Source organism: Enterococcus sp. C57 (assembly GCF_040887305.1).
In the GTDB taxonomy this organism is placed as follows: domain Bacteria; phylum Bacillota; class Bacilli; order Lactobacillales; family Enterococcaceae; genus Enterococcus_B; species Enterococcus_B hirae.
The window spans coordinates 230687-288357 of record NZ_JBFOFP010000001.1; the positions used below are offsets into that span (position 1 = coordinate 230687).

Annotated in this window: 57 protein-coding genes, 1 tRNA gene and 1 other annotated feature (1 of these 59 cut by a window edge); of the genes, 51 read left to right on the forward strand and 7 right to left on the reverse strand. The window is 37.4% G+C overall.

Going from position 1 to position 57671, the window contains the following annotated elements:
• Positions 1-132 precede the first annotated feature (132 nt).
• Positions 133-1983: a GHKL domain-containing protein gene (locus tag AB5M32_RS01020; RefSeq protein WP_034698783.1), complete on the reverse strand. Its 1851-nt coding sequence runs from the start codon at positions 1981-1983 to the stop codon at positions 133-135.
• A gap of 217 nt (positions 1984-2200) precedes the next feature.
• Between AB5M32_RS01020 and AB5M32_RS01025 the strand changes: the two genes are divergently transcribed.
• The 5 genes from AB5M32_RS01025 to AB5M32_RS01045 all read left to right on the forward strand — a co-directional run bounded on the left by AB5M32_RS01025 (position 2201) and on the right by AB5M32_RS01045 (position 6227).
• Positions 2201-2740 carry a signal peptidase I gene (locus AB5M32_RS01025; RefSeq protein WP_010719813.1) on the forward strand — a complete coding sequence of 180 codons (540 nt, stop codon included), beginning with the start codon at positions 2201-2203 and terminating at the stop codon, positions 2738-2740.
• 70 nt (positions 2741-2810) lie between these two features.
• Positions 2811-3497 (forward strand): O-methyltransferase, encoded by a 687-nt coding sequence (locus AB5M32_RS01030; protein ID WP_034698785.1) that lies wholly within the window; start codon positions 2811-2813, stop codon positions 3495-3497.
• A 159-nt stretch (positions 3498-3656) separates the two neighbouring features.
• Positions 3657-3730 (forward strand) — tRNA-Arg (locus AB5M32_RS01035).
• A 385-nt stretch (positions 3731-4115) separates the two neighbouring features.
• A complete protein-coding gene (locus AB5M32_RS01040) occupies positions 4116-4475 on the forward strand; it encodes a DUF1304 domain-containing protein (RefSeq protein WP_178286617.1) in 360 nt (119 codons plus the stop codon).
• Between the two features lie 132 nt (positions 4476-4607).
• Entirely contained in the window at positions 4608-6227 is a 1620-nt protein-coding gene (locus AB5M32_RS01045) for a SulP family inorganic anion transporter (protein ID WP_178286615.1), read from the forward strand.
• 145 nt (positions 6228-6372) lie between these two features.
• On the opposite strand, the gene AB5M32_RS01050 is transcribed toward AB5M32_RS01045, so the two are convergent.
• Positions 6373-7026 (reverse strand): uracil-DNA glycosylase, encoded by a 654-nt coding sequence (locus AB5M32_RS01050; RefSeq protein WP_010719809.1) that lies wholly within the window; start codon positions 7024-7026, stop codon positions 6373-6375.
• Positions 7027-7167: 141 nt separating this feature from the next.
• Positions 7168-7243 (forward strand) — a sequence feature (ribosomal protein L21 leader region).
• Positions 7244-7262: 19 nt separating this feature from the next.
• Between AB5M32_RS01050 and rplU the strand changes: the two genes are divergently transcribed.
• The 21 genes from rplU (at position 7263) to recN (ending at position 26221) form a co-directional block, all read left to right on the forward strand.
• A complete protein-coding gene (gene rplU / locus AB5M32_RS01055) occupies positions 7263-7571 on the forward strand; it encodes a 50S ribosomal protein L21 (RefSeq protein WP_010719808.1) in 309 nt (102 codons plus the stop codon).
• Positions 7572-7599: 28 nt separating this feature from the next.
• Positions 7600-7944: a ribosomal-processing cysteine protease Prp gene (locus tag AB5M32_RS01060; RefSeq protein ID WP_010719807.1), complete on the forward strand. Its 345-nt coding sequence runs from the start codon at positions 7600-7602 to the stop codon at positions 7942-7944.
• 12 nt (positions 7945-7956) lie between these two features.
• Complete coding sequence (gene rpmA / locus AB5M32_RS01065) at positions 7957-8250, forward strand: 50S ribosomal protein L27 (protein ID WP_010719806.1); 294 nt, start codon at positions 7957-7959, stop codon at positions 8248-8250.
• Between the two features lie 306 nt (positions 8251-8556).
• A complete protein-coding gene (locus AB5M32_RS01070) occupies positions 8557-9666 on the forward strand; it encodes an acyltransferase family protein (RefSeq protein ID WP_368024242.1) in 1110 nt (369 codons plus the stop codon).
• Between the two features lie 442 nt (positions 9667-10108).
• On the forward strand, positions 10109-12934 hold the full coding sequence (locus AB5M32_RS01075) for a sigma 54-interacting transcriptional regulator (protein ID WP_368024243.1): 2826 nt from the start codon (positions 10109-10111) through the stop codon (positions 12932-12934).
• A gap of 195 nt (positions 12935-13129) precedes the next feature.
• Positions 13130-13621 (forward strand): mannose/fructose/sorbose PTS transporter subunit IIB, encoded by a 492-nt coding sequence (locus AB5M32_RS01080; protein WP_010719803.1) that lies wholly within the window; start codon positions 13130-13132, stop codon positions 13619-13621.
• Positions 13622-13719: 98 nt separating this feature from the next.
• Complete coding sequence (locus AB5M32_RS01085) at positions 13720-14709, forward strand: mannose/fructose/sorbose PTS transporter subunit IIA (protein ID WP_010719802.1); 990 nt, start codon at positions 13720-13722, stop codon at positions 14707-14709.
• A 32-nt stretch (positions 14710-14741) separates the two neighbouring features.
• A complete protein-coding gene (locus AB5M32_RS01090) occupies positions 14742-15545 on the forward strand; it encodes a PTS mannose/fructose/sorbose transporter subunit IIC (RefSeq protein ID WP_010719801.1) in 804 nt (267 codons plus the stop codon).
• Positions 15546-15566: 21 nt separating this feature from the next.
• Positions 15567-16481, forward strand: coding sequence for a PTS system mannose/fructose/sorbose family transporter subunit IID (locus AB5M32_RS01095; RefSeq protein WP_010738207.1), 915 nt, complete (start codon positions 15567-15569; stop codon positions 16479-16481).
• A gap of 116 nt (positions 16482-16597) precedes the next feature.
• Entirely contained in the window at positions 16598-16972 is a 375-nt protein-coding gene (locus AB5M32_RS01100; RefSeq protein ID WP_010719799.1) for a DUF956 family protein, read from the forward strand.
• A gap of 172 nt (positions 16973-17144) precedes the next feature.
• A complete protein-coding gene (locus AB5M32_RS01105) occupies positions 17145-17390 on the forward strand; it encodes a GlsB/YeaQ/YmgE family stress response membrane protein (RefSeq protein ID WP_010719798.1) in 246 nt (81 codons plus the stop codon).
• 189 nt (positions 17391-17579) lie between these two features.
• Positions 17580-18644, forward strand: a complete 1065-nt coding sequence (locus tag AB5M32_RS01110; RefSeq protein WP_010719797.1) for a Xaa-Pro peptidase family protein — start codon at positions 17580-17582, stop codon at positions 18642-18644.
• Between the two features lie 235 nt (positions 18645-18879).
• The gene (locus AB5M32_RS01115; RefSeq protein ID WP_010719796.1) at positions 18880-19305 is read left to right on the forward strand and encodes an Asp23/Gls24 family envelope stress response protein; all 426 of its coding nucleotides are present in this window, start codon (positions 18880-18882) and stop codon (positions 19303-19305) included.
• Positions 19298-19747 carry a transcription antitermination factor NusB gene (nusB, locus tag AB5M32_RS01120; RefSeq protein WP_010719795.1) on the forward strand — a complete coding sequence of 150 codons (450 nt, stop codon included), beginning with the start codon at positions 19298-19300 and terminating at the stop codon, positions 19745-19747. Before AB5M32_RS01115 ends, nusB begins: the two co-directional genes overlap by 8 nt.
• A gap of 94 nt (positions 19748-19841) precedes the next feature.
• Positions 19842-20687, forward strand: a complete 846-nt coding sequence (locus AB5M32_RS01125; RefSeq protein WP_063626747.1) for a bifunctional methylenetetrahydrofolate dehydrogenase/methenyltetrahydrofolate cyclohydrolase — start codon at positions 19842-19844, stop codon at positions 20685-20687.
• A complete protein-coding gene (gene xseA, locus AB5M32_RS01130; protein ID WP_034698802.1) occupies positions 20688-22028 on the forward strand; it encodes an exodeoxyribonuclease VII large subunit in 1341 nt (446 codons plus the stop codon).
• A 5-nt stretch (positions 22029-22033) separates the two neighbouring features.
• Complete coding sequence (locus tag AB5M32_RS01135) at positions 22034-22258, forward strand: exodeoxyribonuclease VII small subunit (protein WP_010719792.1); 225 nt, start codon at positions 22034-22036, stop codon at positions 22256-22258.
• The gene (locus AB5M32_RS01140) at positions 22258-23142 is read left to right on the forward strand and encodes a polyprenyl synthetase family protein (protein ID WP_368024244.1); all 885 of its coding nucleotides are present in this window, start codon (positions 22258-22260) and stop codon (positions 23140-23142) included. Before AB5M32_RS01135 ends, AB5M32_RS01140 begins: the two co-directional genes overlap by 1 nt.
• 14 nt (positions 23143-23156) lie before the next feature.
• Positions 23157-23975 carry a TlyA family RNA methyltransferase gene (locus tag AB5M32_RS01145; protein ID WP_010738204.1) on the forward strand — a complete coding sequence of 273 codons (819 nt, stop codon included), beginning with the start codon at positions 23157-23159 and terminating at the stop codon, positions 23973-23975.
• A gap of 99 nt (positions 23976-24074) precedes the next feature.
• Positions 24075-24524, forward strand: a complete 450-nt coding sequence (gene argR / locus AB5M32_RS01150; RefSeq protein ID WP_010719789.1) for an arginine repressor — start codon at positions 24075-24077, stop codon at positions 24522-24524.
• A 17-nt stretch (positions 24525-24541) separates the two neighbouring features.
• Positions 24542-26221, forward strand: a complete 1680-nt coding sequence (gene recN, locus AB5M32_RS01155) for a DNA repair protein RecN (protein ID WP_368024245.1) — start codon at positions 24542-24544, stop codon at positions 26219-26221.
• Positions 26222-26440: 219 nt separating this feature from the next.
• Here the strand turns inward: recN and AB5M32_RS01160 are convergent, their stop codons facing one another.
• Together AB5M32_RS01160 and AB5M32_RS01165 are read right to left on the reverse strand one after the other, a co-directional pair.
• Positions 26441-26557, reverse strand: a complete 117-nt coding sequence (locus tag AB5M32_RS01160; RefSeq protein ID WP_010719787.1) for a DUF4044 domain-containing protein — start codon at positions 26555-26557, stop codon at positions 26441-26443.
• Positions 26558-26626: 69 nt separating this feature from the next.
• Entirely contained in the window at positions 26627-27583 is a 957-nt protein-coding gene (locus AB5M32_RS01165) for a magnesium transporter CorA family protein (protein WP_368024246.1), read from the reverse strand.
• A gap of 255 nt (positions 27584-27838) precedes the next feature.
• Here AB5M32_RS01165 and AB5M32_RS01170 point away from each other — a divergent pair, with 255 nt between their 5' ends.
• From AB5M32_RS01170 to AB5M32_RS01260, 19 genes are all read left to right on the forward strand, one after another.
• Positions 27839-28207, forward strand: coding sequence for a DUF3397 domain-containing protein (locus tag AB5M32_RS01170; protein WP_010719785.1), 369 nt, complete (start codon positions 27839-27841; stop codon positions 28205-28207).
• Positions 28208-28378: 171 nt separating this feature from the next.
• The gene (gene mraZ / locus AB5M32_RS01175) at positions 28379-28810 is read left to right on the forward strand and encodes a division/cell wall cluster transcriptional repressor MraZ (RefSeq protein WP_014834189.1); all 432 of its coding nucleotides are present in this window, start codon (positions 28379-28381) and stop codon (positions 28808-28810) included.
• Positions 28811-28830: 20 nt separating this feature from the next.
• The gene (gene rsmH, locus AB5M32_RS01180) at positions 28831-29790 is read left to right on the forward strand and encodes a 16S rRNA (cytosine(1402)-N(4))-methyltransferase RsmH (protein ID WP_053766114.1); all 960 of its coding nucleotides are present in this window, start codon (positions 28831-28833) and stop codon (positions 29788-29790) included.
• A gap of 4 nt (positions 29791-29794) precedes the next feature.
• Positions 29795-30190: a cell division protein FtsL gene (gene ftsL / locus AB5M32_RS01185; RefSeq protein ID WP_010719782.1), complete on the forward strand. Its 396-nt coding sequence runs from the start codon at positions 29795-29797 to the stop codon at positions 30188-30190.
• Positions 30191-32383 (forward strand): penicillin-binding transpeptidase domain-containing protein, encoded by a 2193-nt coding sequence (locus AB5M32_RS01190; RefSeq protein ID WP_010719781.1) that lies wholly within the window; start codon positions 30191-30193, stop codon positions 32381-32383.
• Between the two features lie 26 nt (positions 32384-32409).
• Positions 32410-33372: a phospho-N-acetylmuramoyl-pentapeptide-transferase gene (gene mraY / locus AB5M32_RS01195; protein ID WP_010719780.1), complete on the forward strand. Its 963-nt coding sequence runs from the start codon at positions 32410-32412 to the stop codon at positions 33370-33372.
• Between the two features lie 13 nt (positions 33373-33385).
• Positions 33386-34756: a UDP-N-acetylmuramoyl-L-alanine--D-glutamate ligase gene (gene murD / locus AB5M32_RS01200; protein ID WP_368016270.1), complete on the forward strand. Its 1371-nt coding sequence runs from the start codon at positions 33386-33388 to the stop codon at positions 34754-34756.
• Positions 34757-34772: 16 nt separating this feature from the next.
• Complete coding sequence (murG, locus tag AB5M32_RS01205) at positions 34773-35855, forward strand: undecaprenyldiphospho-muramoylpentapeptide beta-N-acetylglucosaminyltransferase (RefSeq protein WP_010738199.1); 1083 nt, start codon at positions 34773-34775, stop codon at positions 35853-35855.
• 16 nt (positions 35856-35871) lie between these two features.
• The gene (locus AB5M32_RS01210) at positions 35872-37119 is read left to right on the forward strand and encodes a cell division protein FtsQ/DivIB (RefSeq protein ID WP_161651877.1); all 1248 of its coding nucleotides are present in this window, start codon (positions 35872-35874) and stop codon (positions 37117-37119) included.
• Positions 37120-37272: 153 nt separating this feature from the next.
• Positions 37273-38601 carry a cell division protein FtsA gene (ftsA, locus tag AB5M32_RS01215; protein WP_010719776.1) on the forward strand — a complete coding sequence of 443 codons (1329 nt, stop codon included), beginning with the start codon at positions 37273-37275 and terminating at the stop codon, positions 38599-38601.
• Positions 38602-38623: 22 nt separating this feature from the next.
• A complete protein-coding gene (ftsZ, locus tag AB5M32_RS01220; RefSeq protein WP_010719775.1) occupies positions 38624-39868 on the forward strand; it encodes a cell division protein FtsZ in 1245 nt (414 codons plus the stop codon).
• Between the two features lie 14 nt (positions 39869-39882).
• Positions 39883-40569 carry a YggS family pyridoxal phosphate-dependent enzyme gene (locus AB5M32_RS01225; protein ID WP_010719774.1) on the forward strand — a complete coding sequence of 229 codons (687 nt, stop codon included), beginning with the start codon at positions 39883-39885 and terminating at the stop codon, positions 40567-40569.
• Positions 40569-41165 (forward strand): cell division protein SepF, encoded by a 597-nt coding sequence (locus AB5M32_RS01230; RefSeq protein ID WP_010719773.1) that lies wholly within the window; start codon positions 40569-40571, stop codon positions 41163-41165. Before AB5M32_RS01225 ends, AB5M32_RS01230 begins: the two co-directional genes overlap by 1 nt.
• Before the next feature lie 29 nt (positions 41166-41194).
• The gene (locus AB5M32_RS01235; protein WP_034686156.1) at positions 41195-41464 is read left to right on the forward strand and encodes a YggT family protein; all 270 of its coding nucleotides are present in this window, start codon (positions 41195-41197) and stop codon (positions 41462-41464) included.
• Between the two features lie 35 nt (positions 41465-41499).
• Positions 41500-42282 (forward strand): RNA-binding protein, encoded by a 783-nt coding sequence (locus AB5M32_RS01240; RefSeq protein WP_010738197.1) that lies wholly within the window; start codon positions 41500-41502, stop codon positions 42280-42282.
• Between the two features lie 20 nt (positions 42283-42302).
• Positions 42303-43007, forward strand: a complete 705-nt coding sequence (locus AB5M32_RS01245) for a DivIVA domain-containing protein (RefSeq protein ID WP_010719771.1) — start codon at positions 42303-42305, stop codon at positions 43005-43007.
• Positions 43008-43265: 258 nt separating this feature from the next.
• Positions 43266-46058: an isoleucine--tRNA ligase gene (ileS, locus tag AB5M32_RS01250; protein WP_010738196.1), complete on the forward strand. Its 2793-nt coding sequence runs from the start codon at positions 43266-43268 to the stop codon at positions 46056-46058.
• Between the two features lie 245 nt (positions 46059-46303).
• The gene (locus AB5M32_RS01255) at positions 46304-46699 is read left to right on the forward strand and encodes a hypothetical protein (protein WP_053766110.1); all 396 of its coding nucleotides are present in this window, start codon (positions 46304-46306) and stop codon (positions 46697-46699) included.
• A gap of 360 nt (positions 46700-47059) precedes the next feature.
• A complete protein-coding gene (locus tag AB5M32_RS01260; protein WP_053766109.1) occupies positions 47060-47584 on the forward strand; it encodes a hypothetical protein in 525 nt (174 codons plus the stop codon).
• A gap of 548 nt (positions 47585-48132) precedes the next feature.
• On the opposite strand, the gene zwf is transcribed toward AB5M32_RS01260, so the two are convergent.
• From zwf to AB5M32_RS01275, 3 genes are all read right to left on the reverse strand, one after another.
• On the reverse strand, positions 48133-49662 hold the full coding sequence (gene zwf, locus AB5M32_RS01265; protein WP_010719769.1) for a glucose-6-phosphate dehydrogenase: 1530 nt from the start codon (positions 49660-49662) through the stop codon (positions 48133-48135).
• Between the two features lie 14 nt (positions 49663-49676).
• Positions 49677-50324 carry a metal-dependent transcriptional regulator gene (locus tag AB5M32_RS01270; protein WP_010719768.1) on the reverse strand — a complete coding sequence of 216 codons (648 nt, stop codon included), beginning with the start codon at positions 50322-50324 and terminating at the stop codon, positions 49677-49679.
• A 247-nt stretch (positions 50325-50571) separates the two neighbouring features.
• Positions 50572-50964: a DUF4828 domain-containing protein gene (locus AB5M32_RS01275; RefSeq protein WP_010738194.1), complete on the reverse strand. Its 393-nt coding sequence runs from the start codon at positions 50962-50964 to the stop codon at positions 50572-50574.
• 162 nt (positions 50965-51126) lie between these two features.
• Between AB5M32_RS01275 and sfsA the strand changes: the two genes are divergently transcribed.
• The 6 genes from sfsA to AB5M32_RS01305 form a co-directional block, all read left to right on the forward strand.
• Positions 51127-51855, forward strand: a complete 729-nt coding sequence (sfsA, locus tag AB5M32_RS01280) for a DNA/RNA nuclease SfsA (protein ID WP_178286552.1) — start codon at positions 51127-51129, stop codon at positions 51853-51855.
• Positions 51856-51871: 16 nt separating this feature from the next.
• On the forward strand, positions 51872-52885 hold the full coding sequence (locus AB5M32_RS01285) for a Gfo/Idh/MocA family protein (protein WP_010738192.1): 1014 nt from the start codon (positions 51872-51874) through the stop codon (positions 52883-52885).
• Between the two features lies 1 nt (position 52886).
• A complete protein-coding gene (locus tag AB5M32_RS01290; protein WP_081128584.1) occupies positions 52887-54176 on the forward strand; it encodes a DEAD/DEAH box helicase in 1290 nt (429 codons plus the stop codon).
• 64 nt (positions 54177-54240) lie between these two features.
• Positions 54241-56943, forward strand: a complete 2703-nt coding sequence (locus tag AB5M32_RS01295; protein ID WP_063626774.1) for a sigma 54-interacting transcriptional regulator — start codon at positions 54241-54243, stop codon at positions 56941-56943.
• 154 nt (positions 56944-57097) lie between these two features.
• Positions 57098-57415, forward strand: coding sequence for a PTS sugar transporter subunit IIB (locus AB5M32_RS01300; RefSeq protein WP_010719763.1), 318 nt, complete (start codon positions 57098-57100; stop codon positions 57413-57415).
• A gap of 25 nt (positions 57416-57440) precedes the next feature.
• On the forward strand, positions 57441-57671 hold the 5' portion of the coding sequence (locus tag AB5M32_RS01305) for a PTS lactose/cellobiose transporter subunit IIA (protein WP_010719762.1). The gene runs 90 nt beyond the window's last position; the window shows 231 of its 321 coding nt (coding positions 1-231); its start codon is at positions 57441-57443; its stop codon lies off the right edge, out of view.

Below are 57671 nucleotides of genomic sequence, written 5' to 3' on the forward strand. Positions count from 1 at the left end.
ATTAGTCAAAAACAGGGAACACCAATGATTGGTGTTCCCTGTTTTTTATCTTTTTTTGAGAAAGAGAACGAATATTATTTTGTCCGCTCAAACCTTCATTCAATGAATCAATTTTCCAATCTACCAAAGACATTATATGCTTTTCTTGGGATTTGTTTTAGTCAATTGGATGATTAAACGATCTACCTGACTATCTTTTTCCTGAGTCAACGTTCCTGCATAACGTTCCGCCACATCTTGGATTATTTTTAAATCAAACTGTTCTTGTTCAGCAAAGTTTTCGGTAATTCCTTGTGAAAAGAGATTTGTTTCATAGTTTGCGCTATGTTCACAACGAATCAATAGTTGATTTTCTTTTTCCTGCATCGATAAATAAATTTTTCGATGCATTGGATCTTCAATGGCATGTGTTTCTCTAAAAGAATGTTCTAAGACATGAATCAGTATTTGGGTCAAGTCATCATCATTGACGGTCAATACTTCTGGTAGTTCGGCTTGAAACTTCACTTTGATATTTCGCTTTGATGCAATTTCTTGATAACGAGCTAAAATAAGATTAGTGAGTTGGTGAGAGGAGTAAGAGAAAATAAATTCAAAATTTCGAGCATTAGTTAAGATAGTTTGCACATAATTTTGTACTTCATCGGTTTCTTCTTCCTTGACCAAGTGTTCTAAGTTTTCCATAGTTTGGATAAACTCAGTTCTTAATGTACTGATTTCTTGAATGTGATCACGTAGCTGATCATAATGCTGTTCAAGTAAATCCGATTTTGTTTTCAAGAAATTAACAGTTCGCTGATGCTTATCAAAGCTGATGATGTACTCGATAATATTATAACAAATGATAATAATCAGAATAATCATAAATAGAATAGTAGACCAATTAATATTTGCATTATAAATACCTAATGATGGTTGGATATAAAGCATACAATGGAAAATGGCAATCAGCACAATCCACGGTGTACAAGCAATGAAAAAACGATTATTCCGATAGGCTTCCCCAACACAGACAAGGGAAGTAACTAATGTACTGATTACACTAACCGCATTAACAATGGGCATTAGTTCAGTTAATTCTCCTACTGTCATCAATGAATAAATAAGGACACCTATTTGGATGGAGACTTGCAGAAAACAAAAGAGACCATATATTTTTTGATAATGTTTCATTCGGGATAAATAATACAAGACCAGAAATACTGAAGTTAAAATAGTAAATGTATCAGATAAAATCGAATGGACGATTGGTTCAAAAAGGATGCCGCTTAATATATCTTCAGAGATTGATTCAAACCCTAAGACTAACGCAAAACAACTGAGAATGATCAGTGAAATATCTAGTGTCTTTTTTTTGTAAAGCTTAAAAATGGCGTACACCAATATCCCAATTCCTAAAAAGATGGCAATGATCATGGTAACTACTTGAGGAACAGATTGGGAAAAAATAAAGCTGATGATTGGTCCCGTATTTCCAACATAAACTTTTGGTGGAATACCCGAATAGTTTTCATAAGGTGAAGTAACTTCGATTTTTAAGTGTTCACCAGCATAATGTGTAGGCAGATCAATAACTGCCAAAGATAAACCAGGATGAAGTTGGTCTTGTTCATTTGTTCGATCATATAAAAGTTGATCATTTAAATAAACTTTTATCCATTGGTTGTTTCCCCGAATCACTAAGTTCGAATCATCCATCTCTTCTTTTAATATAGTTTCCATCACAAAAGTTTCATTTCTTTCAACTGTTGGAAGGTAACTAATATAATGACTATCAAAACGAAAATCAGGTTCATTTTTTAAGTAAAATTCCCATGAATTTTTTATTTCTTTGACCTTTCCACTATCAGAAGGAGTAAAAATATAATAAAAGAAATATACTGTTATCATTAAAAATAACGTTGATAATAGAATAGTGAAAAACCATTTTATCTTTAATGAGTTCGCTTTTTTAAAATATTCAATGTTATTAAAAAAGTTCATAATGTGTCCTTTCTAAAAGTAACATTTTTTTTAGGGTAAACGTTTTTTGTTTTCTAGTCAATCATAAACCTGCATAAAGTTAGATAACCAGAGTTATTTTTTAGATTTTTTTTAAAATTCTTTCAATTCGTTGTAGAAGAAATAGAGTTAAAATTGATAAAATTAAATCGTTATTATATGATGGGAAATAAGAAATGAGTAAAGGGAGTGGAAACTAGTGCCATTTTATAAAAAAATAACCTATATTAGTTCAATTACACTGATTGTTATTTTAGCGATCATTTTGAGCATTATTTTACTTCCTAAAATAGCTGGTCTATCAACCCATATTATTGAAGATCGTGGTATGAGTCCTTACTATAGCCAAGGAAGTTTGATCTATGTACGTCCGAAGAAACCAGAAGAATTGTTGGTTGGTGACGTGATTACGTACTATGAAAACTCAGGAGAACAAATAACCACCCGACGAGTGATCGCAGTGGAAAAAGACCATCAAGACTTTTATACTAAAGCAGATAGTTCCACGCAGACCGAATCTGGTGTAGTGGGGAGAAGATACATCATTGGAACGCCCATTTTTCAGATTCCCTATATTGGCATTCTTTTATCAAAATCAGCATTTACTTGGATGCGCTGGCTATTTTTTACTATCGCCTTTTGTTTAACAGGTATTACAGCTTGGAATATGCTAGATGAATTTGAAAAAAAGAAAAGTTTCAATCGGTTTTTTACTCATAGCCAACGAAAAGGAAAGTGAGTGTAAACTTGTTTGCAACTTGTGGATTTGTCAGGTTATTCGTATAATAATTTGGAAGAGGAGGCAGATTATGCGTAATGAAATGATGCATCGTCCGGTAGTAAAAGAAGAGTTAGTTGATTTTATGCGGACAAAACAGAAAAAACTGTCTGGAGAACTTGGTTTGATTGAAGAAGAAGCCCATTTAGCGGAAGTACCGATCATTCCCCATGAAACAGTCGTATTCATGCAGTTTTTATTAGGGCAATTAAAACCAAAGAATGTTTTAGAAATTGGTGCAGCTATTGGTTTTTCTTCTAGTTTGATGGCTCAATTAATCAGTGAAAAAGGTCACGTCACGACGATCGATCGTTTTGATGTTATGATCAAAAAGGCCAAGGCAACTTATGAAAGACTTGGCTTAACCGAAAAAGTTACTTTACTAGAAGGACAAGCGGCTGATATTTTACCAGAACTAACTGGGCCTTATGATTTTATTTTTATGGACAGTGCCAAATCGAAATATATTGAGTTTTTACCAGAATGTTTACGTCTGCTAAAAAAAGGTGGCGTATTGATGGTTGATGATATTTTTCAAGGCGGAACGATTTTATTGCCTGATGAAGAGATTCCTAGAGGCAAACGTGCCATTCATCGTAAATTAAATGAATTTTTACAGGTCGTCATGACCCATCCAGACTTGACTTCCACATTAGTGCCGCTAGGTGATGGTGTGATCTTGATAACTAAAGAAAAAGAGCAAATTCATCTACCTTAAGAGTATTTACCTTGTTACGACAAAAAGCTTGCTTTTTGTCGGACACTAGGTAAAAGAGGAACGCTTTCTATTGAGCAATCTTTTTTATTGATAAAATAACTATTTCATATTGACAGAACCAAAATGATTCTATATAATTATTTTTGTTCCGAAAAAGCTGTCATAGTAGCTCAGCTGGATAGAGCATCCGCCTTCTAAGCGGACGGTCGGGGGTTCGAATCCCTCCTGTGACGTAAAAAAAAAACCAAAACCGGTAGAAACGAAAGTTTCTACCGGTTTTTCTTTGTTCTGGTAGTTGGACCAAATGGGTACGTAGCAAGTATTCTTATGATACGCAGTCTAATCAGGTAGGACCTAGGTATGTGTTAAAAAAGAATATATTGGATGTTTTTCTAAGTAAAAGGAGTAGGTAAAATTTTTACTCTACAAATTCATACATTCGTGTATTTTAACTTCGTTTAAGCAGAAATCAGTCCATCCTCTATAGGTGGATGATGTTTGATATCGGGGGATCCAAGGCTTTTTTAATCGCTACAAGTGTGTTTGTTTTTTTATTTTTGAACGGTTCGGCTATACTTATTCTAAGCCGATAAGCAGAAATGAATAGGGGGAGAAAATATGTCGATTATTTCACAAATTATCATTACATTAGTCGCAATTGAATTTTTTTATATCATGTATTTAGAAACCTTTGCTACAACTTCTAAAGCAACTGGCAGAGTATTTAAAATGAGTCAAAAAGAATTAAGTAATCCGTCGGTACAAACGTTATTTAAAAATCAAGGTGTTTATAATGGATTGTTAGGTATTGGTTTATTGTATGCCACTTATATTTCGTCTGCACCAAAAGAAATGGCAAGTTTGTTATTGATTTATATTGTATTGGTCGCAGCTTACGGTAGTATCACTAGTGACAAACTAATTATTTTGAAACAAGGTGGTCTGGCAATCATTGGATTACTGACTCTTTTGATTTGAGTTAATCTTATTTTATAAAAATTTTCATGAAAACGCCTCTAACTTTGTGAAAAAGCTGACATGAGTTAGAAAAATATGCTATTCTAGTAGTTGCGTGTTTCGTAAAATTTTTATAAAAAAGGAGTCTCTAGGTTGTTCAAAAAGTATATTATTTTACTAAATGAAGAATTTGACGGATATGATCGTCAAAAATTCCAAAAAGATTTATTAGCTGGTATTACTGTAGCTGCAGTAGCTTTACCTTTAGCGTTGGCGTTTGGCGTGTCCAGTGGTGCAAATGCTGCGGCAGGATTAATTACAGCGGTTATTGCTGGACTTATTATTGGTGGCTTGTCAGGTGGTTTTTATCAAATTTCAGGACCAACAGGCGCAATGGCTGCGATCTTGATGTCGATTGCAGCTACTCAAGGGATGTCTGGGGTGTTACTGGCGACATTTTTAGCAGGACTATTATTGCTAGTGGCAGGCATTTTTAGATTAGGAACATTGACCTCTTTTATTCCAGCTCCAGTGATTACTGGATTTACTTCGGGAATTGCTATTATCATTGCCTTGGGTCAAGTGGATAACTTGTTTGGTGTCCATTCAGAAGGTGCAAATGTGATTGAGAAGTTTCTCAGCTATCAGACCTTTGGCTTTTCGATAAATTTTTCCTCCTTTATTATGGGATTATTAGTGATCATCGGAATGATTATCTACCCCAAAAAATGGGCTCAAACTATACCAAGTTCTTTGATGGCAATTATTCTTGCAACGGTTGCGATGTTCTTATTTCACTTGCCGATAGCAACCGTGGGAAAAATTCCACAGACGTTGATCAGTAGCGATCGCTTAACGTTTGCAGCCTTTCATCTTGATTCTTTAAAAGAAGTGATGGTGCCAGCGATTAGCATTGCCTTGCTTGGCATGGTGGAAAGTTTGCTCTGTGGTGCTTCTGCGGGACGAATGGCAAACAAACCATTGGACAGCAACCAAGAACTTGTTGCGCAAGGAATCGGAAATCTAGTTTTACCATTTTTTGGAGGCATTCCAGCGACAGCTGCGATTGCCCGAACAAGTGTGGCAATTAAATCAGGGGTACAGACTCGTTTAGCTGGTATCATTCATGCTTTGGTTTTGTTTTTATCTATGATTATTTTTGCACCAATTATGTCAAACATTCCTATGCCAGCTTTGGCAGGAGTGTTGATTGTTACTGCTTGGCGCATGAATGAATGGGAAACGATCAACGTCTTGTTCACTAAGAGATATTGGTCTGGCATCTTATTATTTTTGATTACTATGGGATGTACTGTGATTTTTGACTTAAGTATTGCGATCGTCATCGGTATTATCGGTGGCTGTATTTTCTTTGTGATCAAAAGTGCGGCAATCACGATCTCGGTTGAAACAATCGATTGGGAACGAATGGATTTGCCAGAAACGAAAAAATTAGATAATTGGACAGTTGTCTATATTAGCGGACCACTCTTTTTTATGTCTGCTGAAAAATTAAAAAATACATTAGCTGATCTAAATCAAAAAGAGGGGATCATTTTTTCTATGCGTGGTGTTCCAAGTATTGATTTAACTGCCCGAGCTGTTTTTGATGAGTTTCAAGAAAAAGCTAAAATGCGAGAACAAACGATTATTTACACCTCGCTACAACCAGAAGTAGAAAAACAACTACAACATTTATGGCAAAAAGCTGGCTTTGAACAACACCAAACAGTAGCGCATGCACTCTCAGCGCTGCATGAACAATATACGTAATCAGTCATGAGCAGGAGAAATGTTTTTGAGAAGCAGGGCAAACAAAGTGTTTTTTGCAGTGTTTAATTAAAATAAGCTATAAAAATTCAAAAATCCCGAAACAGCTTTTTTCTGTTTCGGGATTTTTTACCTATGGAAGCTGTGGCTATTGATTGCTAGGATCTTTCTCGAGATAGTTTGCTAAGGTAAGCCAGTCTTTGCGGATCACGTCAGCTAATGTTCGATTGTAAAAAATAGCTGCAGGATGGAAAAGCGGGAGGATCTGGTAGCTTTTATCACTCCACTCGTAAGCATCTTTTTGTTGATTCAGTTTTAAAATAGGCCCAGTATAAAGCTGACCATGATTTTTAGAGATCGTATAAGCAGAACCTAATAACCGTTGCAAACCGATATTGCCTAATGTAGCAATCAAATGGGGCTCGACATGCTCGATTTCATAATCTAGGATCGGCGCATGAGCGAATACTTCCGCTTTCGTTGGTGTCCGATTCGGATAAACAGTTTCTGCTTGCTGAGTTCGTTTATTGAGTCGTTGGACTGTCCGATAAGGTCGACTTCTGACTGCACTAGTAATATAAACATCTTCTCTTGTCAAACCAGCTAGAGCAAGAGTTTGCATTAGTTCTTTGCCTGCTTGTCCGCTAAAAGGAATATGATTATCGATTTCTGTTTTGCCAGGAGCTTCACCTACCAGCATGAGTTTTGGGTGGAGTGGGCCTTGACCAGCAACGAAACCTTCTACCGCACGACCTTGCATACGAATCGTTGCTTCTTGAACCAATTCATCAGGATAGATCATTCGTTTACCTCCTTCGTCTTCACTAACATTATAATGAGCAAAAGGGAAAATTGCGATTGATTGACTTAAGAAAAGTTCTAGAATCTAGAGTTGACGAATGCGCTAGTTTCTGGTAATCTAGTACTGTTGTAATTGTGGACTCCACAGCTACAACCGCACAGAACGAGTTTGTAAGTACAGGTAACTGTCACTCTGGATGGCGAGTCTAAGTCTATTATAAGGAGGTGCTTTATAGCATGTACGCAATTATTAAAACTGGTGGTAAACAAGTAAAAGTTGAAGTTGGACAAGCAATCTACGTTGAAAAACTTGACGTTGAAGCAGGTGAAAAAGTTGTTTTTGACGAAGTTATCTTAGTAGGTGGCGAAACTACAAAAGTAGGCGCTCCAATTATTTCTGGTGCAACTGTTGAAGGTACTGTTGAAAAACACGGCAAACAAAAGAAAGTCGTTACTTTCAAATACAAACCTAAAAAACATTCACACCGTAAACAAGGTCACCGTCAACCATACACAAAAGTGGTTATCGACGCGATCAACGCTTAATTAGCGCTTGAGAAAGAAGGCCTGAATAATGATCAAAGGAACATTTAAACGTAATGACGCTGGTCAAATCGTTTCATTTACTTTGACAGGGCATGCTGATGCTGGTCCTTATGGGAGTGATATCGTCTGTGCAGGAGTTTCTGCATTAGCGATCAGTACTGTCAATGGGATTGCCTCATTAGCTGGTTTTGAACCAATTGTCGAAATGAATGAAGAAGAGGGCGGTTATTTATATACCGAAGTCACTTCAGGATTGACACAAGAGCAAAACAATATTGCCGAGATTCTATTAGAAAATCTCTTGTTGGGATTACAATCGATAGAAGCTGAAAATTCAGAATATATCCAAATTAAAACAATTAATGATAAATAGGAGGTGCAGACCATGTTGTTATCAATGAATCTACAATTCTTTGCCCACAAAAAAGGTGGCGGTTCTACATCTAACGGACGCGACTCAGAATCAAAACGTCTAGGTGCTAAACGCGCTGACGGACAAACAGTTACAGGTGGATCAATTCTTTACCGTCAACGCGGTACAAAAATTTATCCAGGTGTGAACGTGGGTATTGGTGGAGACGACACTTTATTTGCTAAAGTTGACGGAGTAGTACGTTTCGAACGTAAAGGCCGCGACAAAAAACAAGTGTCTGTTTATCCAGTAGCTCAAGAAGCTTAATGAACAGTTTGCTCTATCCCTTATTACGTAAAGGATAGAGCTTTTTTTATGACTTTTAATGAAAACGGTTGACAAAAAAGTGCTTAAACATAAAAATCAATAACATTCTTTACTTTTTTATTCAAAATCCTGTGCTTATCATTAGTTAAAATGGAAATTACATATTAAAAAAACAAACGTCATTCTAAATGATCGGTTTGAAAGAAATAAAAAAAGTTTCTCGTTTGAAGTATAACAATATATGAGTGGAAAAAATCACTACTATTTGTGAATGTGGTATTGTATACTGGGATTTAAAAAGGAGTGATGAATAAAAATATGAATTTAAATAACGTTTCAAAGCGTTTGTATAAATGGGACAATTTAAAGGCTTTATTAATTTTCCTGGTTGTAGTAGGTCATTTAATTGATCGGGCGAATCAAAAGAGCGACTTGTTAATGAAAATTAACTATTGGATATATATGTTTCATATGCCAGCATTCATCTTTGTTTCTGGTCTATTCAGCAAGAATACAATTCGTAACAAGGATTTCCGTAAAAGTTTTAGATATCTCAAATGGTTTTTCATTTTAAAAATTATATTTTTGATTAGCACTTTTCTCTCTTCAGGTTCTTTAAGCTTTTCCTTTTTAACAGAAAGCGGACTGCCGTGGTATTGTTTTGCTATTTTTGCTTTTCAATTAATCAGCATGGTTATTGATGGATATGACAAATACTGGGTGCTAGGCATAGCTGTTGTAATTGGTTGTTTGGCAGGATATGATGCAAATTTGGGAGATTTTCTATGTTCTTCAAGAATCTTAACTTTCTTTCCATTTTTTTATGCTGGATACTTAATTGATTATCAAAAAATGTCAAGTTATCTAAACAATTTTAAGATCAAGTTGTGCGCGTTGTTCCTTTTGTCAGGAAGTTTTTTTGTCGTTTATTTTAAGTTATATGGCACCTCACTGACGATGGGATTTTTGACCGGTAGAAATGCTTATGCGAATGTAAGCGAATTAGTAGGTCTTTATGGTGGTTTTTTCCGATTTATTTACTATATTGCAGTCTTCCTTATAATCAGTAGTTTGGTTGCTTTGATAAGTAATAAACGACTGTTTATTACGAGTTTTGGAGAATTATCCTTGATCATATATATGTTGCATATACCTATCGTCAGAATAGTGAATGATAAACTTCATTTGGATTTGTTTATTAAAAGTTTTGGTGTACCGCAGAGTATTACGATTCTAATAGTAACTATATGTATTTTCTTTTTGTGCAGAATGGAGTGGGTTCATAAGCCGTTAAACAAAATTCTCTATTTTAATGTTCCTGAAAAAACAGATAATTTGGTAAAAGGAAATGGGTATTTTAAAAGCTTTTTTTATGACCGTACTTTGACCATACTTGATAGTAAAAATGAAGAATAATTAGATGGTATGATGAGCGTATTATTATAGAAGACAAGTGTTTCGGTTATACGATCGGAGTTAATAAAAGTTCACTAGAAAATATTGGATTGGAAGTGATTGTTTATCCGAGCACTCAATAAACAGAATAAATTGAATAAACAATGAACTAAACTCAATGAAAAAAGTTCTCTCTTGTTGATTAAGAGGAGAGCTTTTTTTGTCTGTGTTTCATTACAATAGATAAAATGGTTTATCGGCGCAAGCACTTCGATCCGATCATTTTAAAGAAAAGCTTTAAGTTGAAGGGGACGTTTTTGGATCATTCTAATGAGACAAAGAGTAGCTGATCCAGTCAATATTTCTTTTAATAAGAGATATTTACTGTAAATAGTTGACGAAATGGAATTAAATTTATAGTATTATGTTTTGAAGCCAGTTAATGAAAAAGGGGCGAAACCAAATGGCGAAGCGCATTGATCGAATTTATACGTATGTCAAAGAAAAAACGGCTCATCTAAAACCGATTGAATATGATCAAGGGGTCACAACGAAAGAGATAGCTGAGGTTTTAGGAATCCAACGGACCAATAGTAGTAAAGATTTGAATCAGTTGGTACGTGAAGGAAAATTGTTGAAAACCGATGGACGACCTGTACGTTACATATATCAAAAAAATGTTGCCTATGAACAACCGACCGCCAAACATGTCATAAGCTATAAAGAAGAAAGAGTACCAGTAGAAAAAGCAAGGATTCAGATTGATACGAAAGATATTTTTGCTAAGATCATTGGCGCAAATGGGAGTATGAAAAACTCGGTTGAGCAAGCGAAAGCCGCCATTTTATATCCGCCGAGAGGTCTGAATTGTTTGATCACTGGACCAACTGGATCGGGGAAAACCTACTTTGCACATGCGATGTTTCATTTTGCCAAAGCCAATCACGTCATTAGTGAAGACAACGAGTTGATCGTCTTTAACTGTGCCGACTACGCTAATAACCCGGAATTATTGATGAGTCACTTGTTTGGGTATGTCAAAGGTGCTTTTACTGGAGCAGAAGAGGAAAAAACCGGAATCATTGACCAAGCAGATGGAGGAATGTTGTTCCTAGATGAAATTCACCGGTTACCACCTGAAGGGCAAGAAATGATCTTTTACTTCATGGATCATGGTACCTATAGTCGATTAGGAGAAACAACAAAATCTCATGAAGCAAATGTTCGGATCGTGGGAGCGACAACTGAGGACCCTGGTTCTTCTCTATTAGAGACCTTTGTTCGAAGAATACCGATCAATATCAAGTTGCCATCTTTTGAAAAACGCCCTGCAAATGAAAAAATCGACCTGGTTAAAATTATGATCGCCCATGAAGCTAACCGTATCCAGCGGCAAATTTCGCTAACTGAAGATGTTGTTAAAGCGTTGATCGGTAGTGTAACCTATGGGAACATCGGTCAGTTGAAATCGAATATCCAATTGATTTGCGCTCGTGGTTTTTTAAATCATATCAATTCTCCTGAAATTTCGATTACGATCGATGATTTGACGGAAGGGATTAGAAGTGGATTGATCCAATTAGCAAGTAATCGAGTAGCGATGTCCGAACTATCGAAGCTATTGGAGCCCAAAATTACGGTGTACCCTAACGACACAATCATGAAGATTCAATCTGATTCTTATGAACTACCCTATAATCTTTATGACATTATTGGGGACAAAGCAGCGCTATTAAAGTCTGACGGATTAGATCAAGAAGCCATCAATCACTTTATTTCAACGGATATCAACATCCATTTGAAATCTTTTTACAAGGATCATGGATTCTCATTCAATGCCGATAATAAACTAGCTGAGTTTGTTGATCCTAAAATCATCGAAGTCACCAATCAAATATATATAATGGTAAAAAATGCCTTGCCATATGAGTTTCAGCAAAATTTTATCTACGCAATGAGTCTGCATATCAGTTCTTTTTTAAAAAGAATCAATATCGGTGAAGAGCGCCATACGAATGATAATATACGTGAAATGGCAATTGATTTTCCGGTGGAGTATGAAGTAGCGAAAGAAGTTAGAAAGTATATTGAGGAGTATTTCCAAGTAACGATTCCAGATAGCGAAGATTACTATCTCACTGTCTTGCTTGTGTCGCTAAGGGCAAATCAAGCAAGCGGTCGTATTGGGGTAGTCGTGGCAGCACATGGTAATAGTACAGCAAGCAGCATGGTTCAAGTGGTCCAACAATTATTAGATGCAGACAATGTACGAGCGGTCGATATGCCATTGGATATGGATCCTAAAACGGCGCTTAGTCGGATCGAACGAATGGTGCAAGAGGTGGATGAAGGCAGTGGAACGATCTTATTAGTGGATATGGGTTCGCTTGCTTCATTTAATTCTCAGATTCAGCGAGATACAGGAATTCCTGTGCGGACAGTTGACATGGTGACGACCTCTTTGGTATTAGAGACGGTTCGCAAAGTTTCTGTGTTAGGTACGGATTTAGATATGTTATACGATTCCTTGAAAAATTTCCGTGGTTATGCAGAAATTTCGATGGAAAAAACACCTGAACCGACCGCACTCAGAAAAAAAGCCATCTTAGCTATTTGTGCATCTGGTGAAGGAACCGCACAACGAATCAAAGAATTGATCGAACGTTCTATAAGTAAACGGCAAGATGTCGAGTTGACTGTTTTGGCACTCTCTGTTTTAGAATTGGAAAAAGAATTGCCTAAATTAATCGAAAATTACCAAGTCATTGCGACTACTGGAATTACAGATCCGCAGATTGCTGCGCCATTTATTCCATTGGAGCGGTTTATCGATCAAAATATCGAGTTGATTTTAGATCAATTATTACTTGAGGCAGAATTAGATGAAACAGAAGAAGTGCCATTGAGTGAAGAAACTGCAAAACAGACTTGTGTGAAATTTATCGAACAAAATTTTACGTTTATCAATGGAACAAAATTGATTGATCCTTTATGGAATTTTAGTAATCAAGTGTCTGAGAAGCTATCGATTGAGAATCATGGATATAGTTTTAAAATCAATTTAGTTTTACACACAGTGGGGATGATTGAACGGATTTTATTAAACGAGCCATTGAATGTTGAATCAGACGAACTGGAAAAAGCGATGGAAGATCCTTTGTTTTCGTCTATCCAACAATTGTTATCCCCGTTGGAAAAGACCATCAGATTTGAAACACCTTCATCTGAAGTTTATTATTCATTAAAGCTGATTCGTAATGAATTGGCAAAAAATGAATACACTAAATGAAAAATACACAAAAAAGATACACTGTTGTTAGTGTATCTTTTTTGTGTATTGCTTCGAAACGCCTTAAAACCCTTTAGTGTATTGATAAAAAGTTGGCACGGTTCTTGCTTTTATATAAATGTGCCAATAGATGGTTATACACACAGAAAATGAGAGGGGTTTCTGTGAAGTAGTTTAACAAAAGGAGATTTGCTGATGGATATTCGGTTAGCGCGTATAGATGATCGTTTGATCCATGGACAAGTTGCAACGGTCTGGTCAAAATTGACCGGCGTGGAACGCATCATTGTTATTAGTGATCTAGTAGCCCAAGATAAATTGAGAAAGTTTCTTTTAAAAGAAGCTGCTCCACCGGGGATCATCGCAAATGTGATCACGGTGAAAAAAATGATTCAAGTTTATCAAAGCGGTTTACTAGCAACGACGAAAGTGATGCTTTTATTCACTAATCCTCAAGACGTTGAGAAAATTGTCTTAAGTGGTGTACAGCTGGATTCATTGAATATCGGTGGGATGAGTTTTTCTGAGGGGAAGACGATGATTACAAATTTTGTGTCAGTCGACCATAAAGATATTGCATCGTTCCAATTCTTGAATCAGCAAGGTGTAGAATTAGAAATTCGCAAAGTACCCGCAGATAGAAAGATCCTTTTGATGGAATTACTAGCAAAAGCCAAAAAGGCATAATATTGTTGTTGGAAAATGGTCAAATTCATCTGTTGTAATGGTTAGCAATTATTTTAATATTTGATTTGTTACAACAAAAAGAAGTAGGAGGTATAAATATGGTAGGGATTATCCTTGCAAGTCATGGACAATTTGCTGAAGGTATCTTGCAATCAGGTTCAATGATTTTTGGCGAACAAGAAAACGTCAAAGCAGTCATTTTAAAACCAAGCGAAGGTCCAGATGACTTGAGAGCCAAATTAGAAGAGGCTGTTGCTTCTTTTGATAATCAAGACGAAGTATTGTTCTTAGTTGATTTATGGGGCGGAACACCGTTCAATCAATCAAACACATTGTTTGAAGAACACAAAGACAAATGGGCAATTGTTAGTGGTTTGAACTTGCCTATGTTGATCGAAGCTTATGCGTCACGTTTTTCAATGGAATCTGCTCAAGAAATTGCAGCACATATCATTGAAACAGCAAAAGATGGTGTGAAAGTGAAGCCAGAAGAGCTTGAACCACAAGAAGCACCAAAAGCAGAAGTTTCTGATGGACAACCTAAAGGTGCATTACCTGAAGGAACAGTAGTTGGCGACGGTAAGATTAAATATGTTTTAGCACGTGTTGACTCACGTTTATTACATGGTCAAGTTGCTACTGCATGGACAAAAGCTGTTCAACCAAATCGGATCATCGTTGTTTCAGATGCTGTATCAAAAGATGATTTACGTAAGAAATTGATCGAACAAGCTGCTCCTCCAGGGGTTAAAGCAAACGTTATCCCAATTTCTAAAATGATCGAAGTTGCTAAAGATCCAAGATTTGGGAATACAAAAGCTTTGCTATTGTTTGAAAATCCTGAAGACGTGTTGACAGCTGTTGAAGGCGGCGTTGACATCCAAGAATTAAACGTAGGTTCAATGGCCCACTCAGTTGGGAAAGTTGTCGTAAGTAAAGTTTTATCAATGGGCCCTGAAGACGTAGAGGCATTTGAAAAACTAGAAAGCAAAGGAGTTAAATTTGATGTACGTAAAGTACCAAATGACTCTCGCGACAATATGGACGAAATTCTTAAAAAAGCTAAGTCTGAATTATCTAAAGCATAATTCAAAAAACTAATATTTATAGGAGGCTTATCATGTCTATTATTTCAATGATTTTAGTCGTATTCGTTGCCTTTCTAGCAGGGATGGAAGGGATTCTGGATGAATTCCAATTTCATCAACCTCTAGTGGCATGTACATTAATAGGTTTAGTAACAGGTAACCTTGAAGCAGGTATCGTATTAGGTGGTACTCTTCAAATGATCGCTCTTGGCTGGGCAAATATCGGAGCTGCTGTAGCACCAGATGCTGCATTGGCATCAGTTGCATCTGCAATTATTTTAGTATTAGGTGGTCAAGGTGTTCGAGGCGTTCCATCAGCTATTGCTATCGCAGTACCACTTGCTGTTGCTGGTTTGTTCTTAACAATGATCGTACGTACAATCGCTGTTCCTATCGTTCACTTGATGGATGCTGCTGCTGAAGAAGGTAACATCCGCAAAGTTGAAATGTGGCACATCATTGCAGTATGTTTACAAGGTATCCGTATTGCAATTCCTGCTGGAGCATTATTATTCATCCCAGCTCAAACTGTTCAATCTTTCTTAGAATCAATGCCTGCATGGTTAACAGACGGTATGGCTATTGGTGGGGGAATGGTTGTTGCTGTAGGTTACGCATTAGTAATCAACATGATGGCAACTAAAGAAGTATGGCCATTCTTCGTTATCGGTTTTGTTGTAGCTGCAATTACTCAATTAACATTGATTGCCCTAGGTGCTTTAGGTGTTGCTTTAGCTCTTATCTACTTGAACCTTTCTAAAATGGGAGGCTCTTCAAATGGTGGCGGAGGAAGCAACTCAGGTGACCCTCTAGGCGACATTTTGAATGACTATTAATCTTGAAGGAGGAAAATAAAAATGGCAGAAGAAAAAATTACTTTATCTAAAAGAGACCGTTTAGCTGTTGCATGGCGTTCTACCTTCATTCAAGGTTCATGGAACTATGAACGTATGCAAAATGGTGGTTGGGCTTTCTCAATGATCCCAGCAATCAAAAAATTATACAAAACGAAAGAAGAGCGCACAGCAGCTCTTAAACGTCACTTAGAATTTTTCAACACACATCCATATATTGCTTCACCTATCTTGGGTGTTACGCTAGCATTAGAAGAAGAACGCGCAAATGGCGCTCCAGTTGACGATGTAGCGATCCAAGGGGTTAAAGTTGGTATGATGGGACCTCTTGCTGGTGTTGGTGACCCAGTATTCTGGTTTACTGTTCGTCCGATGTTAGGAGCTCTTGGTGCTTCTCTAGCAATGGGTGGTAATATTCTTGGACCAATCATCTTCTTCTTAGGTTGGAACATTATTCGTTGGTCATTCATGTGGTATACACAAGAATTTGGTTACAAAGCTGGTTCTAAAATCACAGATGATTTATCTGGTGGATTATTGCAAGACGTAACAAAAGGTGCATCTATCTTAGGGATGTTCGTATTAGCCGCCTTAGTACAGCGGTGGGTATCGATTAAATTCTTGCCAGTTGTATCAACTGTTAAGTTAGATAAAGGTGCTTACATTGAGTGGGATAAATTACCTGCTGGTGGCGAAGGAATCAAGAGTGCTTTTGAACAAGTAAACAGTGGTCTAGCACTTAGTCCTGAAAAAGTAACAACTTTACAAGATAACTTAGATCAATTGATCCCAGGGTTAGCTGCTTTAGCATTGACATTACTATGCATGTGGTTATTGAAGAAAAAAGTTTCTCCAATTGTCATTATCTTAGGTCTATTCGTTGTCGGTGTAGTTGGCCATGTTGTTGGTCTTTTATAATAAGAATCTAGCTCGGGCGTAGCCCCGAGCTTTTTTTATCAAAAAGTAGATGCTGCTTGAGATTTCAACATTGAAACGATAGTATACTAGATAGATAAAATAATAGGAGTGATTAAATGGTTCAATCAATCAATACAAAAGTTGATTTGGTAATTGATGCCACTGCGTTTACTGGTTTGACTGATTATGGGAAAATCATGATTGGAGACCGAGGATTCGAATTTTATCATGCAAGAGACACTCGGAAATTTGTTCAAATCCCTTGGGAAGAGATTGATTACGTCATCGCATCCGTTATGTTCAAAGGAAAATGGATTCCGCGCTATGCCATTCAAACAAAGAAAAATGGTACATATACATTTTCTTCTAAAGAACCCAAAAAAGTACTTCGCGCTATCAGAAAATACGTAGATCCTAGTCGTATGGTTCAATCCTTGAGCTTTTTTGATGTAGTGAAACGTGGTGTCAAAAGTATCTTCAAACGCAAGTAGAAAAACACGAATGTATGCTCTTCGCAGCATGTCATTCGTGTTTTGTTTTGTGTTTCGCTTTTTCTTTTGTGTGCGGTGTCATTATCTAGGTCAGCTTCAACGCTGGTTCAATCATTTGCTCCTAATAATTTTCCTATGCTAGAATGAAACTGTAAAGAAGGAGGTTATTAGTATGGGTTGGATATGGACTTTAATCGTTGGTGCAGTCATCGGAGCCATTGCTGGAGCAATTACCAGTAAAGGAAATTCTATGGGGTGTATCACAAATATCATTGCTGGATTGATTGGTTCAAGTATCGGTCAAGCAATTTTTGGTAACTGGGGACCACATGCAGCTGGTATGGCACTTATTCCATCAATTTTAGGCGCAGTTATTTTAGTGGCAGTTGTTTCATTCTTTTTTGGGAAACGATCATAATCAAATAGATTAACGCTTAGCCAATAGTTTTGCAGATAGAAGTAAATAGTTAAGGCAGATCTGAAACTGATTTGTCTTAACTATTTTTGTTTTACTAAGTTTATTAAGAAAATTTGTTTTATCTGCTGTGTCAGAAAGAAAATTTGCTATAATAGAAAAAAGAGAGCAAAGAAAGAAGGAATTTCATTTATGATGCTACGAGTAGAAAAATTGCGTAAAAAGATGCAAGAAGAAAATTTAGATTCATTTTTGATCACTAGTCCATACAATCTTCGTTATTTGACTAATTTTACTGGTACGACAGGCTTAGCGGTCATCACATTGGAAAAAGCCTTTTTTATTACTGACTTTCGTTATACCGAGCAAGCAGCAGCTCAAGCTCAAGGATTTGAGATCATCAAAAATGTAGGACCGATTTTTGAAGAAGTAGCTGACTTAGTTCAAAAAGAAGGACTACGTGAACTTGGTTTTGAAGAAACAACTGTTTCCTTCTTAGAATATTCGGTATTAGAAGAGATCATTGATGCGCAACTGATTCCTATTTCGGGCATGATTGAAGAACTTCGAGAAATCAAAGACGAAGAAGAAATTGCGATTATTGAAAAAGCTTGTAGTATTGCAGATTTGGCATATGACCATATTCTCAAGATGATTCAACCGGGAATGACAGAGATCGAAGTTGCCAACCAATTAGATTTTTATATGCGTTCACTTGGAGCGTCAGGTGTTTCTTTTGAAACAATCGTTGCTAGTGGTTTACGCTCAGCTATGCCGCATGGAGTTGCTAGCAAAAAAATCATTGAACAAGGCGATTTAATCACAATAGATTTTGGATGCTACTATGAAGGTTATGTTTCTGATATGACACGAACATTTGCGATTGGTGACCCAGGAGAACAATTAAAAGAAATTTATCAAATCGTTCTTGAAGCCCAGCTAGCAGTTCTGGAAGTAGCTAAACCAGGAGTTACCGGTAAGCAACTAGATGCTGTAGCTAGAGATTACATTACGAAACATGGTTATGGCGAAGCTTTTGGACACTCAACAGGACATGGAATTGGCTTAGAGATCCATGAAGGACCCAATGTTTCAGTTCGAGCTGAGAAACAATTTGTTCCAGGAAATATTATTACCGACGAACCAGGCATTTACTTACCAGGTATCGGTGGCGTTAGAATCGAAGATGATTTATTGATTACTTCTGATGGAAATCGCGTGTTGACGCATTCACCAAAAGAGTTGATTATTTTATGATGAGCGTAGCCTAAAGCATCATTCACTCAGACTTTGTTATAGAAAATCACTTGATTTAATGATACACTATAGAAGACAGCAAGCTTTGAAAACAAAGCGTAATTTGTTTGAGAAAAAGACTCTCAAATAGGCAAGTGAACAGTTTACCTTTATACGTTTCGAATGAAGAATAAGTGAAAGAACGGTTCATTCGTAGGCAACAATCTGTGTAGAGGCAAAAGGAGGAATAGATAAAATGGCAGAGGACAAAAATTTAGTTTTGAATGCGACTCAAGAGCTTGGTGAAATTGTCATTGCGCCAGAAGTCATTGAAGTGATTATTGGTATCGCTGCTTCAAAAGTAGAAGGCGTTTATGGGATGCGTGGAACATTTGCCAGCAACGTAACGGAATTATTAGGGCGTGCAGCGCATGGTAAAGGTGTCTATTTAGTAAATGATGAAGATGGGTTAAAAGTAGATCTTTATTGCTATTTAGAATATGGGGTTTCTGTTCCCAGAGTAGCGATGGAAATGCAAGAACGCGTGAATCAGCAAGTTCTTTTCATGACAGACATTGCTTTAGCAGAAGTCAATGTTCATGTGGTAGCAGTCGTACCGGAAAAACTAGAACAACCAGCAATTGAAGAACTTTTTGAAGACGAAGAGGAAGAAAATGAATAAAGAATTATCAAGACACGAAATTCGTGAAATGGCTTTACAAGCATTATTTCCATTAGATTTTAATGCTGATTTGACCAAAGAAGACGCAATTTTCCATGCAATTGAGTTGGATCACAAAGAAATGATCAATGAAGAGGAGTCAGAGTTTGTTCCTGTTTATTTAGATACATTGGTTGGCGGTGTGTGTGCGAAAAAAGGCGAATTAGACCAAACCATTGAGAAGCACCTCAAAGGAAACTGGCGCATCAATCGTATCTCTAAGATGGATTTGATCATCTTGCGTATCGCCATCTTTGAAATGAAGTACATTGAAGATGTACCATCCGCAGTCGCATTGAATGAAGCCATTGAATTAGCCAAAACTTTTAGTGATGATCAATCACGTAAGTTTGTCAACGGTGTATTATCTAATGTTTTAAAAGAGATTGAAGCTGGGGCATAGTCCCAGCTTTTTTCTATGAAAACAAGGAAACGGGTTCTAAAAGCTTGTTTATCTATGGTAGAATGAAAGCACAAAAAAATCTGGGAGTGATCGTATGGCAGAATTGATTAATGGAAAAGAACTAGCTGAAAAAATGCAAGCAGAGATTGCGATAAAAGTGAGCGAATTAAAAACAAAATCGATCTCCCCCGGATTGGTCGTTTTATTAGTAGGAGAAAATCCAGCCAGTCAGGTTTATGTACGTAATAAAGAACGTTCCGCAAAATCAATCGGGATCCATTCAAAAGTTGAACGTTACCCAAGCACGATCTCTGAAGAAACGTTGTTAGCTGAAATCGAAAAATATAATCAAGACCCAAATTTTCACGGGATTCTTGTTCAGTTGCCATTGCCGAAACACATTGATGAAGAAAAAGTCTTATTAGCAATTGATCCTAAAAAAGATGTAGATGGTTTTCATCCAATGAATTTAGGACGATTATTAGCTGGTAACCCGGATAAGATTCCTTGTACGCCATATGGCATCATGAAAATGTTCGCAGCTTATGATATCGATTTGGCAGGGAAGCGGGCGCTGGTGATCGGACGTAGCAATATTGTAGGGAAACCAATGGCACAATTATTATTGATGGCAGATGCTACAGTAACGATTGCTCATTCAAAAACGGCTAACCTTGCTGAACTTGCAAAAGAAGCTGATATTTTAGTCGTAGCGATTGGGCGAGGCCATTTTGTTACTAAGGAATTTATCAAACCAGGCGCAGTGGTGATCGATGTTGGTATGAATCGTGATGAGCATGGGAAATTAATCGGTGATGTAAAATTTGATGAAGTAGAACCTTTAGCAAGCTATATCACTCCAGTGCCTAAAGGAGTAGGACCTATGACGATTACGATGCTGATGTATCAAACCGTGCTGGCTGCTGAAGCAGGTGAGTAGATGACACAAGAATATTTAACAGTAACCACATTAACCAAGTATTTAAAAAGGAAATTTGATGTAGACCCTTATCTTGAAAGGGTCTATTTAACAGGTGAAATCTCGAATTTTCGTTTGAGAGCAAATGCACATCAATATTTTAGTTTAAAAGATGACCATGCAAAAATCTCAGCAATCATGTTCAAAGGTGCATTTCAAAAATTGCGGTTCCAGCCCAAAGAAGGGATGAAAGTATTAGTTGTCGGACGGATCTCTCTTTATGAAGCTTCTGGTTCTTATCAGATTTACGTTGAACACATGGAACCTGATGGTGTAGGAGCGCTATATCAAGAATTAGAAGAACGAAAAGAAAAATTGCGAAAAGAAGGTCTTTTTAAGCCGGAACATAAGCAAGCTCTTCCACGTTTTCCAAAAAGAATTGCAGTTTTGACCAGTCCAAGCGGTGCAGTTATCCGAGATATCATCACAACTGTCAAAAGACGTTACCCCATCGCCCAACTCGTCCTATTCCCAACGGTGGTGCAAGGAAATCAAGCAGCTGATAATATCGTTGAAAATATCCGTCGTGTTGAAGAACTGGGAGATTTCGACACGATGATCATTGGACGTGGCGGCGGATCGATTGAAGACTTGTGGCCATTTAATGAAGAAAGAGTAGCACGTGCCATCTTTGAGGCACGAACACCTGTGATTTCTTCAGTTGGACATGAGACGGATACTACTATTGCTGATTTAGCAGCAGATGTACGAGCAGCCACACCGACGGCGGCAGCTGAATTAGCTGTTCCTGTTTTATCTGAAGTATTGTTGAAGCTGAAAGAACGGCAAGCAAGGCTTGAACAGGCCTTTTTGCGTCAAATTCAACGCAAACAAGAACGTTTTGAACGAGCAAAACAATCATATGTTTTCCGTCAACCGGAACGTCTGTATGAAGGACAAACAATTAAGCTTGATCAGTTCAAACAGCGCTTGTTCCAAGCGACACAACAAATTTATCATTTGAAAGAAAAACAAACGGTTCGTTTGAACCATCAGTTGGCACAAGTTGCACCGACTTATCGAGTGAAATCTGCCAAGCAAGAAACAGACTACTTAGAGAAGCGGTTAGCTGAAAAAATGGAACAATATATGCAGAGCCAGCAGCAACGTTTCCAACAAGCGATTCAATCATTAGATTTGCTTAGTCCGTTGAAAATCATGGGGCGAGGATACAATTACACAACAATCGAAGGTCGTGTCGTGAAAAGTGTGACAGAGATGAAGCCTGAGGATACGATCACGATCCATTACCAAGACGGACAAGTGAATGCTACGGTACAAGAAGTAGAAGAAGGAGAATGATCAATATGGAAAATCCGACATTTGAGGAATCATTACAAGAATTAGAAAAAATTGTCATGGAATTAGAACAAGGTGATGTACCTTTAGAATCTGCTTTAGATGCTTTTAAACGAGGAATGGAATTAAGTAAACATTGCCAAGATACTTTAACTAAAGCTGAAAAAACCTTGACGAAAATGATGTCAGAGGCAAATGAAGAAGTTACTTTTGAAGGAAATGAGGAAGCATAATGAAGTTGGCTGATTTTTCAACGATCCATCTATCTTCTGTAGAAGAAGAAATTGTTTCTTTTCTAAATGACTACACTTCTGATGAACAGTTGAAAGAAAGTATGCTTTATTCCGTTCGCGCTGGAGGCAAACGGATTCGTCCTTTGCTTTTACTGAGTACAGTAGCTGCGTTTGGCGAATCGATCAATATAACAACTTATCAAGTAGCAGCTGCTTTGGAAATGATCCACACGTATTCGTTGATTCACGATGATCTTCCGGCAATGGACAATGATGATCTACGCCGCGGGAAACCAACAAACCATAAAGTCTACGGGGAAGCACTGGCTATTTTAGCAGGAGATGGGTTATTGACAGGTGCCTTTCAACTCATCAGTATGGCTCATTTAGCAAACTCACCAAAACTTTTACTGCTGCAACAATTAGCAATCAATGCTGGTACCCAAGGGATGGTTGCTGGTCAAGCAGCGGATATCGAGGGAGAAACAAAACAATTAACATTAGAGGAATTAATGTTTATTCACGAAAGAAAAACTGGTCGCTTGATGCACTACGCTTTATTAGCGGGAGGAGTATTAGCAAATCAACCGGAGGAAGTTTTAGCTAGCCTACAAAAATTAGCCAGTCATCTAGGCCTTGCTTTTCAAATCCGTGATGATCTGCTCGATGTGGTTAGCACGACTGAAGTATTAGGTAAAACAGCTGGTAAAGATGCTAAAATGGAAAAAACGACTTATCCAGGTTTATTAGGTATCGAAGAAACAAAAAGCGCACTTGAAAATGAGATTGATGCGGCGAATCGAATGATTGATCAGTTAGAACAAACGGTGTGTTCATTTGATGGGCAACTTTTACGTCAATTAGTTCAGCAATTCAGTGTATAGAAATGGAGAAAAAAATGGAAAAAGAACGCGTAGACGTTTTAGCAGTCAAACAAGGCTTGTTTGAAACGAGAGAGCAAGCCAAACGTTCAGTTATGGCTGGTTTGATCTATAACGAAAAAAATGAACGTTTCGATAAGCCAGGGGAAAAAATCCCTGTAAGTAGTGAATTACAGATCAAAGGCAAAAAATTACCTTATGTTTCTCGTGGAGGATTGAAATTAGAAAAGGCACTAAAGGTCTTTGATTTATCTGTAGAAGGTAAAATATTATTGGATATTGGAGCATCAACGGGTGGTTTTACCGATGCGGCTTTACAAAATGGTGCAAAAATGAGTTATGCTCTGGATGTTGGGTATAATCAATTAGCTTGGAAAATCAGACAAGATGAACGAGTTGTAGTAATGGAAAGAGCGAATTTTCGTTATGCCAAACCAGAAGATTTTCAAGAAGGAACCCCAGAGATTGCCGTCATTGATGTATCATTCATTTCTTTACGTTTGATGTTAGTGCCATTACACGAAATTTTAGTTGACGGTGGCGAAGTGATTGCTTTGATCAAACCACAATTTGAAGCGGGGAAAGAAGCAGTTGGCAAGAATGGGATCGTTCGTGACCCTCAAACGCATGTACAAGTGATTGAGGATATTTTACACTTTGCTGCGATGCATGGGTATGATGTATTAGATTTAAGTTATTCGCCAATAACCGGTGGAGAAGGGAACATTGAATTTTTAGCCCATTTGAAAAAAGTTTCTGATCAAGGAACGTTATCTCCAGATGTGGCGCCCGAAAAGATCGTCCAAGAAGCCCACAACCAGTTTAACCACAAATAATGACGGGCAAGCAATAAAGAAGACAGCGGATTCTTCTTTATTAAGCGTTTGAAATAAGCTATCATAGTAAGGAAGAATACGTAAAGGAGCGAAGAACGTATGCGAAAAAAAGATCGGCATCGTTTGATTACCCGGCTACTAAATGAAAATGATATCAGAAAACAAGAAGAATTTGTGGAGATCCTGAAAAACAAAGGGATTTCAGTGACGCAGGCAACGATTTCCAGAGATATCAAAGAACTCAAACTCATCAAAGTTCCTGCAGCTGATGGAGGTTATCGCTATAGTCTTCCTGCAGAAACTACTGAAGACGTTAGTACGAAATTAGAAAAGTTATTGAAAGATGCATTTGTGGCTGTTGATCAAATGGAAAAATTTGTCATTTTAAAAACTTTACCAGGCAACGCTTCTGCTGCGGCTAATTTAATTGATAAAAGATATAAAAAAGAATTGTTTTCCATCATTAATGATGACGATAATGTGTTGATGATCACACGAACAGAAGAAGATGCAGTTGCATTGAAAATGGATTTTTTACATTACCTTTGAGTTGAGGAGTGGTTGCCTTGTTACAAGAGATCAGTATTACTAATTTTGCGATTATTCCGGAATTGCATTTGTCTTTCCATAAAGGAATGACAGCTCTAACTGGCGAGACCGGGGCAGGTAAATCGATTATCATTGATGCCCTTGGATTACTGGCTGGTGGTAGAGGCTCCAGTGATTATATTCGCCAAGGAGCCGATAAGTGTATCTTAGAAGGGTTGTTTGAATGGCCAAGTCAAGAAGGATTTACTGAATTGATGGAAGAACTTGGCATCGAATCAGATGGTGATAACTTGATTGTTCGTCGTGATATGGCATTAACGGGTAAAAATGTCTGCCGAGTCAATGGACATATTGTTACGCTGGCAAACCTTAGAAGGATCGGAAGTTATCTAGTTGATATTCAAGGACAAAATGAACACCAGGAGCTATTACAACCAGAAGCCCATTTAAATTTATTGGATCGTTTTGGTGATCGTACTTTTCAACAACAAAAGAAAAAATATCAAAAAGAGTATGCTATCTATCGTGAGCTCGAACGAAAAATGCGGAAAGTCCAACAAAATGAAAAATCATTTGTTCAACGGATCGACATGCTTCATTTTCAACAAGAAGAAATCGCAGCAGCTGATTTACAAGTTGGCGAAGAGGAACAGTTAAGCGAGGAAAGAGAAAAATTAAGCAATTATCAAAAGATCGTGGATAGTTTTGCTAGTGGTTATAGTGCATTGAGTGCGGGAGAACCCAGTAGTGTGGATAACGTTGGTTTAGCTGTTTCTGAACTACAAAGCATTGCTCATCTAGATAATGAATATGAAGCAATCGTTGAGAATGTTCAAAGTGCTTATTATTTACTTCAAGATGCCATTGGTGACATGAGTCGCCAAATTGATCTGTTGGAATTGGATGAAAACCGATTAGAAGAAGTCAATCAACGGCTTGAATTGATTCGTCAGTTGAAACGCAAATATGGGGAGTCAGTGGAAGCAATCCTTGATTATTACGAAGAAATCACTAAAGAACTGGATTCTTCTGATTTCTCAGAAGGTCAACTAGAAAAAATGCAACTGGAATTAACTGAAAAAGAAACGTTCTTGCAAGAACAAGCATTAGCACTGCATAAAACAAGAAAAAAAATCGCTAAAGAACTAGAAAAATCAATCTTAACGGAATTAAAAAGTCTGTATATGGAAAACACGGAGTTTGAAGTCCGTTTTTCATCTGAAAAAAATGGACAATTAGATGCTAATGGATTGGACCAAGTGGAATTTTACATAACCACAAATCCTGGAGAACCATTGAAGCCATTAGTAAAAGTTGCCTCAGGCGGGGAACTATCACGTATGTTGTTGGCGTTAAAAACTATTTTTTCTTCAGAACAAGGTGTGACTAGTATCATTTTTGATGAAGTGGATACAGGAGTAAGCGGTCGAGTTGCCCAAGCGATTGCAGATAAGATCTCACAGATCTCATGTCACTCACAAGTTTTGTGTATTACCCATCTACCGCAAGTCGCTGCAGTTGCCGATTTTCAATACTATATTCAAAAAGAAGTCATTGATGGGCGTACCCAAACATCGGTTACCGAACTACAACCCACACAACGAGAAACCGAAATTGCCCGAATGTTAGCTGGAAGTGAAATTACCCCACTAACAGTCGAGCATGCCAAAGAATTATTACGCTTAGCAAGTAAATAGAAAAATAGGTAGAAGCCTGAGCAGTCTAAGAGAAGAGGATATCTTAGAATGAACAGTTATTTGACTCAGAGATGCTACTTGTATGGCAGCAACTAAAACGACACTTGGCTTTCTTATAAAAAACGAACCATTAGCAAGCGAACATTCTTTCCTAGCAGGGTAAAAAACAAGTCCCGCACTTCTTTTTAGGAAGTGCGGGACTTGTTTTTTAAGCCATTCTTACATGACACTCATAACTGCAGTCAAGACAACTGAACCAATCGTTAAGATCAACATGGTCCAAACAACGAATTTAGTGATTTTTGAAAAAGTACTTGTTTGTTTATTCTCGCGCATAATTTTTACCTCGAAATTTTTTAGTTGTCTTTAGTTTAACTCCTTTTACTTTTCTTCACAAGGGGACGGTTACAAAAACTTTCCCTTTTTTAAATAATAAGCAGTAGCGATACTGATAAAAATCATCAGTAGAATAATCCATAAAAACGCATCGTCCCTTCCTGCAATAGGAAGCTTGATATTCATTCCATATAGACTACCAATGATGGTCGGGATCGTTAAGATGATCGTTAGAGAAGTTAAAATTTTCATAATATTGTTTAGATTATTAGAAACAATCGCTGAAAAGGTTTGATTCATTTGTTCAACTAGTTTTAATTGAATTCGAGCGGTAGTGCGTGATTGTTCGGTTTCAATAATCACATCATGGAGATGATTTTTTAAAGCGTGGTTTTCTTGGATCGTTTTGTTTTTTACTAAGGTTTTTAAAGTGGTCAAGTTAGCCGTGGTTGCTTCTTTGAAATAAACCAAGCTTTTTTGGATATCCATGATTTGATACAGTTGACTATTTTCTGTTGAGACACGCAATTGTTTTTCCAAGACATCGCATTGTGATTGTAAGGTGCTGAGATAAGTATTGTAGGAAAAAGTAATTTGCCACAATAATTGCATGAAGATATTTAAGTTGGCTGGTAAATCATTTTCAGTAAAAGCTTGACTAAATACTTTTTTCAAAAAGAGTGGTTCATGATTCGTAATTGTGATAAGCTTTTTTTTAGGTGTCACAATAATAGAAAAAGGGTAAGTATCTACTTGAAAATAGCCACTTGGGCTTGTTTTTGGAAACGGGTATTGCAATAATAATAACGCTGGTTTTGTTAATTTGGTCTGATTAAATTCTTCTTCTCGTGAATTTTCAGCATCGTCTAAAATAGAAGTAATGTAATCAGACGGAATTTGAAATTGGTGTGTGATTTGCTGGATTTCATCTTCACTCGGACGTTCGACGCAATACCAAATCGTATCTGCTGTTTCTTTTTGAGTATTGACCAATTGTCGATTCTCGATAGAAAAATACTTGATCATTTTTGAACCTCCTAATACGCTCTTTCATCTATTATAACGAATATCAGAATAGAACACAGTGAAAGAGCTTGGAAAATGGGATTGGCTAGGAACAGGAAAAAGGTAGTATTAAAGGAGTGGACTCATACAATTTGGATTAGATCTTTATCTAAGAAGTAAAAATAGTAGAAAACTTTATAAATTTAAAATAAATGAAATAGTTGTGTAAAATACATCAGGTATACTTGAACCAACTATGAAAGGGAGTTTTGTTAGATGGGCACTTTTACGCCACTTGTTTTATTTTGGTATATCTTTCCAGCCATCGTGTTGTTTGGCTGTAATTTTTTAGTGAAAATTTTTTCATTAGATCGTCGTTTTAAAATCAAAGCGCCTGATCTTGCCGTTCCTTTTTTATGGGGAGGGATGCATGCATTGTCACGCAATTCTGCGACAGTTTCCTTCCTGCCTTTCTTTATGATTTCACTTTTGTTGATGGCGATTTGTATCGCTGTATTTCAGGCATATTACTATGATGAAATTATCTATTCACGTTATCTTAAAATGACTTGGCGTCTAGCTTTCTTGTTAACAAGTGGTTTTTATGTCGTTTTAATCGTCTTAAATCTTCTCTCGTATCTTTGATAAAAAGCCAATCAAGCTGTAAAAAGACTTTTTAAAGACTTTTTACAGCTTGATTCTTAAAATTTTTTTTACTAATAAAAAAGTTATTCTCTGATTTCCCATAAAAGGTGGTAGAAAGTGGGGGATTGTGGTAGACTAATTTTAGTTAGTGGAGAGATGGGGGTAGTTTCAATGTTCATGGGCGAATTTCGGCATAATATTGATACAAAAGGTCGTATGATCGTACCTTCAAAACTTCGTGAAGAGTTAGGTGAACAATTCGTTCTCACTCGTGGATTAGATGGCTGTCTTTTTGGCTATCCAATGAAAGAATGGGCGAATTTAGAAACAAAACTGAACGACATGCCTTTAGCGAAAAAAGATGCTCGAACTTTTGTGCGTTTTTTTTACTCGGCAGCCACTGAATGTGAATTAGACAAACAAGGACGGATCAACATTCCCAGTACATTAAGAAACTACGCTGCTTTAACGAAAGAATGTGTTGTCATTGGTGTATCCAATCGAATCGAGATTTGGGATGAGGCACGATGGCAAGAATTTTCTGAAGTGGCAGCAGAAAACTTTGATGAAATTGCTGAAAATATGATTGATTTTGGACTATAAGAATAGGAAGAGGCTGACTAATGACTGAGACATTTCAACACTATACAGTCATGTTGAAAGAAACGGTAGATGGCTTGAACATCAAACCAGATGGCATTTATGTAGACTGTACACTAGGCGGTGCCGGACATAGTGAATATCTTTTGAGCCAATTAAATACAAACGGGCACCTTTATGCATTCGATCAGGATCAAAAAGCCATTGATCATGCAAAAGTACGGTTAGCCCCATACATTGAAAAAGGTATGGTTACTTTTATCAAAGCGAATTTTCGTGAATTAGAAGCAAAGATAAAAGAGCATGTTCCTCAAGTCGATGGTATTTTGTATGATTTAGGCGTATCTTCTCCACAATTAGATGAAGCTGAACGAGGTTTTAGTTATCATCAGGATGCTCCTTTGGATATGCGTATGGATCAATCAGCACCTCTGTCAGCGTATGACGTTGTTAATGAGTATTCCTATAATGAATTAGTAAAAATCTTCTTTCGTTATGGCGAAGAAAAATTTTCTAAACAAATTGCTCGAGAAATTGAACGAGTAAGAAAAATCCATCCGATCCAAACAACTGGTGAATTAGTAGAAATCATTAAAGATGTGATTCCTGCACCAGCAAGAAGAAAAGGTGGACACCCAGCTAAACGAATTTTCCAAGCAATAAGAATTGCAGTAAATGATGAATTAGGTGCAGAAGAAGCTTCATTAGAACAGGCGATTCGGCTATTAAAAATCAATGGAAGAATCAGTGTGATCACCTTCCATTCATTAGAAGATCGAATTGTCAAAAGTATGTTCAAAGAATACAGTACCGTTCAAGATTTACCACCCGGATTACCGGTTGTTCCTGAAGAATTTCAGCCAGAGCTGAAGTTGATTAATCGAAAACCGATTCTTCCATCAGAAGAAGAACTAAGTGAAAATAATCGATCACGTAGTGCAAAATTACGGATTGCTGAAAAAATACGAGTGAAAGAGGAGTAGCGTAATGGCAGAATTAAAAAAAGTCCAAGAATATCCATATGATTTACCAGAAGTGGTTGATCAACCAGAACAACAATTGCCAGATTCAAATCAAGAAATCGTACGCCCTCAATCACCGGCTAAACGCCTAAAACATATTTCTGTTTTAGAAAAATTAGCAGTAGTAAGTATTATTTTTTCAGTGATCGCACTATGTGTCTTAACAGTCATGTTACGAACAAATATCAGTGGTGTCGAAAAAGCAATCACAACGATTCAAACAGAGATCACTCAAAAAAACCAAGAAAAAACTAGTTTAGTACAGGAAAAAAATGAATTATCACGTACTGAACGAATCAAAAAAATCGCAGAAGAAAAAGGGTTGTCAATCAATGACGACAATTTAAGGAAAGTGAAGTAAATGAGTCTTAAAAATAAATTCCGGCGGTTTATGGAAAAGAAAAATCTAAATCCGACGAACAATCGCAAAAAAGTAGGTATCATTTTATTTGCTACGAGTATTGGATTGTTCTTTTTATTTGCCGTTCGTTTTTCTTATATCGTGATCGGTGGTCACGTGGCAGGAACCTCTTTGGCAGAAAAGACCGAACAACTTTACAAAGGGAGCGAGGTCGTAAAAGCAAAACGAGGAACGATCTATGATCGGAATGGGGTCGCTTTGGCAGAAGATGCCACTTCTTACTCAATCAAAGCAATCCTTTCAAAAACTTATACTTCTGGTGACAAAAAATTGTATGCCGAAGAAAAGAACTTTGACAAAATCGCCGAGATACTAAATAAAAATCTCTCTATAGAAAAGAACGATGCCTTACAAATCTTAAAAGATGGCGCCAAAAATAATCTATATCAAGTTGAATTTGGTTCTTATGGAAAAAATATCAGTCAAGAGACCAAACAGAATATAGAAGACGATATGAAGAAAGCAGGAGTAGTCGGTCTGTATTTTGAAGATCATCCCGCACGGATGTATCCTAACGGCGAATTTGCTTCCCACTTTATCGGCTATGCTGTTCCAGATAAAAATGAAAATGGCTTAGTTGGAAAGCTCGGACTAGAAGCTGCTTATAATGATATTTTAAGTGGTAAAAATGGGAAGATCGTTTACCAAAAAGACAACTACCAAAATCCTCTACCAGGAACAGTGGCAGAAGAAGTGAAAGCAGTTGACGGACAAGATATCTATACGACGTTGGATAGTCGTTTACAAAGTTATCTTGAAACGCTTATGGATCAAGTGAATGAAGAATACCAGCCAGAAGAATTAACAGCCATGTTGATGAAAGCGAAAACTGGAGAAATTCTAGCAATGGGTCAACGACCTACTTTTAATCCTGAAACGATGGAAGGCTTAACCGGCAAGGATGCTGTTTGGCGTAATTTCTTAGTGCAAGATAGCTATGAGCCTGGTTCAACTATGAAAGTCTTCACGACTGCAGCAGCGATCCAAGAAGGGAAATTCAATGAGAATGAAACGTACCAATCTGGGAAAATAAAAGTTGCTGACGCGACGATCAACGACCACGATTTTGGCGCAAAAGGAGTTCTTACGATGCGACAAGCGTTATCTTGGTCAAGTAATGTTGGGATGGTAATGCTGGAACAACGAATGGGCGGTACTTGGTACAACTACCTACAAAAATTAGGCTTTGGTCAAAGTACTCATTCAGGTCTAGATGATGAAGTAAATGGTGCTTTGCCAACAGAAAATATCGTTGACCGCGCAATGAGTTCTTATGGGCAAGCGATTGGTGTTACAAATTTCCAAATGATGAAAGCTTTCACTTCCGTCGCAAATAATGGAACGATGATCCAACCACGCTACATCAGTAAAGTTGTAGATCCTGCAACGAATGAAGAGCGTACAACGCAAACGGAAGTTTTAGGGCAACCATTTTCAAAAGAAACGACCGAAAAAGTACGAGAATATATGCGTGACGTAGTTGAAAGCGAAAATTATGGTAGTGCATATGGGGTATATAGTGTGCCGGGTTATAATGTTTCAGCTAAAACTGGTACGGCACAGATTGCTTCTGATAAAGGTGGGTACCAAACTGGCGATACAGCATACTTATATTCCATCGTCGAAATGGTTCCATCTGAAGATCCAGAGTATGTTTTATACATTACGATGAAACATCCTAAGACTTACGATCGAATGGCTTTAGCTAAAATCGCTAATCCATTGATGAAACGTGCGATGGACTTCCAAGAAAGTGAAGAAGAAAATTCACCAGAAGCAAAAACAGAAAAAATCACTGTAGCAGATTACCGTAATCTAAGTGCTGACGTTGCCGCAGCAGATGCACAGAAAAGTGGATTGCAACCTATCGTTGTTGGTGATGGGAAAAAAGTGAAGAAACAATCTACTGCAAATGGTGATCAATTGATTTCTGGCGAAAAACTGATCTTGTATACAGGCGGAGAAAAGCTAATGCCTGATGTCACCGATTGGTCCAAAGCAGATATTATGAAGTTAGGGAAAATCTTAGGGGTTGAAGTCACCTTCCATGGCGATGGTTACTGTAAGGAGCAAAGTTTAGCACCCTATGAAAAAATCACTGATAAAAAATTAAGTTTTACATTAGAAGAATAAGAATAGAATTGGGAGAGAAAAAGAGTATGGAGTGGACACAAGCATTGATTCCTATCGTTAGTAGTTGTGCAATGACTATTGCAGCAATGCCACTATTTATTGGGTATTTTCAAATGAAAAAACAAGGGCAGGCGATTCGTGAAGAAGGACCAAAATGGCATAATGTAAAAGCCGGAACTCCAACGATGGGTGGATTGGTGTTTTTAGTTGCAGCAATATTAACCGGAATTTGGGTTGGCGCTTGGCAAAATCAGTTGACGCCTACTCTTTTCATCCTACTATTTGTTTTAGCTTTATATGGTGTGATCGGATTTTTAGATGATTTCATTAAAATCTTTAAAAAACGAAACATGGGGCTAAACTCTAAACAAAAACTGCTAGGGCAGATCATTGGCGGAATTATTTTTTATCTTGTCTATCGTTCAGAAGGCTATCCTGGTACGTTAAATTTCTTTGGAATAGAGTTGCCACTTGGACTATTCTATGGGGTATTTGCTATTTTCTGGCTTGTTGGTTTTTCAAACGCGGTTAATCTGACAGATGGGATCGACGGATTAGTTGCTGGACTAGGAACGATCTCTTTTGCAACGTACGGGATCATTGCTTGGCATCAGCAACAATATGATGTCTTAGTTATTTGTTTAAGTGTGCTTGGTGGGTTACTTGGCTTTTTTGCTTATAATCGTAAACCAGCCAAAATATTCATGGGCGATGTTGGTTCTCTGGCATTAGGTGGATTATTGGCAGCAATTTCTATTATGTTAAACCAAGAATGGACATTGTTATTAGTTGGTTTGATTTATGTTATGGAGACAGCAAGTGTGATGCTTCAAGTTACTTCTTTCAAATTAACAGGAAAACGTATCTTCAAAATGTCTCCTATCCATCATCATTTTGAAATGTGTGGTTGGTCGGAATGGAAGATCGACATCATTTTTTGGTTAGTAAGTATTGTAACTTCTTTAATAACACTATGGTTCATTTGGTAGGAGATGACAGGAAATGAAAAAAATTTCAACATATGAAAACAAAAAAGTCCTTGTTCTTGGATTAGCGAAAAGTGGATTTAGTGCGGCCAAACTGTTACATGAGTTGGGCGCACTTGTCACTGTTAATGACGGAAAGCCGTTTGATGAAAATCCAGAAGCACAAGAGTTGCTATCACTGGGAGTCAAAGTGATTGCTGGAAGCCATCCGATTGAATTATTGGATGAAGAATTTTCTTTGATGGTGAAAAATCCGGGGATTCCGTATAGTCATCCATTTGTTCAAAAAGCACAAGAACTGGGTATTCCGGTAATTACGGAAGTGGAATTAGCTTACGAGGTAGCGGAATGTCCGATTATTGGGATTACGGGAACAAATGGTAAAACAACAACAACAACTATGACAGGCTTGTTATTGAACGCTGGTGATTTGCCAGGAACAGCTCGCCTAGCCGGGAATATCGGTTATCCAGCTAGTAGTGTGGCGCAAGAAGCAACAGCTGACGATAAAATCGTTATGGAACTATCTAGTTTCCAATTGATGGGAATCACTGATTTTCGTCCCCATGTAGCAGTAGTAACCAATATTTATGAGGCTCATATCGATTACCACAAAACGAGAAAAGAATATGTAAAAGCAAAATGGCATTTACAACAGAATATGACAGAGAAAGATTATTTGATTTTGAATTGGAATCAAGAAGAGTTAAGAGAACTCAGCAAAAAGACTAAAGCAACGGTGTTACCTTTTGCGACGGAACAAAAACTACCTAAAGGTGCCTATTCTTTAGATGGTAGTATCTACTATAACCAAGAACAAATCATGGATATTACAGAATTGGGTGTTCCTGGTTCACACAATGTTGAGAACGCACTAGCTGCCATCTCAGTTGCTAAATTATATGGTATCTCAAATGAAGCGATCAAAAATGCTTTACACCATTTCCATGGAGTACCGCATCGTACACAGTATGTGGGGGAATTTCAAGGAAGGAAGTTTTATAACGATTCAAAAGCAACTAATATTTTAGCTACTAAAATGGCATTAAGTGGTTTTCAGTTAGATCAATTAGTATTAATCGCTGGAGGTCTGGATCGGGGAAATTCATTTGATGAGTTGATACCAGCTTTAAAAGGCATCAAAGCGTTGATCACTTTTGGGGAAACTCAAAATAGATTAGCGGATGCCGGCAAGAAAGCAGGTATCCCTGTGATCAAGGCAGCTGAAAACGCAGAAGCCGCTGTACCGATCGCCCTTGAATTGAGTGAAGAGGGTGATTCGATCTTATTGTCCCCAGCAAATGCAAGTTGGGATCAATACCCTAATTTTGAAATTAGAGGCGAACGGTTTATGGAAGCTGTCAATAAACTAACTATACAAAAGTAGAAACGAGCGAGAATGAATGAAAATTTTGGTTACTGGTGGCGGAACTGGCGGGCATATTTATCCAGCACTAGCCTTCGTCAATTATGTAAAAACAAAAGAGCCGAATACTGAGTTTATGTACGTTGGAGCGCAAAGAGGCTTAGAAAATAAGATTGTTCCTGAGACCGGGATGCCTTTTCGTACGCTAGAAATACAAGGATTTCAGCGGAAACTTTCGCTACATAATCTGAAGACTATCCAACTTTTTTTAAAAAGTATTCGAGAAGCAAAAAAAATTTTAAAAGAATTTAAACCAGATGTGGTGATTGGGACTGGGGGCTACGTGTCGGGTGCAGTAGTCTATGCGGCATCTAAATTAGCGATTCCTACGATCATCCATGAACAAAATAGTGTGCCTGGCATCACCAATAAATTTTTAAGTCGCTATGTGGATCGAATCGCACTTTCTTTTGAAGATGCTGCTCCATTTTTTCCTGCAGAAAAATCGTCTTTGATCGGTAATCCTCGGGCGCAAGAAGTGGCGGATATGGATAAATCGAAAATTTTAGCCACTTATGGACTTGATCCAGAGAAAAAAACAGTCTTGATTTTTGGTGGTAGTCAAGGGGCTTTAAAAATCAATCAGGCAGTGACAGAATTTTTAATGTCGTTCGATCAGGAATACCAGGTTCTGTATGCCTCAGGCGAACGCTATTATAAAGATATCCAAACGAAAGTTCCTGCTTGTGCCAATGTCAGCATACAGCCTTATATCAATAAAATGGCAGAAGTAATGGCATCAAGCGATCTATTGGTTGGTAGAGCAGGTGCGACTTCGATTGCTGAATTAACAGCTTTAGGTTTGCCAGCTATTCTAATTCCAAGTCCTTATGTGACGAATGACCATCAGACAAAAAATGCAATGAGCTTAGTCAAAAACAATGCAGCGAAGATGATCAAAGATGACGAATTAGATGGACGTTCCCTAAAACAAGCGATTGAAGAGATCATGACCAATGATCAATTACAAAAACAAATGTCTTTAGCTTCTAAACAGCAAGGAATCCCAGACGCATCAGAAAGAATGTACGAGCTAGTAAAATCATTAATTCAAAAATAAAGGTGGTGTGGTCTTAGTGAGTAAGAAAAAAAAGCCAGACAAGCTGCCAAATGAATCTGAGGGTGAACAAAATCTAACTCCTTGGCAAAAGGCCAACCGGAAATATTTGGCAGAACACGAAAAAAAGGAAGAACAAAAAGAAGAGCAAAAAGAAGAAAAAAATGAAAATACAAATGAGCCGGCAGCATCCACTTCCGCTACTAAAGAAGCAGACTCAGCGGAAGGTGAGAAGCAAGAAGCAACCGCTTCTGATCCAATGAAAAAAGGAGACTCTGAGCCATTTGAAAAAATTGAACAACCAAAAATTGGTAGTCCTTATAATGGCTCTTTTTTAAATCGGCTACCGAATCTGAAAAATCAACGAAATAAAGTTCTTTATCGAAGACTGACTTTTATTATTTCAATCCTAACGATCCCACTGATTTTTTTGATTTATTATGTTTCCCCTTATAGTCGACTGCAAGGGATAACAGTTTCAGGGAACCAAATGATTACGAGTCAAACAGCCATTGCCGACTCTCATTTGGCAATTGATGGAAATGTTTGGAGTCAGTATTTCCATAAAAACCAATATCTTGATACATTGAAAAAAGAACAACCAAGAGTAGAGAGCGCACAATTGCATTTTAAGTCAATCAATACTTTTGAGTTGGCTATCAAAGAATACAAAGAGATTGCTTTAGTGATGAAGGACGGCGAATATTTTCCTGTAATCGAAAATGGGAAAGTCTTAAAGGAAAAAGTAGCAAATCCGACTAAGAATTTACCAATTCTAGAGAATTTCACAGATAACGCCAAAATTAGTCAATTGGTTAAAGAATATAATCAATTAACTTCAGAATTACAAAAAGCAATTTCAGAAATCAAATATACACCAAAAGAGAGCAATAAAAATTTGATCCAACTAAATATGAATGATGGGAACCAAGTGATCGTCAATATTCAAAATCTAGCCAGTCAAATGAAATATTATCCACAAGTCGCTAAAGAGATGAAGGAAAAGGGCGTCATTGATATGGAGGTAGGGATTTTCTCTTATCCTTACAGTGAAAGCAAGAAGGAGAATGGCGGAGCAACAGATCCATCTGCGCAGACAAGTTCTACCGAAAATCTCACAGGACAATCGGGAGCATCAAGTGATCAGTCAGACCAATCTTCGGAATCAGTTGAGTCAAATCAAGCAGGTCAGTCAGAGAATACAAGTGAATCTAGCCAAATCGATGACAATTCAAGTTCATCGTCTTCAGATTTAACCGAAAATTAATAAAACAGCTTTAAAAAGTGATAATCTACTTTCTAAAAACCGGTAATTTATGGTAGAATTGAAGGCAGTGAATATATCTATTAAAGTATATTTAAAAACGGACGTTAGTTGTTCGCTTGTATATGGAATAGTAAGTAGGAGGGAATCCCGTTCATGGCAAAAACAGGAATGTATGTAGGCCTTGATATTGGAACGACATCTGTCAAAGTTGTCGTGGCTGAATATATCGACAGCCAAATGAATATTATTGGAGTAGGAAACGCAAAATCAGAAGGGATTAACCGCGGCATTATCGTTGATATCGATAAAACGGTCCAAGCGATACAACGAGCAGTAAGACAAGCAGAAGAAAAAGCAGGGATACAGATCAAAGGGGTTAGTGTTGGTCTACCAGCAAACTTGCTTGAAGTGGAAAATTGCCAAGGAATGATTGCAGTAAACGGGGATTCGAAAGAAATCACCGATGAAGATGTCAGAAACGTGGCTTCAGCTGCCCTTGTTCGTTCAATTCCTCCTGAACGTCAAATCGTATCAATTTTGCCACAAGACTTTACCGTTGATGGATTCGAAGGAATCAAAGATCCTCGTGGAATGATCGGTGTCAGATTAGAAATGTATGGCTTGTTATTTACTGGGCCAAAGACGATTGTTCATAATATCCGTAAATGTGTAGAAAATGCAGGATTGGTTGTCAATGAATTAGTCATTACACCATTAGCTTTAACAGAAACAATCCTTTCAGATGGAGAAAAAGATTTTGGAACGATCGTGATTGATATGGGCGGTGGACAAACAACAACAGCTGTTATGCATGACAAACAATTGAAGTTCACTAGTCTAGATCAAGAAGGTGGCGAGTTCGTCACAAAAGATATCTCGATTGTGTTGAATACGTCATTCAATAATGCTGAAGCGTTAAAAATCAATTATGGGGATGCTTATCCAGAACGTACTTCTGCAAATGAAGAGTTTCCAGTAGATGTGATCGGTCAATCTGAACCTGTCAAAGTGGATGAACGCTATTTATCAGAAGTGATTTCAGCCCGTATGGAACAGATTTTCAATAAAGCCAAAGAAGCGTTAGACCAAATCGAAGCACTAGAGTTACCTGGTGGTATCGTACTAACTGGTGGTGCTGCAAGCCTTCCAGGTGTTGTTGATCTGGCACAAGAGATTTTTGGTGTGAATGTGAAGCTATATGTACCTAACCAAATGGGACTTCGTAATCCAGTCTTTACTAATGTGATCAGCATCGTGGATTACTCAGCTAACTTGAGTGAAGTCTATCAATTGGCTAAAATTGCTGTGACAGGTGAAACAGTGGTCGCGCATCACACAACTGTAGAACAAGAAGTGACATCATATGATAATGATAGCTATGATGTTCCAGAAGAAACGGTCTACGACGAACCTGAACAAAAGAAATCAGACGAAGATGTAACAACTAAAATTAAAGGTTTCTTTTCAAAAATTTTTGATTAATTCATCCTGGGAGGAATAAAATATGGAATTCTCAATTGATAATAATATCAATGACGGCGCAGTAATCAAAGTCATCGGTGTCGGTGGCGGCGGTGGAAATGCTGTTAACCGTATGATTGAAGAAAATGTAAAAGGTGTTGAGTTCATCACTGCCAACACAGATGTCCAAGCATTGAAAAATTCAAAAGCTGAAACAGTTATCCAATTAGGACCTAAATATACACGCGGACTAGGTGCAGGCTCTCAACCAGAAGTTGGTCAAAAAGCTGCCGAAGAAAGTGAACAAGCTTTACGCGAAGCCTTAGATGGCGCTGACATGATTTTCATTACTGCAGGTATGGGAGGCGGAACTGGTACAGGTGCTGCTCCAATCGTAGCAGGAATTGCTAAAGAACTTGGTGCTTTAACTGTCGGTGTCGTAACTCGACCATTCACTTTTGAAGGACCAAAACGTGGCAGATTTGCTGCTGAAGGTATCGCACGTTTGAAAGAAAACGTCGATACATTATTGATTATCTCAAACAACCGTCTTCTTGAAGTAGTTGACAAGAAAACACCAATGTTAGAAGCTTTCCGTGAAGCTGATAATGTATTACGTCAAGGGGTTCAAGGGATCTCAGATTTGATTACAGCCCCAGGTTACGTTAACCTTGACTTTGCTGATGTGAAAACTGTTATGGAAAACCAAGGAACAGCGTTAATGGGTATCGGTGTAGCAAGCGGTGAAGAACGTGTGATCGAAGCGACGAAGAAAGCTATTTCTTCTCCACTTCTTGAAACATCAATCGATGGAGCTGAGCAAGTCTTGCTTAACATCACTGGTGGATTAGACATGACTTTATTTGAAGCTCAAGATGCTTCAGATATCGTAGCAAATGCTGCTACAGGCGATGTTAACATCATTCTAGGTACATCAATCAATGAAGAAATGGGCGATGAAATCCGTGTAACGGTTATTGCAACGGGTATCGACGAATCAAAAAAGGAACGCAAGTCTAGTCGTCCGGCTAGACAAACACAAATGCAATCATCTACTCAAAAAACAGTTTTAGATATGGATCAAGCAAAACCAATCTCTGCTGAAGAAGAAAATAGCAGTTTTGGTGACTGGGACATCAGACGTGAACAAAATGTCCGTCCTAGAGTTGAAGAAACAAATTTTGAACCTATCGAAAAAAAAGAATTTGATACATTCAATCGTGAAGAAACAAAAGCAAAAGGTGACGATGAATTAAGTACACCACCATTTTTCCGTCGTAAAAAATAAAGGAGGAAGAGCACATGATTGCTGACAACTTGCTAAAAATCGAGCAAGAGATTCAGGACTCGTGTGCTCTTGTTCATCGTGATCCGAAAGAAGTCACACTAGTCGCTGTCACCAAATCAGTGGATTCTGCTACGGCAGAAAAATTGATTGAACAGGGTGTAAAAAACTGCGCAGAAAACCGCGTAGATAAATTGTTACAAAAAAAACAAGATTTAGTTAATTATCCTGATGTAAAGTGGCATTTAATTGGTAATTTGCAGCGTAGAAAGGTAAAATTGATTATAAATGAAATTGATTGCTTTCACGCATTAGACAGTTTGAAATTAGCAGAAGAAATACAAAAAAGGGCAACAAAACCCCTCGATTGTTTTGTGGAAGTGAATGTATCTGGTGAAGCATCCAAACATGGTTTTTCGCCAGAAGAGCTGGTTCCTTTTATCGAATCTTTAGTTGCTTTGTCTAAAATAAAAGTTGTTGGTTTAATGACGATGGCACCTAAAGAGGCTTCTGCTAAACAAATTCGCAAAGTATTTGGAACGCTGAAAGAATTGCGTGATCTTGTTCATTCGAAAGGTTTTTCGCATGCACCATGTACGGAATTAAGCATGGGAATGAGTCAGGACTTTCAACTGGCAATCGAAGAAGGTGCCACATTCATCCGTGTAGGAACAGCGCTATTCAAAGACGAGGAGGAACAATAATGCCACTTTTAAATAGAGGTGCGATTGCTAATTTTTTCGGATTAGCTGATGAGGAAGAGTACGAGGAGTATCCTGAAACATCTAAGCCGGCTGTAGCACAGCCTACAACAAAAAAGAAACCAATACAGCCAACACAATCTCAAATGAGCCAGCCAAGAGCTGTCTCAAAGCCACGTGCGCAACAAACAACACGTCCTGTTGCTCGTGAAAGTGTAGCGGCAAATGAAACAAAAAAAGTGATTGAATTACATCAAACACCAGCTAAAAAAACACGTAAAGAAGAAACAGCAAAAACTTCTTTTACACCTAAAACAAATTTAGCTGGAAAAATTACGGTCATGGAACCACGAGCTTATTCTGAAGCAATGGCTATTGCCAAACGAATCATTGCTGGTGAAGCAACATTAGTAAATTTCCATTTAGTAGAAGAAAAACAAGCGAGAAGAATCGTTGATTTTTTAACTGGCACTGTCTATGCATTAGATGGTGACATTAAGCGAGTAGGTGACGAGATTTTTCTATGCACGCCAACTGGAATGGAAATCGATAGTTCAACAGCACAATCTTTTGCAGACGTGAACCTATTTGACCTATAAGAGGAGGAACGACAATTTATATTATTTTTATATTACTTAATCTGCTGGGACGAGCAGCCTACTTTTACAGTCTTTTGTTAATGGTTTATGCACTTTTATCCTGGTTTCCAGGAGGATATCAATCAGGGATTGGTCGCTTTTTAGCAAAAATCTGTGAACCGTATATCCAGTTATTTGATCGGCTTCCACTTCGATTTGGTGGAATTGATTTTACGATTCTAGCTGCGATCTTGATTTTAAACTTAGCAGTACAAGGTCTTCAACATATCGTTTTATGGATAGTCATGGCAATTTATTAAAATGATCAAAGGAGTAGCTGATAGGAGGGGAAAATATGGACGCTAATGTTTATCAGCATTTCCGTGCAGATGAACGTTCTTTCATCGATTCAGTAGGTGATTGGATCGAACAGGTACAAGGGCAATATGCACCTTATCTTACTGACTTTCTTGATCCAAGACAATCCTATATACTAGAGACGCTGATCCGTCAAGATAGTGAATTACACTTTTCATTTTATGGCGGTTATGAGCAAGCAGAACGGAAGCGATGTTTGATTTTTCCTGACTATTATGAGCCTACTGACGAAGATTTTGAGGTGTCACTTTATGAAATCCATTATCCGAGTAAGTTTGCTAGTTTGACTCATGGAAAAGTATTAGGTACATTGGTTGGTACAGGTATCAAACGAGCTTACTTTGGTGATATCATTTCTGATGGTGATCGCTGGCAAGTGTTCATTGCAAGAGAAGTTGAACAGTTTGTAGCAACGCAAGTAACAAAAATCGGCAAAGTCTCTGTTCGGATGGAGCCAATCAAGTATACGGAATTACTTGTGCCAAAAGATGGTTGGACACAAGAAAGAGGTACAGTGACTTCATTGAGACTAGACAGCGTGATCTCGGAGATTTATAATATTTCCAGACAGCGTTCGAAGCAGCTGATTGAGTCTGGAAAAGTAAAAGTAAATTGGACAGAAAATACACGCCCTGATTTTTTACTTGAGTTATTAGATATCGTTTCGATCAGAGGATTTGGTCGAATCCAAATTCAAGAACTTGAAGGAAAAACCAAAAAAGAAAAATACAGGGTATTATTTGGTGTATTACGTAAATAAAACAAAAAGGTGGTTTACACATGGCTTTAACTCCATTAGATATCCAAAACAAAACATTCCCCACAAAAATGCGGGGATACAATCAAGACGAAGTAGATGATTTCTTAGATTTAGTTGTTCGTGACTATGAAGAAATCACGCAACGAAACCGTGAACTTGAAAAAGCAGTGAAACATTCAGAAGAAAAATTAGAATATTTCAATGAACTAAAAGATGCATTGAATCAGTCAATCATCGTTGCTCAAGACACAGCGGATAAAGTTAAAACAAGTGCAAGTAAAGAGTCCGAAGTAATCGTGACATCTGCTCAAAACAAAGCGGATGAATTAGTGGCTACGGCTGAAAAACGTGCGCACCAATTAACGACAGATGCGGAAGAAAAAGCAAGACAAATCCTAACAGATGCAACTGAAAAAGCAAAACAGCTAGCAGTTGAAACAGAAGACTTAAAGAAAAAAACACGAGTTTTCCACCAACGAATCAGCTTGATGTTAGAATCTCAATTAGAACAAGTAAAAAGTCCAGAATGGGATGAAATTTTACAACCTTTCTCAAGCTATGTGTCAGATAGTCATGAAGTGATCAAAGAAGTTTTAGCAAAACAACTTGACAATGAAAATCAAACTGATGTAAACTCAGACACAGGCATCATGGAAGCACCAATGACTGCATTTGATACACAGGCGATCGATATTTCGATCATTCCTGGTGATGACGAAGAGTAGAACAGAAAAGCATTTTGTCATTCTTTTCAGCGAGCCGATGATAGTGGAAGTTCGGCAAGACCCTGCAAAGTGAAAGATCCTCTACGAAAATTGTTTCTGAAATAGGAGTAAGAAACAACGGTTGACCTCGTTATTGGTTTTTAAGAGTTACATGATTATGTAACTGAATTTGGGTGGTACCACGGCATGTTCGTCCCTTTGGATGAACATGCTTTTTTGTGTTCTTTAAAATGATGAAAGAAGGAGCGTAACTGGTTTATGAAAATGAAAGAAACCTTACAACTAGGTAAAACAAAATTCCCAATGCGTGGTAATTTGCCTAATCGTGAAGCGGATTGGCAAAAAGAATGGGAAGAAAATAAAATTTATCAAAAAAGACAAGAATTAAATGAAGGAAAGCCAAGTTTCATCTTACATGATGGACCTCCTTATGCAAATGGAAATATCCATTTAGGACATTCATTAAATAAAATCAGTAAAGATATCATTATCCGTTCAAAATCAATGTCAGGATTTCGTGCACCTTATGTTCCAGGTTGGGATACTCACGGTTTACCGATTGAACAAGTATTAGCCAATAAAGGGATCAAACGAAAAGAAATGACAATGTCAGAGTACTTAGAAAAATGTCGTGAATATGCCCTTTCACAAGTCGACAAACAACGAGAAGATTTCAAACGACTAGGAGTGGCAGGCGATTGGGAGCATCCATATGTCACGTTGGATCCTTCTTACGAAGCGGCACAAATCCGTGTTTTCGGTAAAATGGCTGAAAAAGGCTATATCTATAAAGGATTGAAACCAATCTATTGGTCTCCGTCAAGTGAATCTTCACTTGCTGAAGCAGAAATCGAATATAAAGATGTGAAGTCTCCTTCTATCTTTGTGGCTTTCAATGTGAAAGATGGCAAAGGGTTGTTAGATGAAGATACAGCTTTCGTTATTTGGACAACTACGCCATGGACATTACCAGCAAACCAAGGGATTGCAGTAAATCCAACTTATACGTACGTTTTAATCGAAGCAGATGGACGTAAATTTGTCGTTGCAAAAGATTTATTAGAAAAAGTTCAAACTGAAATCGGTTGGTCTGATGTTCAGGTGTTGAAAGAGATTGCTGGTCAGGAAATGGAATACATGACTGCTTGGCATCCGTTTTATGAGCGGGAATCATTAGTCATCTTAGGTGACCATGTAACTTTAGACGCTGGTACTGGATTAGTCCATACAGCACCAGGTCACGGGGAAGATGACTATATTGCAGGAAACAGATATAAATTGCCAGTAGTTTCTCCAGTAGATTCAAAAGGGGTTTATACAGAAGAAGCACCAGGATTTGAAGGGGTCTTTTACGACAAAGCGAATCCAATGATTACTGATTTGTTACAAGAAAAAGGTGCTTTATTAAAACTTGACTTCTTTACGCATAGTTATCCTCATGACTGGCGTACAAAAAAACCTGTGATTTATCGTGCTACACCACAATGGTTTGCATCAATCGACGATTTCCGACAAAATATTTTAGAGGAAGTAGAGAAAGTAGATTGGATCATTCCTTGGGGGAAAACACGTCTTTATAATATGATCCGTGATCGTGGCGACTGGGTTATTTCACGTCAACGTGCATGGGGTGTGCCATTGCCAATCTTTTACGCTGAAAATGGGGAAGCAATCATTACGCCGGAAACGATTGAACACGTAGCGCAATTGTTTGCTGAACATGGTTCAATCATTTGGTTTGAGAAAGAAGCGAAAGATCTTCTTCCAGAAGGCTTTACGCATCCAGGATCACCGAATGGACAGTTTACGAAAGAGACAGATATCATGGATGTTTGGTTTGATTCAGGTTCTTCTCACGAAGCAGTCTTACGTCAACGTCCAGAACTATCATTCCCAGCTGATATGTATCTAGAAGGTTCTGATCAATACCGTGGCTGGTTCAATTCAAGTATTACTACAAGTGTGGCAATCAATGGGGTTGCACCGTATAAATCTGTCCTTTCTCAAGGGTTCACTCTGGATGGCGAAGGGCGTAAGATGAGTAAGTCGTTAGGTAACACGATCTTGCCAGATAAAGTGATCAAACAATTTGGTGCGGATATCTTACGTTTGTGGGTAGCTAGTGTGGATTATGAAGCAGATGTACGTGTATCCATGGACATTTTAAGTCAAGTAGCAGAAGTTTACCGCAAAATCAGAAATACGATGCGCTTCTTGATTGCAAATACTGAAGACTTCGATCCACAAAAAGATACGATTTCATTTGAAGAATTACGTTCAGTAGATAAATATATGACTATCCGATTGAACGAAGTGATTAAAGAAATTCGTGAAGAAGGATATGAGAAATATAACTTCATGCACATCTATCGTACCGTAATGAACTTTTTAACAGTAGATCTATCTGCGTTCTATCTGGATTTTGCTAAAGATGTTGTTTATATCGAATCAGAAAATGATTACCAACGCCGTTGCATGCAAACTGTGTTTTATCAAACAGCAGTAGCTTTAACAAAATTATTAACACCGATTATTCCACATACTGCAGAAGAAATTTGGTCTTTCTTAAAAGAAGAAGAAGAGTTTGTTCAATTAAGTGAACTTCCAGGTTACCAAGAGTATCCAAATCAAGAAGAATTGATGGATACTTGGGCAGCATTTATGGACTTCCGTGATAAAGTGTTAAAAGCTTTAGAAGAAGCACGAAACAATAAATTGATCGGTAAATCTTTGGAAGCGAAGTTGACGATCTATCCAAATGAACAAGTTCGTGGATTGCTGACAGCTGTGGATGCGGATATTCCACAATTGTTGATCGTGTCACCAGATTACTATGAAGTGATGTCAGCTAACGCAGAAGTACCAGAAGCTGCGGTGAAATTTGATGACGTAGCCATTTTAGTAGAAAAAGCTGACGGACAAACATGCGATCGTTGTCGTCAAATCCGCAAAGACGTAGGCGTTGATGAAAAATTACCACACTTATGTGGACGCTGTGCGCACATCGTTGAAGAAAACTATCCAGAAGCAGTGGCAGAAGGATTTGAATAAAAATTTGGTCATGTTTGGTGACTAAAGGAAAGTTATCTAAAAAACATCAAAGTTAGTAAGAATTACTAGCTTTGATGTTTTTTTATTCTCTAATAACATTTATTCTATTGAAAAAGGAGCTAATTAAATTTTAAACAGTTTTGAGTTCAAAACAACATTTTATGAAAAAAAGCAATTAACAAAAAATTAAATGTTAAACTAGGTTAGTAGACTATTTCACAAATTTATAGAAGGAGGTGAAAATTATGTCAAAAAATTTAGTAAAATACTTACTCGTGTCATTGTTAGTATTTGCTTCTTGTTCAATGGGTATTTTAGGTGAAACTATTTTTGCTAGTGAAAACAATAATTACTTTACTGGCAATAATTATTTCGATAATTCTAGTACTGATTTACATAGTAATATTACAGAGATTAGTCTACAACGTGGTGTTGATACGATGAATTTTAACGATTATGTCTATATGCAAAATAAGCCACATGGTACAAGTCGCTGGATTCCAAGTATGACAAAGATTTGGCAAGTGAAATACAAAAATGGGAAAAAATATCAAGGATATGTAAACTGGACAGGTCGGTATAAAAATGGTACTCACATTGGTGCATACTATCAATATACTGGTTTATTGTTTAGAGCATAGTAGCAACAAAAATAAGTATAATTAAATAAATATAGCTATTAAGCTTGAGAAAGGTGCCAATATATTGAGGTTGAGAACAATTAATTCTGTTAGGGTTGTTAAGGTAATACAGCTGTTACTTTATTTTACATTTATTTACTCATTAATTAAAAATCATACTTATTTATCAATAGTGTTATTAGCAATTGGCTTTTCTTTAGAACTATTTATTCCAAATGAATATGGTTGGGGAATAAAGAAAAGTAAAAAAAATATATTTATAAAATCAGATAAAGTTTGGATGGAACCACTTATTGTAATTTTCTTTTTGCTTTTGTTTATTATCATTACTTATCTTTATTTAACTTAGGAGGAATTTTTATGAAAAAGGCAGTAAGAAAAATCTGGGTATATTTTTGTTCGATAGTATTATTAATTCCTTGTTTTATAACTCTACTCAATGTAGATGCTTCAGAGAATGTATTGGAGATAAAAGATGGAAAAAACTCAAACAAAATAGCAGAACTATTAAAACAAGCCCAACAAAATCCTAATGTTGATGTAGAAGTGATTGGTGACGATTTCTCAATTACATTTACTGATGCTGATGTTTACAACTCTGTAAAAGAATCTCAAGCTATTCCAGTATTGAAAGTACCTAGATCTAATGGCGTAAATAAGATAGAAGGTAAAATAAGTTCAGGAAATTTTAAAGTATATCTTACTAAAAATACATTAAATGCTATCAAAACATTTGGTATTGGTGCATTAGGAAAAATAATACCTGGAGGAGCAGGTTGGTTATTATCGGGATTATTCACTATTATTTCTGCTGATAGTAACTTTAAACATGGCAGAGTGTTTGTTTACCAAAATTATCGATATCAATATTGGTATAATCAGTAACTTCATTGACCGTATACATAATTCGAACGGAACATGTTCTGTTCGAAATTTTTTAATAATTTTTATTGCCCAAGTATGTGCTAGAAGACTAGAAAAATGCATACTATTTAAATGAAAAAACGATTCTAAACGCCTGATTAATTGTTTATTTATTATCCTTAAAATATAGATAATCTATTTTGACTCAGAATCTTTCCTTATTTAATTTTTCATATTAGCTATAGTTTGACTTAATCAAACTCTATATTCAAAGCACGAAATCCAAGGTAATAAGTAATAATTGTTTCAAACATAGAGAGCTTCCTTGAAATTTTATTGTGAATGTTCCTATAAAAAAGTTGGAAGTGCTCAGGTTCAAACGTTCTTTTAAAAGATATAACAGTTTTCAAGAAATACATCGGAAGTGTTTAGCGTTTGCTGCACCGTAAGTTATTCCTACGTAAAAATAAAAATTTAAACGAATACATATAGGAAAGAGGGGGAAATCAATGATTATTGATTTCCCCCTCTAATATTAGTAAATTTTTACTTTTAAACGTTACACACAGCTAGTCTTCTAGCTTTCCACGATCACGGTACCAGCCATCTGGTTGCCAGATCCATTCAAACCCATCTTTTTCCAGCAATTCAAATGCAGCTTCTGGTCCCATTGTTCCAGCTTTATAATTAGGGAAGTCAGGTTCCACTTGATCCCAAGCTTTACGAATGACATCGACGATATGCCAAGATTGAGCAACTTCTTCCCAATGTGAAAAGTTTGTACCATCACCTTTTAAAGCATCTAAAAGCAGCTTCTCATAAGCTTCAGGACTGTTTTCAACCATTTCAGCGCTATTGCGGTACTCTAATCTTCTAAATTCAGTGTTAAACCCTTGTCCAACCTCTTTTCCATTTAATGTTAAAGAGAAACCTTCCGTTGGTTGGATATAAATCGTTAAAACATTTGGTGGTAATGTCCTATCTTCACAAGGTTCATCTTCGACCGAAGTTTTAAAAACATTGACTGGGACTTGTTTAAAGACGATATTGATCCGAGTTCCTTTTTCTGTCAAACGTTTCCCAGTGCGCACATAAAAGGGAACACCTGACCAGCGGAAATTGTCAATGACAAACTTCCCAGCTACAAAAGTTTCGGTAGTAGATTCAGGATCTACTTTATCTTCTTCACGATAGCCTTTAAATGTATTACCATCTAACTCACCAGGTGCATATTGCCCACGGATAAAGTTTTTTAATGCTTCAGATTTTTCATAGATTCGCACAGCTTTCAGTGCCTTGATTTTTTCTGCACGAATTTCTTTTTCAGAAAAGGCGACAGGAGGTTCCATCGCTAAAAGTGCTAGTACTTGTAGAATGTGGTTTTGGACCATATCTTTTAAAGCACCACTGTGATCATAGTAGCCACCACGATCTTCAACACCTAAAGCTTCACCGAATGTAATCTGAATATTATCGATATAGCGATTGTTCCATTGTGATTCAAAAATGTTATTAGCAAAACGAATTGCTGAGATATTTTGGATCATTTCTTTACCTAAATAATGATCAATCCTAAAAATATCTTGTTCAGGGAAGACTTGACGAATCTTTTCATTCAGCTCGAATGCAGATTGATAATCTGAACCAAATGGTTTTTCGATGATCAAGCGATTATAACCATTTTCAGTAACGATATGTTGCGATTTAAGATGAGAAACGATCGTACCGAAAAATTCTGGAGACATGGCTAAATAATAGATGCGATTGCCAGCTAATTGGTAGGTTTCATCTAAGCGGTCAGCTAGGTCTTTTAAAGTATTGTAGTGGGTAGAATCATTTACATCATGTGATTGATAGTAGAAATGACTAGCAAATTCTTTTGCTTCTTCTTCAGTCGGATTCAAGGACTGGATCGTCGAAGCGACCACTTCACGATAATGTTCATCGCTCCAAGGTCTACGAGCAGTACCGATTACTGCAAAATGTTTTCCTAGATTTCCTTTTTTATAAAGGCGGAACAAGGAAGGATACAATTTGCGTTGTGCTAAATCACCTGTACCACCAAAGATTGTAAATAAGACATTTTTTTCATTAGCCATATGGGTGTACTCCTTTATAATTTGTCGACAAAAATCGTACTGGCTGCTTTAAAGCTGACAGGGATTTTCTTTTGTTGATTTTGGATTGTGATCGGTCCTTCATAAGCGGCAACATCTACAATCTCATATTCTTCATCAATGTTTAAGTCAATCGTCACAAGATAGTCCAATAGTTCTTTTTCATCCAACACTCGAGCGATGCGAACTTTAGAACCAACTGGATAAGACTCTAATGTTTGTCTACGTTCTTCATGAACCACTTGTTCTTTTTTAGGAATAATTCCACCATGTGGACAGTGCATAGGATGATTCAAATAGTCTTCTAAATGGTCAGCAAGTTGTTCTGAAGTCACATGTTCCAACACCTCAGCATCATCATGGACTTCGTTCCAGCTATAATCTAAATGTTCGACTAAAAAAACTTCCCATAAACGATGTTTGCGAATCAAACTACTTGCCTTTTGTAAGCCAGTCTCCGTAAGTTGAACTCCTTGATAAGGAGAATGCTCAACGAGTTGTTCTTTCACAAGTTTGGAAATCATTTCGCTAACAGAAGCTGGGGACACAGCAAGACTGGAAACGATTTGTTTATTATTTACTTTTGTCGTGTCTCCGCCTAATTCCAAAATGATTTTCAAGTAATCTTCTCGATTTGGTGTCATGTTTAATCATCCTTTCATGGTATGAAACCATCATTAGTAAGTTTATCAAAAAAAACATCAAATGACTATTTTTCTAGACAAAAAACGTAAAATAAACGAAGAAATACAGAAAGGTAAATCAATGATGAAGGGAATGAAAAGAGTTTGGGATACAGGACTTGCTCTAAAAGTCGTTCAAGAAGTGGCTCTATCAAAAATAAGCCGAAGAATTCCAAAAACAGGAGGAGATTTTTGGAAATTCTTCGACTTATTTTTCAGAGTTAGCCGCTCTTGTCACACCCTCTTTTGAGGAACTATTTTGTTTTGTCAACGTATAAGAAGTATCGGATGATTCATCATAAAAGGTCGTATCACTGTATGATAGGATCAAATAAAAACCATATTGATCTCGCAAGACGAGTTGCTGTGGAGTTAGTTCGACCAATTCCGTTACTAAGGAGTGACCGTTGATAGATAAATCAAACGTTTCTGTGACCAGTAGTTGTTGTTTTTGTTGATTTTTATCTATAAAGGTCCAGGTTCCATGATATTGCGTTGGATCAAAGTCTTTGGTGGTTGGCTGTTTCTTTTTCAGAAAGAATTTTCCAAATAAAATAGCAAAAAATGCAAGGATTCCATAAAGTGTTTTTTTACGTATCATACGATTGTCACTCCTAACCTCTTTTAATTCCAACGATCATTTTCTGTCAGTTTCATTGTACCTAAAAAAAATAAAGATTTCTCTAGGACTTTCGACTGGTTTTTCAAGAGTTTTTTGTGAAATTATGGTAGGATATATAGGTAGGAAGAAAGGCGACCGTTTTTGAAGTACCAGCAAGTAGAAATCGCTTTTTTTATTGAACGACCGAATCGTTTCATCGCTCATTGCTTGAACCAACAAGGAGAAGTGATTGTAGCCCATGTGAAAAACACTGGAAGAGGTAAAGAAGTCCTGCTCCCAGGAGCGAAAGTAGCGGTTGCATATACACCTAGTTTAAAACGGAAAACAGATTATGATTTAATTGCTGTGAAAAAAGGGGATAACTGGTTCAATATCGATAGTCAACTTCCCAACCGTTTGGCATTAGAAGGAATTTTATCTGGAACAATCCAGTTGCCATCGTTGATCGGAAAAATCGTTAAGTTCAAGCGTGAAGTCCGCTATCGACAGTCCATATTTGATATTTATTTAGAAACAGATTCAGGAAAAAAAGTGTTCGTCGAAGTAAAGGGAATGACTTTAGAAAATAAAGGAATTGGGGCGTTTCCTGATGCGCCAACGTTACGAGGTTTAAAACATGTGAAAGAATTAGTGGAAGCGCGACAGGAAGGCTATGAAACTTACGTGTTGTTTATCGCACAGTTTGAACACCTTCATCTGGCAACAATCAACGAAGCAATGCAACCGGAGTTAGCCAATATCATACGCTACGGACAGTTAAACGGCGTGAATGTTTTAGCCTATAATTGTCAGGTAACAGCGGATTGTGTCAATTTGAAACAAGCCATACCATTTGATGTAGAGGCATCGTTTGAAGACCCGAATAAATAGAAAGAAGGTAAATGAAATGATCAATTTAGGAATTATTGGTACCAACTGGATCACCCATCAATTTGTGCAAGCAGCATTAAGCACGAAACAATATGAATTAACAGCAGTTTATTCGAGACATTTAGAAAAAGCACAAGAATTTGGCGCCAAGTATGAGGGAGATATTGCCTATGCGACAGATTTAGAAACTTTTTTTGGTCTGGAACATCTTGATACGGTATACATTGCTTCGCCTAACAGCCTGCATTTTCAACAAGCAAAACAAGGCATTTTAGCAGGAAAAAATGTCATTGTTGAAAAACCGGCATTTAGTACGCCTAAAGAAATGGATGAGATCATTCATCTAGCGAATGAGAAAAATGTTTATTTTTTTGAAGCTGCACGAAACATCCATGAAGCAGGATTCAAAAAAATTGCTGACTATCTTCCATTGAAAGATGAGATCCTCGGTGCCAACTTTAGTTATATGAAATATTCTTCTCGTTACGATCAAGTACTAGCAGGAGAAGTACCAAATATTTTCTCTACCCGATTTTCTGGTGGTGCGCTGATGGATCTGGGCGTTTATCTCGTTTATGCTACGATAGGATGGTTTGGGATGCCTTCAGAAGTTCACTATTTCCCACGAAAGATCTCAACTGGTGTTGATGGATTAGGTTGGGGGATCTTGCGTTATGAGACCTTTGATGTCACGATTCAACCTGGTAAAATCGGTGATTCTTACTTACCTTCAGAAATCTACTTTAATTCAGGAACATTAGTCATGAATGGGGTCAATGCGATTGAAAAAGCAGAGTTCCATGATCGAGAACATCAGGAAATTGATGCATTAGCAATTACCGCAGCTGAAAATCCCATGGCAGAAGAGGCAGCTGATTTTGCCAATGTGATCAATCATCCAAACGATCCAGCTTGGGGATTACGATATGAAGAATGGATCGAACTTGCTCGCAATGTGAACCAAGTAGTTTACGATCTTAGAATAAATGGTGGCATCAAATTTGATGCCGATAATGAGGACGATTTTTAAAATGAATGAATTTGTAAAAAACTTTCCACAAGCTTGGCAAGAAAAATGGCAGGAAAAGGGATTTCAAACACCCTCTCTGATCCAACAGGCTGCTTTTCAACCGCTTAAAGAAAAAGAATCAATTATTGGTATTTCACCAACCGGCTCAGGCAAAACATTAGCTTATCTTTTACCTTTGCTGCTGAATGTCCCTAAAGAGGGGGGCAGTACTTTACTAATCCTTGTTTCTTCACAAGAATTAGCAATTCAAGTCGCAGAAGTGGCTCGTGAGTGGTCAAAAGGATTGGCATTAAAAGTCCAATCACTTGTGGGCGGAGCTAACGTCAAAAGGCAGATCGAAGGTTTGAAAAAACGACCAGAAGTCTTAGTAGGGACTCCTGGACGTGTGCTGGAATTGATGAAGACCAAAAAATTAAAAGCTCATCAGTTGCAAACGATTGTTTTTGATGAAGCAGATCAATTGTTTGATGAGGGGAATCGTTCATTAGTGGAACAAATTTTGCGACAAGCCCCTGTGGACTATCAATTAGTATTCTTCTCAGCAACAGCTGATCGCTCAATCAGTAAAATTGAAGAAATCACAAAGGCTTCCATCCCAGTTGTTGATGTCACAAAAGACGATGACTCTAGAAAAGGTCAGCAACATTACTATTTAAGGATACCACCTCGTAAAAAAGAAGAGTATTTGAGACGGCTTGCTTATGTCACAGATTTTCATGGACTAGTCTTTTTCAACCAACTCAATGAATTAGGGACAATGGAAGAAAAATTACAATTTCGTGGTGTTTCAGTTGGCAGCTTAGCTTCCGATCAAAATAAATTGTTACGTAAAGCAGCACTTGATCAATTCAAGAATAAAAAAATCACGATGTTGTTCACGACTGACGTAGCAGCCAGAGGATTAGATATCGAACAATTACCTTATGTTGTGAATGCCGAAATTCCCTTAACGGAAGAAGCTTATCTGCATCGTTCAGGGCGAACCGGACGGATGGGGAAAGACGGAACCGTGATCACGTTTGTGCAAGATCATACAGTTAAAGAGTTGAAAAAATTAACACGTCATATGGCGATTGATATGGAAGAGATTTTTCTTCATGGTGGACAATTAGTCAAAGAATTGCCACAAAAAGAACTATCACAAAAAGAAGAAGCCAATGACAAAAACACAAAAAAAACTGCTCCATTTGGTCCTTCGAAAAAAGAACAAGTTGAAAAAAATAGTACGCCAAAGAAAAAGCTTAAAAACAAACAAAAAAAGCAGAAAAATAAAGGAGCAAGGCGCAAATAAGCGCCTTTTTGTGTTATTATATTGAAAACGCAATCAGCGTTATTTGAGGATAGTGGGGGATTGTATGAACGAAAGACAAGAAGAAATATTGGATCTATTGCATGAGAACCAGCAAGGATTGACGGCAAGTGATGTGGCAAAACATCTAAAAATCGATCGAAGTAATGCAAGTCGATATCTCAGCGATCTCTATAAAGACCGCTATATTATCAAAAGTTCCGGCAGACCAGTCGTCTATTCATTGCCTCCGCAAAAAACAGCCTCTGACAAAGTTCACGTTGATGCATCGACCCAAGTGACGTTTGATACACTAGTTGGTGAAAATGATTCTTTGAAAGTAAGCATCCAGCAAGCTAAGGCAGCCATATTATATCCTCCTCGAGGATTGCATACAATCATTTTTGGTGAGACAGGAACGGGTAAATCGATGTTTGCAGAATGTATGTATCATTTTGCGATTGATTCTGAAATGCTCTCAGAAGATGCACCTTTTGTTTCATTTAACTGTGCGGATTATGCGCAGAATCCACAGTTACTGTTTGGACATATTTTTGGAATCAAAAAAGGAGCTTATACTGGGGCATCGCAAGATAGTCAAGGGTTGATTGCGAAAGCGAATGGTGGGATCTTGTTTCTTGATGAAATTCATCGTTTACCACCAGAAGGACAAGAAATGTTGTTTACTTTTATTGATAAAGGGGTCTATCGTCCGTTGGGAGAAAGCGCCCACGTCCATGAAGCATCTGTTCAGATCATTGGAGCAACCACCGAGTCATCCGAAAGTTTTTTGACAACCTTTAATCGCCGAATTCCTATGGCAATCACATTACCAAATCTGGCTTCTCGTTCATTAGATGAACGTTATGAAATCATTTCTTTATTTATCAAACAAGAGGCCAATCGTTTGAATCAACGTATTGATATCGAAAAAGAAGCCATTTTGGCATTTATGCTTTATGATGCAGAAGGAAATATCGGACAAGTCAAGCGTGATTTGAAATTAGTGTGTGCGAAGTCATTTTTACATTATCGGACACATAATGAAGAAAAACTGATTATTCGTAAAGAAGAACTGTCTCTCCAAGTACAAAAAGGGTTGTTGAAAATTAAAGAAGTACCTGAACGTTTGGATCGCTTTATGGATAGTAAGAGTCAATACCTGACTTTTGAGCCTGGTTTTGCTGATGTTGTTTGGTCACAAGATCCAGAACGAAACATGCAGGTCTATAATGATATCGAAGAAAAAATGCTTTCTTTATCAGAAACGGGTGTCGAAAGTATTGATTTAGAAACTTTGATCTCGAAAGATGTGGATGCTTATTTCCAAACTTATGTCAAAGAGTTGACAAAGAGTACGATTCCAAAAGATCTGTTGCCAGATGACATTTGGCGGTTAACCAACGAGTTATACGATGTTGCAGAAGCTAGGTTGGATCGAATCTACAATGAAAAAGCTCGATTTGCCTTTGCCCTTCATTTGCAAAGTACATTGGATCGGGTCAAAGAAGGACACATGATTGTTCATCCTGATCTCAACAACGTACGCAAAAATTTTAAAAAGGAATTTCAAGTAGCCATTGATTTATCTACGATCATTGAAGAAGAACAACAAATTGAAATTCCGTTTGACGAAATTGGTTTTATCAGTATGTTTCTTTCCATTAATCTTGGCGAAAGTGAACCAGTAAAAGAAAATAAAGTTGAGGTCTTAGTTTTGATGCACGGCAGACAAACCGCCTCAAGTATGTTGGAAATGGCGCAAGAATTATTAGGAACGAAATTAGGTACAGCATTTAATATGCCGTTAGCCATGGAAGTCCAAACGATGTATGAAGAAGTGCTGGCTTATGTTCAAAATCGTCAGGCAAGTCTGACGAATGGATTGATCTTACTGACGGATATGGGTTCTTTAAATACCTTTGGTGACTTGATTTTTGAAGAGACTGGAATCAAAACGAAAGCAATTACAATGAGTAGTACGATGATCGTGATTGAGGCATTACGGATGGCGAATGTTGGTCGGAGCTTGGAAGATATCTATCAAAGTATCCAGATTTCCTTTGAAACGATCGTCAAGGACCAATTCAAAGAAGAACAAACTGAAACCTATGAACGTAAAAAAGCGGTGATCGTTACTTGTTTTACTGGGGAAGGTGTAGCAGCTAAATTATACCAGCGGATTGTTCCTGTAATCGACCAAAAAAAGGTCGAAGTGATCCAAATGCAGTTTTTAGAACGAGAATCATTTAAGCGACACATTGATGCATTATTAGAAGAATATGAGATCAAAGCCATTGCGGGCACGGTAGATGTGGATTACCAAAATATTCCGTTTTTCTCAGCGTATGATGTCTTCAACGATGAGAAATTGAATATGCTCAAGCGGATCGCTGATGATGAAGTTCCAACTGCCAAAATCGTTGATTCATTAAAAGATTCTTTAAATTCGATTTCTTCGGTAGAGCTTTTGATCCATTCTTTACAAAAAAACATCCAGCAAATCCAAACGGATCTCTCAATTATAGTAGAGCCAGGAGTAGACATTGGGATCGTGATTCATTTAGCCTTTTTACTGGATGGACTGATCAAGCATGAGAAGACCCGAGAATTTGAGAATCTGTCTACTTTCTCAAAAATTTATCGTTTAGAAATGGACATCGTTCGAACGAATCTTATTGGATTGGAACGGAAATATCAGGTGAATATCCCAGAAAATGAGATTGCCTTCTTAACGCAAATGTTTATTGAAAATAAAATTAAAAAATAAAACACACTAATCTATTTTTTTACACAGATAACACCAGTGTGCGCACAGAAAAGAAGGACCAAAGGCTATGAAAACGCTATTTTGGTTCTTTTTTTGTTTGGCATGCTTCTTGCATTATAAAAATGTGTAAAACAAATTAAAAGGAGTGGAGAAAATGGCGAAAAAAACGATTATGTTAGTATGCTCTGCGGGGATGAGTACAAGTTTGCTAGTTACGAAAATGCAAAAAGCTGCAGAAGAAAAAGGAATGGAGGCAGATATTTTTGCTGTTTCAGCTTCAGACGCTGATAATAATCTTGAAGCAAAAAATGTCGATGTCTTACTTTTAGGACCTCAAGTCCGGTTTATGAAAGCTCAATTTGAGCAAAAATTAGCACCGAAAGGGATTCCGCTAGATGTAATCAATATGCAAGATTACGGCATGATGAATGGTGCAAAAGTACTAGAACAAGCCGAAAATTTGATGCAATAAATCTATAGGAAATGGAGGAAAAAATGTGGAAGATCAACAAAATCTCGAAGCCATCATGGGACTCATCATGTTTGGTGGTAATGCCAAGAGCGATGCAATGGAAGCGATTTCTGCGGCTAAAAAAGGTAATTTCGAGTTAGCGGATCAAAAAATAATGGATGCAAAGGAATCATTAGTCCAAGCCCATCATTCACAGACGCAAATGTTGACACAAGAAGCACAAGGAAACCATGTTCAGGTCACGTTATTGACCGTA

Excerpts from the sequence above, each read along its gene's own strand:
- AB5M32_RS01020 (WP_034698783.1), bottom strand. The coding sequence starts at position 1,983 with ATGAACTTTTTTAATAACATTGAATATTTTAAAAAAGCGAACTCATTA.
- AB5M32_RS01030 (WP_034698785.1), top strand. The coding sequence starts at position 2,811 with ATGCGTAATGAAATGATGCATCGTCCGGTAGTAAAAGAAGAGTTAGTT.
- AB5M32_RS01040 (WP_178286617.1), top strand. The coding sequence starts at position 4,116 with ATGTCGATTATTTCACAAATTATCATTACATTAGTCGCAATTGAATTT.
- AB5M32_RS01050 (WP_010719809.1), bottom strand. The coding sequence starts at position 7,026 with ATGATCTATCCTGATGAATTGGTTCAAGAAGCAACGATTCGTATGCAA.
- rplU (WP_010719808.1), top strand. The coding sequence starts at position 7,263 with ATGTACGCAATTATTAAAACTGGTGGTAAACAAGTAAAAGTTGAAGTT.
- AB5M32_RS01060 (WP_010719807.1), top strand. The coding sequence starts at position 7,600 with ATGATCAAAGGAACATTTAAACGTAATGACGCTGGTCAAATCGTTTCA.
- rpmA (WP_010719806.1), top strand. The coding sequence starts at position 7,957 with ATGTTGTTATCAATGAATCTACAATTCTTTGCCCACAAAAAAGGTGGC.
- AB5M32_RS01070 (WP_368024242.1), top strand. The coding sequence starts at position 8,557 with ATGAATAAAAATATGAATTTAAATAACGTTTCAAAGCGTTTGTATAAA.
- AB5M32_RS01075 (WP_368024243.1), top strand. The coding sequence starts at position 10,109 with ATGGCGAAGCGCATTGATCGAATTTATACGTATGTCAAAGAAAAAACG.
- AB5M32_RS01080 (WP_010719803.1), top strand. The coding sequence starts at position 13,130 with ATGGATATTCGGTTAGCGCGTATAGATGATCGTTTGATCCATGGACAA.
- AB5M32_RS01085 (WP_010719802.1), top strand. The coding sequence starts at position 13,720 with ATGGTAGGGATTATCCTTGCAAGTCATGGACAATTTGCTGAAGGTATC.
- AB5M32_RS01090 (WP_010719801.1), top strand. The coding sequence starts at position 14,742 with ATGTCTATTATTTCAATGATTTTAGTCGTATTCGTTGCCTTTCTAGCA.
- AB5M32_RS01095 (WP_010738207.1), top strand. The coding sequence starts at position 15,567 with ATGGCAGAAGAAAAAATTACTTTATCTAAAAGAGACCGTTTAGCTGTT.
- AB5M32_RS01100 (WP_010719799.1), top strand. The coding sequence starts at position 16,598 with ATGGTTCAATCAATCAATACAAAAGTTGATTTGGTAATTGATGCCACT.
- AB5M32_RS01105 (WP_010719798.1), top strand. The coding sequence starts at position 17,145 with ATGGGTTGGATATGGACTTTAATCGTTGGTGCAGTCATCGGAGCCATT.
- AB5M32_RS01110 (WP_010719797.1), top strand. The coding sequence starts at position 17,580 with ATGATGCTACGAGTAGAAAAATTGCGTAAAAAGATGCAAGAAGAAAAT.
- AB5M32_RS01115 (WP_010719796.1), top strand. The coding sequence starts at position 18,880 with ATGGCAGAGGACAAAAATTTAGTTTTGAATGCGACTCAAGAGCTTGGT.
- nusB (WP_010719795.1), top strand. The coding sequence starts at position 19,298 with ATGAATAAAGAATTATCAAGACACGAAATTCGTGAAATGGCTTTACAA.
- AB5M32_RS01125 (WP_063626747.1), top strand. The coding sequence starts at position 19,842 with ATGGCAGAATTGATTAATGGAAAAGAACTAGCTGAAAAAATGCAAGCA.
- xseA (WP_034698802.1), top strand. The coding sequence starts at position 20,688 with ATGACACAAGAATATTTAACAGTAACCACATTAACCAAGTATTTAAAA.
- AB5M32_RS01135 (WP_010719792.1), top strand. The coding sequence starts at position 22,034 with ATGGAAAATCCGACATTTGAGGAATCATTACAAGAATTAGAAAAAATT.
- AB5M32_RS01140 (WP_368024244.1), top strand. The coding sequence starts at position 22,258 with ATGAAGTTGGCTGATTTTTCAACGATCCATCTATCTTCTGTAGAAGAA.
- AB5M32_RS01145 (WP_010738204.1), top strand. The coding sequence starts at position 23,157 with ATGGAAAAAGAACGCGTAGACGTTTTAGCAGTCAAACAAGGCTTGTTT.
- argR (WP_010719789.1), top strand. The coding sequence starts at position 24,075 with ATGCGAAAAAAAGATCGGCATCGTTTGATTACCCGGCTACTAAATGAA.
- AB5M32_RS01160 (WP_010719787.1), bottom strand. The coding sequence starts at position 26,557 with ATGCGCGAGAATAAACAAACAAGTACTTTTTCAAAAATCACTAAATTC.
- AB5M32_RS01165 (WP_368024246.1), bottom strand. The coding sequence starts at position 27,583 with ATGATCAAGTATTTTTCTATCGAGAATCGACAATTGGTCAATACTCAA.
- AB5M32_RS01170 (WP_010719785.1), top strand. The coding sequence starts at position 27,839 with ATGGGCACTTTTACGCCACTTGTTTTATTTTGGTATATCTTTCCAGCC.
- mraZ (WP_014834189.1), top strand. The coding sequence starts at position 28,379 with ATGTTCATGGGCGAATTTCGGCATAATATTGATACAAAAGGTCGTATG.
- rsmH (WP_053766114.1), top strand. The coding sequence starts at position 28,831 with ATGACTGAGACATTTCAACACTATACAGTCATGTTGAAAGAAACGGTA.
- ftsL (WP_010719782.1), top strand. The coding sequence starts at position 29,795 with ATGGCAGAATTAAAAAAAGTCCAAGAATATCCATATGATTTACCAGAA.
- AB5M32_RS01190 (WP_010719781.1), top strand. The coding sequence starts at position 30,191 with ATGAGTCTTAAAAATAAATTCCGGCGGTTTATGGAAAAGAAAAATCTA.
- mraY (WP_010719780.1), top strand. The coding sequence starts at position 32,410 with ATGGAGTGGACACAAGCATTGATTCCTATCGTTAGTAGTTGTGCAATG.
- murD (WP_368016270.1), top strand. The coding sequence starts at position 33,386 with ATGAAAAAAATTTCAACATATGAAAACAAAAAAGTCCTTGTTCTTGGA.
- murG (WP_010738199.1), top strand. The coding sequence starts at position 34,773 with ATGAAAATTTTGGTTACTGGTGGCGGAACTGGCGGGCATATTTATCCA.
- ftsA (WP_010719776.1), top strand. The coding sequence starts at position 37,273 with ATGGCAAAAACAGGAATGTATGTAGGCCTTGATATTGGAACGACATCT.
- ftsZ (WP_010719775.1), top strand. The coding sequence starts at position 38,624 with ATGGAATTCTCAATTGATAATAATATCAATGACGGCGCAGTAATCAAA.
- AB5M32_RS01225 (WP_010719774.1), top strand. The coding sequence starts at position 39,883 with ATGATTGCTGACAACTTGCTAAAAATCGAGCAAGAGATTCAGGACTCG.
- AB5M32_RS01230 (WP_010719773.1), top strand. The coding sequence starts at position 40,569 with ATGCCACTTTTAAATAGAGGTGCGATTGCTAATTTTTTCGGATTAGCT.
- AB5M32_RS01240 (WP_010738197.1), top strand. The coding sequence starts at position 41,500 with ATGGACGCTAATGTTTATCAGCATTTCCGTGCAGATGAACGTTCTTTC.
- AB5M32_RS01245 (WP_010719771.1), top strand. The coding sequence starts at position 42,303 with ATGGCTTTAACTCCATTAGATATCCAAAACAAAACATTCCCCACAAAA.
- ileS (WP_010738196.1), top strand. The coding sequence starts at position 43,266 with ATGAAAATGAAAGAAACCTTACAACTAGGTAAAACAAAATTCCCAATG.
- AB5M32_RS01255 (WP_053766110.1), top strand. The coding sequence starts at position 46,304 with ATGTCAAAAAATTTAGTAAAATACTTACTCGTGTCATTGTTAGTATTT.
- AB5M32_RS01260 (WP_053766109.1), top strand. The coding sequence starts at position 47,060 with ATGAAAAAGGCAGTAAGAAAAATCTGGGTATATTTTTGTTCGATAGTA.
- zwf (WP_010719769.1), bottom strand. The coding sequence starts at position 49,662 with ATGGCTAATGAAAAAAATGTCTTATTTACAATCTTTGGTGGTACAGGT.
- AB5M32_RS01270 (WP_010719768.1), bottom strand. The coding sequence starts at position 50,324 with ATGACACCAAATCGAGAAGATTACTTGAAAATCATTTTGGAATTAGGC.
- AB5M32_RS01275 (WP_010738194.1), bottom strand. The coding sequence starts at position 50,964 with ATGATACGTAAAAAAACACTTTATGGAATCCTTGCATTTTTTGCTATT.
- AB5M32_RS01285 (WP_010738192.1), top strand. The coding sequence starts at position 51,872 with ATGATCAATTTAGGAATTATTGGTACCAACTGGATCACCCATCAATTT.
- AB5M32_RS01290 (WP_081128584.1), top strand. The coding sequence starts at position 52,887 with ATGAATGAATTTGTAAAAAACTTTCCACAAGCTTGGCAAGAAAAATGG.
- AB5M32_RS01295 (WP_063626774.1), top strand. The coding sequence starts at position 54,241 with ATGAACGAAAGACAAGAAGAAATATTGGATCTATTGCATGAGAACCAG.
- AB5M32_RS01300 (WP_010719763.1), top strand. The coding sequence starts at position 57,098 with ATGGCGAAAAAAACGATTATGTTAGTATGCTCTGCGGGGATGAGTACA.